Below are 55,717 nucleotides of genomic sequence, written 5' to 3'. Positions count from 1 at the left end.
CATCATAGCGCCCTATTGAGGTGTCCAATTTCATTAGGCCAGATCAAGCCCGCTCCCACATTGACCGAGTCAGCAAGATTTGCGGCTGACATAGATCCAATGTGGGAGCGGGCTTGCTCGCGAAGAGGCCCTCACAATCACCTCAAGCCTTACCCGCTTCCTCTTCCAACTGATCCGACTCAAACAGTTTTGCCAATTCCGCCCGCGATTCCTGCGCAGTCTGCATCACCTTGGCCGCATCGTCATACACCGCATGCTGGGCCTCCAGCACCTGTTCATCGTGATGGGTAAAACGCTTGATCCGCGCATCTGCCTGGGCCTGCGTCAGACCCAGTCCAACCAAGGTCCGTCGGGTCATTTCCAGGCTGGAATAATAGGTTTCCCGCACCGCCTGCGCCCCGACATCCACCAACCGGTGCACATGTTGACGGTTGCGGGCGCGGGCGATGATTTTGATGTGCGGATAGAGCTTGTGCACCACCTCGGCCGTCTTGATGTTGGTCTCCGGATCATCGGTGGCGATCACGAAGAACTCCGCTTGCTCGACCTTGGCCGCGCTGAGAATTTCCGGGCGCATCGGGTCGCCGTAAAACACCGGCACGCCGCCGAAGCTGCGGGACAGTTCGATGGTTTCCACCGACGTGTCGAGGGCGACGAACTTGATGTTCTGCGCCCGCAGAATCCGCGCCACGATCTGCCCCATACGGCCCATGCCGGCGATCACCACGCGTGGTGCGTCGGTGTCGATTTCGCGGAATTTCTCCGGCACTTCCACCGGTTGAACCTTGGGTTTGACCAGTCGTGCGCAGGCCAGCAACAACAGCGGGGTCAGCGCCATCGACAGGGTGATGGTCAGCACCAGCAAGTCGTACAGGCGCGGCTCGAACAAGCCCTGATCCCGGCCGATCTTGAACACCACAAAAGCAAATTCACCACCGGCCGCCAACACAATCCCCAATCGAATCGCGTTGACCTTGCCCAAGCCCCCGGCCAGTCGACCGACTACAAACAGCAGCGGCAGCTTGATCGCGATCAGCAGCACAGTCAGCCCCAGCACCACAATCGGCGCACTGAGCAGCAAACTCAGATTGGCACCCATGCCGACACTGATGAAAAACAGCCCTAGCAACAGGCCCTTGAACGGCTCGATCTGCGCTTCCAGTTCGTGGCGATATTCGGAATCCGCCAGCAGCAAACCGGCGAGGAACGCGCCGAGTGCCATGGACACGCCAACCAGGTCCATCAGCCACGCCGTACCAATCACCACCAGTAACGCGGTAGCGGTGGACACCTCTGGCAGACCAGTCTTGGCCACCACGCGAAACACTGGTCGCAACAGATAACGCCCGCCGATCACCACCACCGCGATACTGCCCAGCACCCGCAAGCCATGGTTCAAATCTTCGGCGGCACTGGTGGTGTGATCACCGCCGGCCAGCAGCGGCACCATCGCGATCAGCGGGATCGCGGCGATGTCCTGGAACAGCAAAATCGCGAACGCCAACCGCCCATGCGGACTGGTCAGTTCCTTGCGCTCGGCCAGGCTTTGCAAACCAAACGCAGTGGACGACAACGCCAGGCCCAGGCCCAATACGATGGCACTGTTCAGGGATTGCCCGAACACGAACAACGCCAGCACACCAATCACCGAACCGGTCAGCAGCACCTGCGCCAGGCCCACGCCGAACACCGATTTGCGCATCACCCACAAGCGTCGCGGCGACAACTCAAGGCCGATGATGAACAGCAACAACACCACCCCAAGTTCAGAGAAGTGGCTGACGCTTTGCGGATTACCGATCAAGCCCAACACCGACGGCCCGATAATCACCCCGGCAAACAGATAACCCAACACCGCCCCCAATTGCAGGCGCTTGGCCAAGGGGACGGTGAGCACCGCCGCGAATAAAAAGACGACAGCGGCTTGCAATAGATTGCCTTCGTGGGGCATGGCGAAACTCCAGGGTGTGGCAGGCGAGAGTGGCGCTCGCCCGATTTTCAGCGGGGCGTCAGGATAAAGGCTGGCGTCCGTTCAGTCAGTAAGGAGATTGCTGGTCGAGTTCACGGCTCAGTGGGGCCATTGTTCGAGCAGGATCGAAACGAATTTCTCCGCCGCCGGTGATAACGATGCGCCTCGACGGTAAACCAGGCCGAGTGTCCGGTTCACCACAGGATCGGTGAGCGGAATGCTCACCAGTGTCGGGTGATCCGCCGTCGGCATCGCGAGGCTCGGCATGGCGGAAACCCCTAGACCGGCTTCAACCATACCCAGCGAGGTGGACAGATGTTGTACCTCATAAAACCACTGCGGACGCCAGCTCAGGCCCGACAAGGCGTGGTCCAGTATCATGCGGTTGCCGCTCAGGCGCCCGACGCCGATCAATCGGTAATCGCTCAATTCTGACCAGGTCACGGACGTCCGCCGGGCCAGTTCATGGTCACGACGGCAAGCCAGGACAAAGGGTTCGTTGACCAGTGAAACGAATTCGATGTCCGGGTGCTGGCCGCTCATCATGTTGATGCCAAAGTCGGCTTCCCCCCGCAGCACCGCTTCGAGCCCTTCATTGGCGCTGAGGTCGAGCAAACGGATGCGGATTTTCGGGTAGCGCTCGTTATAAAGACGAATCACCGACGGCAGGAAGTAAAACGCAGCGGTTGGAATGCAGGCCAGGGTCACCTGACCGATTTGCCGCTCGGCCAGCTCACGGATGTTCAGGATCGAATCGTCGAAGTCATCCAGCAATCGGCGAGCCTTGGGCAGGAAGTCACGGCCGACACTGGTCAGGCTGACCTTGCGCGTGGTTCGGTCGAGCAATGTAGTCCCTAAACCCTCCTCAAGTTTTTTTATCCGTCGGCTCAAGGCTGGTTGCGACAGATGGAGTGCGTCGGCAGCCTCGTGAAAACTCCCCAATTCGGCGATTTTCACGAAAGATCGGATGTCCTGGAGTTCATATTCCATGTTTCTATCTCGTCGGAGGAGGGCGCTGAATCACGGTAAAACTTTCTTTTGTGAAACGCAATAATCGCTCTGATCTTTGCATTGGAAACACAATTACTTCCCTGTCACTCTTGTTTGCAAGACATCAATTACCTCGATTGATTAACAAGAGTTAGTAGTCATGCAACGAATTCCTTGTGTGCTGATGCGCGGCGGTACTTCAAAGGGGCCGGTTTTTCTTGCTTGGGATCTGCCGGTTTCGATTCAAGAACGCGATGAGCTGTTGCTCTCGGTGATGGGCTCCGGTCACGAACTGGAGATCGACGGCATCGGCGGTGGCAGCCCGCAAACCAGCAAGGTCGCCATCGTCAGCCCTTCGTTGCATCCCGATGCCGATGTTGATTACTTGTTCGTCCAGGTCATGGTGTCTCAGCGACGGGTGGATACCGCCCCCAATTGCGGCAACATGCTCTGCGCGGTCGGGCCGTTTGCCATCGAGCAGGGTCTGGTCAAGGCGGCCGGTGAGTTGACCCGCGTGCGGATTCGCAACCTCAACACCGGCACCTTCGTCACCTCTGATGTGCAGACGCCAAATGGCAAGGTCAGCTATGAAGGCGACACCGCCATTGATGGCGTGCCTGGCAGCGCGGCACCGGTTCAACTGACATTCCTCGATGCGGCCGGCAGCAAGACCGGCAAGCTGTTTCCAACCGGCAGCACCCAGGACAGGTTCGATGACATTCCAATGACCTGCATCGACATGGCCATGCCGATGATGATCATCGAAGCGCGTCACCTGGGCAAACGCGGCGACGAAACGCCGACCGAACTGGACGCCGACAAACACTTTCTGCAGCGCCTCGAAGCCCTGCGACTACAGGCCGGTATGGCCATGGGCCTGGGCGATGTCAGCGACAAGGTCATCCCCAAGCCTGTGCTGGTATCGAAGGCCAAGGCTGGCGGCACGATTCAGGTTCGCTACTTCATGCCGCACAACTGCCACCGTGCGCTGGCCATTACCGGTTCCATCGGTCTTGCCACGGCCTGTGTCAGCGAAGGCAGTGTGGTGGCGCAGATGCTCGGCAATATCGGTGGGCCGCGATTGCAACAGGTGCGAATCGAGCACCCGAGCGGCGGCATCGATGTCGTCTTGTCCTACACCGGGGAGAACGGTGAGACAATTCGCGCCTCTGTTGTTCGTACCGCCCGAAGGCTGTTTTCCGGCTTTGTTTATGCCCCGGTTTCCCAAAGGTTCGCCGGGTAGTCTTCCCACGTAGTCACCGCAGTTTTGCATCAGAACAAGCTCGGGGTCGTACGCCTGGCGCGTCGGCCACGCATTCCATAACAACAAGAGAGTTGCCTTATGCTTGCCTTACTCGGCTTGGCCATGGTGGTTGTGTTCACGTTCCTGATCATGACCAAGCGTCTATCACCCATCGTTGCATTAACCATCGTTCCGATTGTCTTTGCGATCATCGGCGGCTTTGGCGGGACCACCGGAAAAATGATGCTCGACGGCCTGAAGATGGTCGCACCGTCGGCGGCACTGCTGCTGTTTGCGATTCTGTTTTTCGGTTTGATGATCGACTCTGGGTTGTTCGATCCGCTGATCCGCAAGATTCTCAAACGGGTCAACGGCGACCCGATGAAAATTGCGGTCGGTACTGCGCTGCTATCGCTGACTGTCGCCCTGGACGGTGACGGCACCACCACTTACATGATCACCTGTGCGGCAATGTTGCCGTTGTACAAACGCATTGGGATGAACCCGATGATTCTGGCGACCACTTCCATGCTGGCGTTGAGCATCATGAGCGGCATGACCCCTTGGGGCGGCCCGGCGACCCGGGCGATTGCCGCGTTGGGGCTGGATGCCGGGGCGTACTTTGTTCCGTTGTTGCCGACCATGATCGGCGGCGCTGCATGGGTGGTATTCACCGCGTTCCTGCTGGGCCGCGCCGAGCGTAAACGCATCGGCAGTATCGAGCTGCAGAGCGGTGGCGGCGATTGCTACATCAAGGCGATTCTTGAGGACACGCCGCACAAACGTCCGAGACTGGCCTACATCAACCTGTTGCTGGTGACGGCGGTGATGGTCGCGCTGGTGATGGGGCTCATGCACTCGGCAATCCTGTTTCTGATTGGCTTCGTGCTGGCGCTGATGATCAACTATCCGCAACTGGACATTCAGAAAGAACGCATCCTTGCACACTCCGGCAACGCCATGACTGTAGTCCTGCTGGTGTTTGCGGCTGGTATTTTTGCCGGGATTTTCTCTGGAACCAAAATGGTCGACGCATTGGCGCAAACCCTGGTGGACTGGATTCCACCGTCCTGGGGGCACCTGTTCCCGCTGGTGGTGGCGATCACCAGCATGCCGTTGACCTTCGTGCTGTCCAATGATGCCTATTACTTCGGTGTGGTACCGATCCTCGCCAACGCGGCGGCAGCCTACGGGATCGACCCGGTGGAAATCGCCCGGGCGTCGATTCTTGGCCAACCGGTGCACTTGATGAGCCCACTGGTGGCCTCGACCCTGTTGCTGGTGGGGATGGTCGATCGCGACCTAGGCGACTTCCAGCGCGCCACCTTCAAATGGGCGGTGCTCACTTCCCTGGTGGTCACAGCTTTAGCCCTGCTGACCGGGGCCTTGACGCTGTTCGCCTGATTCATCCCTGACTAGCCACTTGATAGAACTCCACGCGCCCGATGTCGGACGCGCGGCCACGTGCATCCATAAAACAACAATATGAGTAGTTCGACATGACCCACTTTCTGACGTGCGGGGCTCTTCTTCCTCTTCTGGGTGTGTTGCCGATGGCCACTGCCAGTGCGAGTGATTTCATCGACGACAGCGAGTTGAAGTTGCAACTGCGTAACGTCTATATCAACGAAAACTTTCGCGATGAGCATGGCTTGAGTGCGCGCTCGGCCAGAACCGCCAAAAGTGAACGCACCGAGTGGGCCCAGGGCTTCCTGCTGGATTTTCAGTCGGGTTTCACCCCAGGCACAGTGGGTTTCGGGGTTGATGCACTGGGCTTGCTGGGGGTCAAACTTGATTCCGGTCGTGGCCGCAGTGGCACCGGTCTGCTGCCGGTGCAAGATGACGGCCGTGCCGCCGATGAGTTTGCCAGTGCCGGGGCGGCGGCCAAGGTCAAACTGGCCAAGACCACCCTCAAGTACGGCACCCTGCTGCCCAAAAACCCGGTACTGATCTACAACGATGCGCGCTTGCTGCCGCAGACCTATGAGGGCGGACAAGTCACCAGTACCGACATCGAAAACCTGACCCTGACCGGCGGCCATCTGGACCGATTCAAACTGCGCGATTCCACCGACAGCGTGTCGATCGTTCCTGACGGTTATTCAGGCGACAAAGGTGGCGATTTCACCTACGCCGGCGGTGACTACAAACTCGGCAAGAACACGCGTCTGAGTTACTTCTACGGCGAGCTGGAAAACTTCTATCGGCAGAATTTTGCCGGCATCCAGCACGATCTGCCGTTGGGTCCCGGGGTGTTGGCCGGTGACCTGCGCTACTTCAACAGCAAGGACGCGGGCCGTGCCTACGCCTCGAAAATCGATAACGACATGCTCAGCGGCCAGTTGTCCTACGCGGTGGCGGGGCACACCTTTGGTGGCGGTTACCAACAACTCAGCGGTGCCGCCGGGTTGCCATACATCAGTGGTGCGACGGTGTACTCGTTCAGCAACGTTGGCATTGGCAAGTTCATCGAGGAGGACGAGAAGACCTGGATGCTCAGCTACGGTTACGACTTTGCGCCGTTGGGCGTGCCGGGGCTGACGTTCATGACCCGTTATCTCAAAGGGAACGATGGCAAGTCTGATACCAACATCAAAGAGTCCGAACGCGACACCGAACTGGCCTACGTGGTCCAGAGTGGCACGCTCAAGGGCGTGGGCGTAAAGCTGCGCAACTACGTCTACCGTTCGGATTTTGCGCGCGGACGTGACAGCAACCGAATCTATTTCACCTACGACATTGCCCTCTGGTAAAGGCGCCGAGGTGCTCAGCTACAGGTTACGGGCACCTTTTCTCAGTAGGTTGCGTGGTGAAGGGAACCGGATATGTTGTTCAAACGTGGGGACCCACATGAGTGATCGCAAGGATCGCGATGGGGTCTATCTGAATAAGTTGCCAATAGCCCGCATTTCTGGGAAAACGGCGCCCATGAAGCTTGTTCGGGCAAGCGCACACTAGAGTGAATGTAATGAATGATGAATTGCAGGTCATCGACCTTGAAGTGGGCAACGGCAAAGCCGCTGTCAAAGGCGCGCTGATCACTACCCAATATCGCGGTTGGCTGGAAGACGGCACGGAATTCGATTCTTCTTACAGCCGGGGTAAACCATTTCAGTGCGTGATTGGCACGGGGCGGGTGATCAAGGGCTGGGATCAAGGGATCATGGGCATGCAGGTTGGCGGTAAACGCAAACTGCTGGTACCGGCGCATCTGGCTTATGGCGAGCGGACGATGGGCGCGATTACGCCGAACTCGAACCTGATTTTCGAGATTGAATTGCTGGAAGTGCTGACGCGGGATGATTGATTTGTTGGGTGTGGGCTGAAATGGCGAACCCCACCATCTCTGTTAGAAGAAATGGTGGGGTTTTTATGTGTTGGGAGGGTGATTTCTGGTTTTGATTTAGCGAGTCAGGTGAACATTTCAATATCGTCGAGCGTGTCCGCAACTGTGGCTTCAAGTGCTGGGAATTTTCCTTTTACGGAATCAAGGGCGGGCATCACGGCTTGCATTTCAAGCTCACCGAGTCTGCGGGCTACATGGCCGAGTGCGGTGATTGCTGCCGCAGCCACCGACTGAGTACCACTCTCGAGATGTTTCAGGCAAATGGTCTGAGCCCAGGCACTGTCTTGCTCATTTAATCCGATGGAAATCAGCGCGGTGACAATGTTCCTTTCTAAGCCGCTATCAAAGAGACTGATTGCTTCGTCATGGCTAATCGACGGATCGTGGTAGATAAGACTCACTGTTTAGCTCCCAGGATGTTTCCCTTGGTGTCGGCTTTTTTTGCCAGGAATCATTTCCCAGTCGCTGCGCTTTTGAGTGTTGTATCCGTATGCCTTCAAGGTGCCATTGGCCTGTTGTTCAATATGCAGGCGAACTCGGGTGCGACCTTCTTTGAGTGATTTGAGCTGTTCTTCCGAATACAGGGAACTGTCCCCGAGCGTCGATGGCCAGAGCAACGCAACGATTCCCGCCAAAGCGCCAGCAACAACACCAGTCGTCACTACCCCCGCACCGCTTGCAGCCGCCCCGGAGCCAGCAGCTCCTACGCCACCTAAAATCAGTGTTCCGAATGAGCGAGGTAATGCGCTACCACTGATTTTTTTGAGAGGTATGTTTCCTGCTTCATCCCTTTCACGGCCACCTAAAAGCGAGAACTTTCCGTAGTCGACCAATTTCTCGACCGGGACAAACCCGGTTGGATTGTCGTGGTTGATTACGCCGTCGGGGAGGTTGCAGCTTTTGGCGAACACGCAACCCATGGAGCTGGATTGGTCATATTGCTGAGGTTGCCTTATGAAACGGTCTTCATATGCCTGTTGTCGGGCCAACATGTCTTCATATGTTTTTTGCCTGGAGTCGCGTTCTGCCAGTTCGGAGGCGGTCATGTAGCGGCTGGTGATGTGGTGCCCGTCGCCTGACGGTGGGTTTTGAACCCTGGGTATGTCTGTTTTGCGGGCCATGAGCGTCCTTGTTTCATCTTTTGAAAACGATGCGGACGCTATATCAAAGGGCATTTGATAGATGTAGGACTGGTCTGAAACTCTGGTCGTTGTTACAAATGGCGCTTGTCGCTATGCGCTGAGCTCGATTTTATGGGTGTACCCGGTCGGCGTAGGAGCAGCCTTCGGCAGCTCCTACATTGGGATCGGCGCAGTTTTATGATCGTTCCCACAGCAAGCCCGCTCCCACAGGGGATTTGTGTCGATCACAAATGTTGTGAACATCGACGATTAAGTGTGGGAGCGGGCTTGCTCGCGAAGAACGATGACACGGTCTGTCAGGTATTCGGCAGGTCGGTGAACAAAGGAATGCGCCCATTCAGGGAAGGGCGATAGTGCCAGGTCAAACGGTCCAAAGCAGGTTTCATCGCCAGGATCTCAGTCAGCGTGGCGCTGGCAATGCTCATGGCCAACACCTGTCCCGGGCATTGATGACGGCCGGCGCCGAAGGTGAAACTGCGGCGATTCGGACGGTCCAGCAGGAACGCGTCGGGATTGTCGTTAAGCTGCGGATCGCGATTGGCCGAGGCCAGCAGCACCAGGATAACGTCGCCGGGGTTCAGGTTCACGCCGTCGATTTCACACGGTGCGGTGACGAAGCGGCGGGTGTTTTGCACCGACGGGTCGAAGCGTTGCACTTCAGCGATCAGGTCATCAACACGAGTCGAATCGAACGGTGGGTTTCGAATCAATGCCAATAGCGCATTGCCGATCAAGCCGGCCGTGGCTTCGTAAGTCTGGGAGAACAGGCCGATCAGGTTGGCGATCAGGGTTTCAGGGTCGGTCGATGTCGCCGCGAAACGCTGCCGGATACCGGCGAGCAGGGCGCTTCGATTGCTCGGGTCGTCCAGAAGCTCGATGACATAACCCTTCAACTGTTCCGCCGCGGCATGTGCGGCCTCCAGTTGTGTTTGATCGCTAAGAGGAGACAGGCAGGCGACGAAGTCTGCGGTCAGCTCGCTGATGGCCCGGCCCTGAGCCGGAGAAAACCCCAACAACGCCGCCACCACGCAGACCGGCCCACGAAACATCGCCGCGTACAACCCGTCGGCGCCCGGGGTGATCAACCGGGCGCCGACCAATGCGTTGACCTCGTTCACGTCAATCAACGCCAGCCCCGGCTCAATCGCCGTCCTTGGGTAACGCTGCCGCTCGCCTTCGTTCATCCGCATCAACTGACCAAACACCTTGCCGGCCATGCCTTGAGCAATCAACTGGGGCACCGGCTCATGGGACGGCCGCACATGACAATGCGGATGCGCCAGCACGGCGGCAACGGCTCGGACGCTGCTGGCCACCCACAGTTTCAGTCCTTGATGAAAAACCAGCCCACCCTCGGCGCGCAATTGCGCGTAGTAGGGATAAGGGTCGGCATGAGTCGCAGCGATGATCGGATCCATGGGTCGCAGCCTTGTCGGTCGGGAAAGTGTTGCTACTATCTCCCACTCGAAAAGACGACGATTCGTCCGGGAGCGAAATATGAACGCAGAACAACACGACATCGGCGTCTCTCAAGTGGCGGCAGCGATTGCCGAGCCGGCCCGGACGAAAATCCTCTGTTCGCTGATGGATGGCCACGCTCGCACCAGCACCGAACTGGCGGCGGTTGCCGAAGTCAGCGCCTCCACCGCCAGCGCTCACTTGACCAAGCTCAAGGAACTGGCGCTGGTGCGTTTGCACGTTCAAGGCCGTCATCGCTATTACAGCCTCGCGGACAAACGCGTGGCCCAGGCCCTGGAAGCGCTGATGGTGATCGGCCAGAACGCCGCGCCGACGTTCAACCCGCGCACCCCCGATCGCCTGCAATTCGCTCGCACCTGCTACGACCACATGGCCGGTACGTTGGCGGTGTTGCTGCATGACCGAATGATCGAAGCGGGGTGGTTGCTGGAAACCGATGAGCAGGTTTATCGACTGAGCGACAGCGGTGAAGCGTTGTTCGAAGCATTGGGGATCGACGTCAAAGACTTGAGCACCTTGCGCCGCCGCTTCGCCTGCCCGTGCCTGGACTGGAGCATGCGCCGGCCGCACTTGGGCGGCGCCTTGGGCGCGGCGTTGCTGCAAACGGCGATCAAACGCAAATGGGTGACGCAGGATCTGGACAGCCGGGCGCTGGCGTTGACGGCGGTGGGGCGCAAGGAACTCAGTAGCCGCTTCGCCGTTGAGCTGCCGGTTCAGGTGACGACAGCGCAACCCGCGGCCACCGAGAACAGGCGCCGCGCGATCGCCAGTCCCGCGGCTTAGCGACTTGACGAGGCCATGAGCACGCCAAAACCGGCGAAGGTCACGCCCGAGACTTTCGCCGCCAGCCAGGAACCCTTCGGGCTCGACAACCAGCCTTTGGCGGCATTGGCGAGCAAGGCATAGCTGCCATGCACCAGGATCACCAGTGCGGCGTAGGTGGCGACCAGTTTGAAGAACTGGGCGTAGAAGTGCGCCGAGGTGTCGATGAATTGCGGGAACACCGCCAGAAAGAAAAACACGGCCTTGGGGTTCAAAAACTGGATCGAAGCCGCTTCAAGGAAGCGATAACCAGGGCTTGAGGGGCGCGCTGCAAGCAGCGAACTGAAACGATCCGAGCGCCAGCTTTTGTAGCCCAGGTACAACAAATAGGCTGCCCCGGCGTATTTCAACGCGGTAAAGGCGTTCGCGGAGGTGCTGAGTATCAGGCCAACACTGGTGGCGCTGATTGCGGCGACGACAAACGCCCCCGACGCGATCCCCAGAATTCCCGGCACTGCCCCCGTCCAGCCATGGCGCACTGCGTTGGACAGGGTCAGGACCACGCCAGGCCCCGGGCTCAAAATGGTCAGGGTGGCGAAAAGTACAAAGAGTCCGTAGCTGTTCATGTCTTGCTCCGTCAGGTGGCGCTGGCTGCGTGCTGGCAGATTGGCGTGACGACGAGGGCGTGACAAACGCTTTAATTAAAGCGCATAGGTGACTAAATTAGACGCATGATAAATCAACTACCGCCGCTTAATGCCGTTCGCGCCTTCGCCGTTGCGGCTCGTCATCAGAGCTTCAGCCTGGCGGCCGAAGAGCTGCATGTCAGCCACAGTGCCGTCAGCCGGCACATCAAATTGCTTGAGGAATACCTGGGCGTGCTGCTGTTCGAACGGCGCATCCGTCAATCGGTGCTGACGCCAGCCGGCCAGCGTTTTTATGAGCAGGTCAGTGCCGGGCTGGCGCAGATCGCCAACGCTGCCGCTGCGCTCAAGCAACATGCCTCGCTGCCTATCGTGAAGATCAATGTCCGTCCGTCCTTTGCCGTGCTTTGGCTGACGCCCAGGCTGGCGGATTTCATTGCGCAGCACCCGGACATCAAGCCGCAGGTGATCACTCAAACCCAGGCACCCGATCAGGCACGCGATGGGTTCGATATTGTCATTCGCCGTGGTCGTGACGATTGGGCACCAGCGATTGAGGCGCGAGCGCTCTTCGAAGACGAGCTATTGCTGGTCGCGGCGCCATCGCTGATCGAGCGCCTGCCCCTTGAAGACCTCACTTCGCTGAGCCGGCACACGTTACTGACCGCCAAGGCACGTCGCGAAGACTGGCACAATTGGGCCATGCACTTTGGTCAAAATCAGCCAGCCACTCAGGTCACCCGGCAGTTTGATCACATGCACCTGGTGCTTCAGGCCGCCGTGGAGGGACAGGGCATTGCCTTGTGTCCGACCTCTTTGCTGGGCACCCATCTTTTGAGCGGACAATTGATCTGCCCATTGCCCGAGTTGCGTATGCCGTTACCGCGCTATTACTACGGTGTTGCGCCGGACGTGACGGCGCACACTCGGGTGTTTGTGGAGTGGTTGTTTGCCCGGATTGCACAGGATGAGCTGCGTTGGCAAACACCTCGTGCTGTGACCGCTACGCCCTGAAAACCCAGACGATCTCCACCACACGCACTGCCAAAATCAGGTAAAGCAGAAACAAAATAATTTGAAGCGCCGTGTGATACGGCAACTTGGACAGCCGTCGCAGGCCGTCACTGACACTAAGCAGCATCAGCACCGCTGACACCAGAATCAGCCCCCAACCCGCCAGATTCGAGGCGAGTAAGCCCATAAACAACTGTTGATCGCTATGCAACGCATTGGTCCCCGCCGCGAATAGCAGGGCGCAGACCAGCAGGTTCTTGATGTTATCGAACACCTGCGTGGTGAAATCGGTGTCCAGCAAGGCCAGATACTTTCGCCAGAATTTGCCCATGGTTGTGGTGGCACCTGTTAATGGCTGTTGCACGTGGCAAGTCTAGTGACGTTTTCCACGATACTCGGACGAAAAAAAGCCCGGCCTTCAACATGATGGCCGGGCTTTTGTGTTCAAACGGACAGTCGCGTCAAACTTTGACGATCCAGCCCGCTGGTGCTTCGACATCGCCAGTCTGTACACCGGTCAGCTCTTTGTAGAGCTTCTGGGTAACCGGGCCGACTTCGGTTTCACTGTGAAACACGTGCAGTTTGTCGTTGTAGCTGATGCCGCCGATCGGGGTGATCACCGCAGCAGTACCGCAGGCACCGGCTTCCTTGAAGTCGGACAGCTTGTCGATCAACACATCACCTTCGACCACTTCCAGGCCCAGACGGGTTTTGGCCAGCTCGATCAACGACAGACGAGTGATGCCCGGCAACACCGAAGGGGAATTCGGGGTGACGAACTTGTTGTCGTGGGTGATCCCGAAGAAGTTGGCCGAGCCGACTTCTTCGATTTTCGTGTGAGTCAGCGGGTCCAGGTAGATGGCGTCGGCGAAATGCGCCTTCTTGGCCTGGGAGCCCGGCATCAGGCTGGCGGCGTAGTTGCCACCGACCTTGGCCGCGCCGGTGCCTTGTGGGGCGGCGCGGTCGTAGCTGGAGATCAGGAAATTGTGCGGGGTCAGGCCGCCTTTGAAGTAGGCGCCGACCGGGATGCAGAAGATCGAGAAGATGAACTCGGGCGCGGTACGCACGCCAACGTTGTCACCTACGCCGATCACGAACGGGCGCAGGTACAGCGCGCCGCCGGTGCCGTAAGGCGGGATGAAACGCTCGTTGGCGCGCACCACGTCCTTGCACGCTTCGATGAACTGTTCGGTAGATACCTGCGGCATTAGCAGGCGACCGCAGCTGCGTTGCATGCGTGCGGCGTTCTGGTCCGGGCGGAACAGGTTGATCGAACCGTCCTTGCAGCGGTAGGCCTTCAGGCCTTCGAAGCACTGCTGGCCATAGTGAAGGGCAGTGGAGCCTTCGCTGATGTGCAGCACGTTGTCAGAGGTTAAGGTGCCTTTGTCCCACTCGCCATTACGCCAGTGCGACAGATAGCGCTTGTCTGTCTTGATGTAGTCAAAACCCAGCTTGTCCCAATTGATGCTTTCGTTACCCATGACACCCTCTATCACTTAACAACCGCCGAAACGGTTCAAGGCTTCTGACATTTTTCTGGATGGGGACAACAATACTTCATTCCGGACCCATTTCGCAGCCCGGAATGCAGTTACTGATCGTTCCCACGCGGAGCGTGGGAACGATCACCTCCCTGAATCACATGTGCAACGCATGCCCCAACGCACGCAACGCCGCTTCCTGCACCGCTTCGCCGAGCGTCGGATGCGCGTGGATGGTGCCGGCGATGTCTTCCAGTCGGGCGCCCATTTCCAGGCTCTGGCCAAACGCCGTCGACAACTCCGACACGCCCACACCCACCGCCTGCCAGCCAACAATCACATGATTGTCCCGCCGCGCCACAACCCGCACGAAGCCGCTTTTCGATTCCAGCGTCATCGCCCGGCCATTGGCGGCGAACGGGAAGCTGGAAACGATGCAGTCCAGCCCCGCAGCCTTGGCTTCGTCCGGGGTCTTGCCGACCACTACCAGTTCCGGGTCGGTGAAGCACACGGCGGCGATGGCGGTCGGGTTGAATTCGCGGTGTTTACCGCTGATCAGTTCGGCAACCATCTCGCCTTGAGCCATGGCCCGGTGGGCGAGCATCGGTTCGCCGCTCAAGTCGCCGATGGCGTACACATTGCGCATGCTGGTCTGGCAACGGTTGTCGATCTTGATCGCCGAACCATTCATCTCCAGGTTCAAGGCTTCGAGGTTCCAGCCTTGGGTGTTGGGTTTGCGACCGACGGCCACCAGTACCTGATCGGTTTCCAGGTTCAAGGTGTCGCCGTTCGGATCACGAACTTGCAGTGTATTTCCTTGTGAATCAAAGCCTTCGACGCTGTGCTTCAAGTAAAGCTTCACGCCGAGTTGCTTGAGCGCTTCGTGTACCGGATGGGTCAGTTCGGCATCGTAGGCCGGCAGGATGCGATCCTGCGCCTCGACCACACTGACCTCGGCGCCGAGCTTGCGATAGGCAATCCCCAGCTCCAGACCGATGTAACCGCCACCGACCACGACCAGATGTTTCGGCACGCTTTTCGGCGCCAGGGCTTCGGTGGAGGAGATGATCGGCCCGCCAATCGGCAGCATCGGCAGGTTTACGCTTTTCGAACCGGTGGCCAGCACCAGGTGCTCGCACTGAATGCGCGTGTCGCCGACTTCGACGGTTTTGCCGTCGACCACTTTGGCCCAGCCTTGAATGACCTGGACCTTGTGCTTCTTTAATAGCGCCGAGACGCCGGTGGTCAGGCGATCAACGATACCGTCCTTCCACTCGACGCTCTTGCTGATGTCCAGGCTCGGCGCCGACACGCTGATGCCCAGCGCCGAATGTTGGCTGTGGTGCTGCGTCTGATGGAACTGTTCAGCGACGTGAATCAATGCCTTCGACGGAATGCAGCCGATGTTCAGGCAGGTGCCGCCCAACGATTCGCCTTCCACCAGAATGGTCGAAATGCCCAGTTGGCCGGCTCGGATCGCCGTCACATAACCGCCAGGGCCGCCGCCGATGATCAGCAGCGTGGTGTTCAAAGTTTGCATGCCTGCTCCATTCATAATCAGTCCACAAACAAGGTTGCGGGTTGTTCGAGCAGGCTGCGAACGGCCTGGATGAATTGCGCCGCGTCCATGCCATCGACCACGCGGTGATCGAAGGAGCTGGAGAGGTTCATCATCTTGCGGATCACGATCTGGCCTTTGACGACCATCGGCCGTTCGACGATTTTGTTCACGCCGACGATCGCCACTTCCGGCAGGTTCAGCACCGGGGTGCTGACGATGCCGCCCAGGGCGCCAAGGCTGGTCAGGGTGATGGTCGAGCCGGACAGTTCGTCACGGCTGGCCTTGCCAGTGCGCGCGGCGCTTGCCAAACGGGAGATTTCCGTAGCGCTGTCCCACAAGCTGCGCGCTTCGGCATGACGCACAACCGGCACCATCAAACCGATGTCAGCTTGAGTGGCAATGCCCACGTGCACCGCGCCGAGGCGGGTGATGACTTGGGCTTCGTCGTCGTAACGAGCGTTGATCTGCGGGAAGTCGCGCAGAGCCACGACCAGGGCGCGGACCAGGAACGGCAGCAAGGTCAACTTGCCGCGGGTCGCGCCGTGTTTTTCATTCAGGTGTGTGCGCAGTTCTTCGACGGCGGTGACGTCGATTTCTTCGACGTAGCTGAAGTGGGCGGCCCGCTGGGTGGCGTCCTGCATGCGCTGGGCGATCTTGCGGCGCATGCCGATCACCGGGATTTGTTCTTCGTCGTTGCGCTGGGCGTAAGCGGCGGTAGCGGTCGATGCATTCGACTGACCCTGAGCCAGATAGGCTTCGAGGTCTTCGTGCAGAATCCGCCCGGCAGGGCCGCTGCCACGTACCAGACGCAATTGAATGCCGAGGTCCAGCGCATGCTTGCGCACAGCCGGGGAGGCCAGAGGACGTTCATCGGCCTCGCGGGCAACCATCGGGCCCTGGCAAACGGCAACTCGCGGCGCTGTGGCAGCAATCGGTTTGCTTTCAACCACGGCTTCAACTTTAGGGGCCGCAACCGGCGCTTCTTTAACAACAGCCGATTGAGCCGACTCTTTAACGTTGCCCGCGCCTTCCACTTCAATGCTGATCAGGATGCTGCCAACCGCCATGACTTCGCCAGGCTGGCCACCCAAGGCAATCACCTTGCCATGCACCGGAGAAGGGATGTCGACCATCGCCTTGTCGGTCATCACATCTGCCAGCACCTGATCTTCGACGACCATGTCGCCGACCTTGACGTGCCACTGCGACAATTCAACTTCTGCAATGCCTTCGCCAATGTCCGGCATTTTAATAACGTGCGTGCCCATTCAGACCTCCATGACCCGTTTCAAAGCCGCGCCCACACGGGACGGACCAGGGAAATACGCCCACTCTTGCGCGTGCGGGTAGGGAGTGTCCCAGCCGGTGACGCGTTCGATCGGCGCTTCCAGGTAGTGGAAGCAATGCTCTTGCACCAGCGACACCAGCTCAGCGCCGAAACCGCAAGTGCGGGTCGCTTCGTGAACCACCACGCAGCGCCCGGTTTTCTTCACCGATTTGACGATGGTTTCCAGGTCCAGCGGCCACAGGCTGCGCAGGTCGATGACCTCGGCGTCGACGCCGGTTTCTTCAGCCGCCACTTGCGACACATAAACCGTGGTGCCGTAGGTCAGGATGGTCACGTCCTTGCCCGGACGAGCGATGGCGGCGACGTCCAGCGGCACGGTGTAGTAACCGTCCGGCACTTGCGCGGCGGGGTGTTTCGACCACGGGGTTACCGGACGGTCGTGGTGGCCATCGAACGGGCCGTTGTACAGGCGTTTTGGCTCGAGGAAGATCACCGGGTCATCGTTTTCGATGGAGGCGATCAGCAAGCCTTTGGCGTCGTAAGGGTTGGACGGCATGACCGTACGCAAACCGCAGACCTGGGTGAACATCGCTTCGATGCTCTGGCTGTGGGTCTGGCCGCCGTAGATGCCGCCGCCGCATGGCATGCGCAGGGTCATCGGTGCGGTGAACTCACCGGCCGAGCGATAGCGCAAACGCGCGGCTTCGGAAATGATCTGGTCCGACGCCGGGTAAACATAATCGGCGAACTGGATCTCGGCCACCGGCCGCAAACCGTAAGCGCCCATGCCCACGGCAACGCCAACGATCCCGCTTTCGGAGATCGGTGCGTCGAATACGCGGGAAGTGCCGTACTTGTTCTGCAGGCCTTCGGTGCAACGGAACACGCCACCGAAGTAGCCCACGTCCTGGCCGAACACCACGACGTTGTCGTCACGCTCAAGCATCACATCCATGGCCGAGCGCAGGGCCTGGATCATGGTCATGGTGGTCGTGGTCATGGCGGTTTCCAACTCGATTTTGTTGTTGTGATCGTTCATGTCAGATCCCCAACTCCTGACGCTGGCGCTTCAAGTGCTCCGGCATCTCTTTATAGACATCTTCGAACATCGTCGCGGCGCTCGGAATCTGGCCGCCGGCAAGGGTGCCGTACTGTTCGGCTTGTTTCTGCGCGGCGATCACTTCGGCTTCCAGTTCGGCGCTGACGGTGACGTGTTCCTCTTCGGACCACTGACCGATCTTGATCAGGTGCTGCTTGAGGCGCGCAATCGGGTCGCCCAACGGGAAGTGGCTCCAGTCGTCGGCAGGACGGTATTTGGACGGGTCGTCGGAGGTCGAGTGCGGGCCGGCGCGGTAGGTGACCCATTCGATCATGGTCGGGCCGAGGTTGCGGCGCGCGCGTTCGGCGGCCCAGGCGGAAGCGGCGTACACCGCGACGAAATCGTTGCCATCGACCCGCAGGGAGGCGATGCCGCAACCGACGCCGCGTCCGGCGAAGGTGGTGGCTTCACCGCCGGCAATCGCCTGGAACGTCGAGATCGCCCACTGGTTGTTGACCACATTGAGGATCACCGGCGCACGGTACACGTGGGCGAAAGTGAGGGCGGTGTGGAAGTCCGATTCAGCGGTAGCGCCGTCGCCGATCCAGGCCGAGGCGATTTTGGTGTCGCCCTTGATCGCCGAGGCCATGCCCCAGCCCACGCCCTGAACGAATTGAGTGGCGAGGTTGCCGGAGATGGTGAAGAAACCGGCATCCTTGACCGAGTACATGATCGGCAACTGCCGGCCCTTGAGCGGATCGCGCTCGTTGGACAGCAGTTGGCAGATCAGGTCCACCAGCGGCACTTCGCGGGCCATCAGGATGCTTTGTTGACGGTAGGTGGGGAAGCACATGTCGTCGATGTTCAGGGCCAGGGCCTGGGCGCTGCCGATGGCTTCTTCGCCAAGGCTTTGCATGTAGAACGACATTTTTTTCTGACGCTGGGCGACCACCATGCGGTTGTCGAAAATCCGCGTCTTGAGCATGGCGCGCATGCCTTTACGCAGGATCTCGACTGGCACGCCTTCAGCCCACGGGCCGAGGGCATTGCCTTGGTCGTCGAGCACGCGAATCAGGCCTTTGGCCAGATCAGCCGTGTCGGCCGGTTCAACGTCGATTGGGGGTTTGCGCACCAGGCCTGCGTCAGTCAGATGCAGGTAGGAGAAGTCGGTTTTGCAGCCGGGGCGGCCCGAAGGTTCGGGAACGTGCAGGCGCAGCGGTTCGTACGCTTGGTTCATGGCTTCTACGCTCGATCTTGTGAATTTCTTGTAGTGAGCTGGCAGTCATTCTTCGATAAAAGAAATCTTGTCCTACAACAATCATAGGCCGGCCCAAGAAGAATATTTCTCTCTGTTTCGTTGCGCTTGAGATCATTTGAGGATAAAAATTCTGCATAAACATAAAAAGCAGGTGGTTTTGTCTCATGCGCAAACTGGACCGTACCGATATCGGCATTCTCAATAGCCTTCAGGAGAACGCGCGCATCACCAACGCCGACCTCGCGCGCTCGGTGAACCTGTCGCCGACGCCGTGCTTCAATCGGGTCAAGGCGATGGAAGAATTAGGGCTGATTCGTGAGCAAGTGACCCTGCTGGATGCCGACCTGCTGGGGCTGCATGTGAATGTGTTCATTCACGTCAGCCTGGAGAAACAGGTGGAGGAGGCGTTGCAGCATTTCGAAGAGGCGATCTCGGATCGCCCGGAAGTGATGGAGTGCTATTTGATGGCCGGCGACCCGGACTATCTGATCCGCGTACTGGTGCCGACTATTCAGTCGCTGGAGCGTTTCATGATGGACTTTCTGACCAAGGTGCCGGGTGTGGCGAACATTCGCTCGAGCTTTGCGCTCAAGCAGGTGCGCTATAAGACGGCGCTGCCGTTGCCGGCGAATGGTCTGACCTTGGCCAACTGAAGATGATCGTTCCCACGCGCAGCAAAGGAATGCCGCCAGGGATGCTCCGCGTTCCGCTTCCGGATGTGACGCAGAGCGTCACGGGATGCATTCCTTTGCTGCGCGTGGGGACGATCGAAGGTCAGAGTTGATTCAGCGGGATCTTCAGGTAACTCACGCCATTCTCTTCCGCCGGCGGCAAATTCCCCGCCCGCACGTTCACTTGAATCGCCGGCAACAACAACGTCGGCATACCCAACCCGGCATCGCGCTGGGTGCGCATAGCGACGAAGGCAGCCTCATCAATGCCATCGTGAATATGGATGTTGCTTTGGCGCTGCTCGCCAACCGTACTCTGGCATTGCGGAGCGCGGCCCGTGGGCGGGTAATCGTGGCAGACGTAAAGCCGCACGCTGGCGGGAAAGGCCAACAGTTTGTGGATCGAGACAAACATCTGGTTGGCGTTGCCGCCGGGGAAGTCGCAGCGCGCCGTGCCAACGTCCGGCATGAACAACGTATCGCCCACCAGAATCACATCGCCGTCGATCAAATAAGCCATGTCCGCCGGGGTATGCCCGGGCACATGCAGGGCCGTGGCCTTGAGGTTGCCAATGCGGAATGACTCGTCCGGCGCGAACAGGTGGTCGAACTGTGAACCATCGACGGGAAATTCCGACTCCAGATTGAACAGCGTCTTGAACACACCCTGGACCTTGCTGATCGACTGGCCAATCGCGATCTTGCCCCCCAGTTCCTGACGCAAATAAGGCGCGGCCGACAGGTGATCGGCATGGGCGTGGGTTTCCAGCAGCCATTGCACTTGCAACTGGTGTTCGCGCACGAAGGCGATGATCTTGTCGGCCCGGACGGTTGCGGTACGCCCGGCGGCAGGGTCGTAATCCAGCACCGGATCGACAATCGCGCAGTGCCCGCCATCGTGCTCGTAGACTACGTAGCTGTAGGTCGATGAGGCGGGGTCGAAGAAGGCTTCAATCAAGGCGGGCATGGTGGCTGTTTCTTTTTGGACAGGCTTTGAGGGTAGTTTCATTTTCCCTGCGTTGACCAGTGCCGCATCAATTCAATTAATGAAAAAAACTGTGCGGGCTCTATCCTGTCACTTAATCGATACCGGGCGTTCCCGGCTTTTTTTCGCAGATCATGAGTGTTTTATGTTGTTGGCAAGTTTTTTTGGCTTGGTCATGGGACTGGTACTCGGCTTGACCGGTGCCGGTGGCGGCATTCTCGCGGTGCCGGCCCTGGTGCTCGGGTTGGGGTTGACCATGACCCAAGCGGCGCCCGTCGCCTTGTTCGCGGTGGGCAGTGCGGCGGCGATCGGTGCGATTGACGGTTTGCGTCATGGCCTGGTGCGCTATCGCGCGGCGTTGTTGATTGCACTGCTGGGCGCGGTGTTTTCGCCGGTGGGTATCTATTTCGCCCATCAGTTGCCGGAAAAGAGCCTGATGATCCTGTTCAGTCTGCTGATGGTCATGGTGGCCTGGCGGATGCTGCGCCGGGAAAAGCACGACGATGGCCCCAGCGACCACGGCCATGCCAACTGGGGCCAGAAGAACTGCATGCTCGATCAGCAGACCGGGCGCTTTTCCTGGACCGCCAAATGCACCGCAACCCTGGCGGCACTCGGCGCGGTGACCGGTGTGGTCTCGGGGCTACTCGGCGTCGGTGGCGGCTTTCTGATTGTGCCGGCGTTCAAGCAACTGACCGATGTGCAGATGCGCGGGATCGTTGCCACGTCGCTGATGGTGATCAGCCTGATCTCGGTGATCGGTGTGTTCGGCGCGTTTCATGCCGGGGTGCGGATCGATGGTTTGGGCGTGTCGTTCATTGTCGCCAGCATCGTCGGAATGATCCTCGGTCGAAAACTCTGCGCGCGGGTGCCGGCCCGAGGGCTGCAGATGGGCTTTGCCAGCGTCTGCGTGGTGATCGCCGTTTACATGCTGTTTAGAGCGCTCGCTTAGCGGGCACCGGTTCCTGTGGACGCCAGTCCGCTCCACAGGCCTACACCCTAAGTTCCGGGCCTTGCTGGCGGGCGGTCTTACACCGATTTGCCGCGCTACACCGGCCACCCCAAATCACCTGACAACCGCACCCAAGGCAGCGTATGACGCCGCCGGTCCACTTTCGATAATCGCCTCCGACATCAAGTCCCCCGTTGCGGAGCGCGTCATGCACAACAATAAGAACTTCAAGCATCGTTTCTTGCCGGCCTTCATCGCCAGCCTGTCCTCCCTTGGCCTGAGCTCGATGGCCGAGGCCGAGATCATGCTGTACGACAAGGACCAGACCACGTTCTCCACGGATGGCTACATCAACGCCTTCTATGTGAACAGCGATGTGGACCGGGCCGGCGAGCAGTACGACCGGCGCCAGGCGCGGGTGAAGATGGGATTTCTGCCCAACTACCTGGGCTTCAACATGGGCAAGCAGGTCGATGACCTCAAGCTCGGCGCCCGCGCCTCGTTCTGGGTGACCATCAACGACAGCGAAACCAACGGCACCGACACCGCCATCGACGTGCGACAGTTCTACGGCACGGTGGCCAATCCAGAGTGGGGCGAGGTACTGATCGGCAAGGACTTCGGTCTGTTTGCCCGCTCCAACATCTTGCTCGACGAACTGCTCGCCGGTTATGGTCAGGTCAGCGATACGTTGGGCCTGGTGGACGGCGGCGGGGTGTCGTTCGGCAACATCGGCAGCGGTTATCCGTACCCGTTCCCGACGTCGCAGATTACCTATCGCACCCCGGTGATGGACGGCTTGCGGGTGGCGGTGGGGATCATGGACCCGGTCGACACCAACGACAGCAGCGCGACGGGCAAGGCGTATCAGGAGAACCCGCGTACCGAGAGCGAGATCACCTATCAGTTCGACGTCGGCGGGGCGAAGATTTACAGCTGGCTCAACGGCAGCTACCAGACTTCGGACAACACCGACTCCAGCGTCGAGTCCGTCACCTCCAAAGGCGTCGGTTACGGCGTGCAAGCGAAGATGGGCGGGCTGTCGCTGACCGGCTCCGGCTTCCAGGCCAAGGGCATCAACCCGTTCTTCACCAACAACGCCGGCGAACCGACCCTGCGCAATGTCGACAGCGATGGTTACCTGTTGCAGGGCTCCTACAAACTCGGCAAGAACCGCTTGGCACTGTCCTACGGCAAGACCGAGGACGACGGCAACGGCGTGGTCGGCAGCGGCGCCGATTACGAGACCCGCGGCATTGCGCTGTTCCATGACGTCAACGACAACCTGAAGTTGGTGGCCGAGTACAACCAGTTCGAAATCAATGGCCACGACACCAACGCCCAGAATGAAGACACCGATACGTTTGCGGTGGGGGCGGTGTTGACCTGGTAGCGCCCAAGTCGGCACAACGCAGATCCAATGTGGGAGCGGCGGTGCGACGATTCGACTTGCTCGCGAAAGCGCAGTGTCAGGCAACATCATTGTTGACTGGAAGGCCGCTTTCGCGAGCAAGTCGAATCGTCGCACCGCCGCTCCCACAGGGGATTTGTGGTGTTCTGTAGATATTGTCGTCCTCTCATCCCATCGATCCCCCCCACCCGCTACCCAAGTAGCATTCGTCACCACCCGCAGGCTTCGTACACTCGAACCTCATACAGGCGCACCGGCGAGGGGCGAGGATGCAGCAGGTTCAGAACGACGGTGTGGTCAGTGCCATGTCCCAGGCCACCGATGCCCAGCAAGCGGCTCAGGATCTGGCGCGACAACTCTTGCACCCCCACTTGGGTTTCGTGCTGTTCTTCTGTTCCGCCGAGTACGACTTGCAGGCGCTGGGGCAGGCTTTGCAACAGAGCTTCGGCGGCATTCGTCTGGTGGGCTGCACCAGTGCCGGAGAAATCACCCCCCAAGGTTATGGCCGCAGCTGCGTGACGGCGGTGGGCTTCGATCATCGGCACTTTTCCATCTCCACCGAACTGATCGACGAAATGGAGCATTTCAGCCTGATCGATGCCCAGCAAATGGTCGAGCGTCTGGTCAGTGGCTGCCGCAGCAATACCCTGGCGCCGATCAAGGGCAACAGCTTTGCCCTGACCCTGCTCGATGGCTTGTCCAGCCGTGAAGAAATGGTTCTGGCGGCCTTGAGCGCGGCGTTGGGCGACATTCCTCATTTCGGCGGTTCGGCCGGCGATGACAACTACCTGACCCACACCCATGTGTATTTCGGCGGCGAGTTTCACAGCGGCGCGGCGGTGGTGGTGCTGGTCAATACCTGGCTGGACTTCGAAGTCTTCACCACCCACCACATTCTGCCCAGGGCCGAAAAACTGGTGGTCACCGCTGCCGACAGCGCCTCGCGGCGGGTGTTTGAGCTCAACGCCGAACCGGCCGCCGAGGAGTACGCCCGGCACATCGGCGTGGCAGTGGCCGACCTCGACTATCGGATCTTTGCCGCACACCCATTGGCGGTGCGAATCAACGATCAATATTACGTGCGGGCGATCCAGCAGGTTCATCCAGACCTGAGTCTGAGTTTCTACTGTGCGGTGGAAAACGGCATCGTCCTCACCGTCATGACCCCAGGCCCCATGCTGCCGAATCTGCAAAGCCTGTTCGACGGTTTGCAGGAGCGTCTCGGGGACCTGTTGCTGACCATCGGCTGCGACTGTTTTCTCAGGCGTCTGGAACTGGAAGATGGCGGCAGTCTCGAGCAGATCGGCGCGTTTTTGCGGGAGCAACGGGTGATGGGTTTCAATACCTACGGAGAACAGTTCAATGGCATGCACATCAACCAGACCTTCACCGGGGTTGCCATTGCCCGAGGCCGCTCCCCTGGACAGCGCTGACCTTCAGGCGCAGATCGCCAGCCTGCGGCACGAAAACCACAAACTGCAACGCATCAATGGCGCGCTGATCGAGCGCATCGAATCCGGCATCACCCGGGGCAACGACCCGTATGCGGCGTTCCAGCATTCGGTGGTGCTGGCCGAGCAGGTGCGTGAACGCACCGACGCCCTGAACCAGGCCATGGCCGAACTCAAGGCCGGCAATCATTTGCTCAGCGAGGCACGGCTGCGGGCCGAAACCGCCCATCAACACTTGATCGACGCCATCGAAAGCATTTCCGACGCCTTTGTATTGTTCGACGCCGAGCAGCGGATCGTGCTGTTCAACAGCCGCTTCAAGGCGTTCTGGAGCAACAGCCGGGTGCGGATCAATGCGGGCATGCGCCTGCACGAGGTCAAGCGGTTGATGACCTCCACCGGACTGTTCAGCGAAGAACCCCGCGGGCATGCCGATGAAAACCTGCTCTATCGCCTGCACAACGGGCGCTGGCTGCAAGTCAGCGAACGGCCGACTCAGGAAGGCGGGCGGGTGTTCCTGTTCACTGACATTACCGACGTCAAACTCAGCGAAACCCTGCGCCGCGAGCAGGCCGTGGCGCAGAAGTCGCATTTGTTGCAGCGGGCGGTCGATAACCTGTCCCAAGGCGTGGCGATGGTCAACGCCGAGGGCATTCTGGAACTGTGGAACCGGCGCTTCCTGGAGCTCAGCGGCCTGGCCCCGGTGGCGGCCCATCGGCCGTTCGCCGAAGTGATTGCCGACAGCGAACTGAACCTGCTGACCCCGGCCAGTCGCGATGCAAACGGGCGGCACGTGCAGGAATGCGAGCAGCGCCTCTACGATGGCCGGGTGCTGGAAATCCGCACCCATCCGTTGCCCACCGGCGGTTTCGTCAACACCTTCACCGACATCACCGAACGCTATCAGCACGCCGAAGCCCTCAGCGAAAGCGAGCGCTGGATTCGCCTGATCACGGACCATGTGCCGGCGCTGATTGCCTACCTGAATGCCGACCTGGTCTATGAGTTCACTAACAAAGTTTACGAAGAATGGTACTGCTGGCCCCGGGGCGTGATGCTCGGGCAGAGCCTGCGCGAAGTTCACAGCGAGCAGCATTATCAGCGCCTGGAAGCCTACGTGGCCCGGGCCCTGGCCGGCGAGAGCGTGACGTTCGAGTTCGCCGAAACCAACATCAACAATCAGGAGCGTTACATGCTGCGCTCCTACGTGCCCAATCGCCTGGCCACCGGAGAAGTGGTGGGGATTTTCGTGTTGATCCGCGACATCACCGAGCGCCGCCGTACCGCCGAAGCGCTGCATCAGGCCTATCAGAACCTTGAATTGCGGGTGCGTGAACGCACCACCGAACTGACCACCCTCAATGACCAATTGCTGCGCGAAATCGACGAGCGCCGCCGGGTGGAGTCACGCTTGCGCGAGGCCAAGCTCGAGGCTGAGCAGGCCAACCTGTCGAAGACTAAATTTCTTGCGGCGGTCAGTCACGACCTGCTGCAACCGCTGAATGCCGCGCGGCTGTTTACCAGCGCCTTGCTGGAGCGCCGGGAGCCGGTGGCCAACGAAATTCTGGTGCGCAACGTGAGCAATTCACTGGAAGACGTGGAAAACCTGCTGGGCACCCTGGTGGACATTTCCAAACTCGATGCCGGGGTGATCAAGGCCGACATTGCGCCATTTGCCCTGAGCGAATTGCTGGAAAACCTCGCCGCCGAATACACCCAAGTGGCCCGCAGCGAAGGGCTTGAGCTGCATTTCATCCCGTGTTCGGCGCTGGTGCGCAGCGACATTCAGTTGCTTGCGCGGATTCTGCGTAATCTGCTGAGCAATGCCATTCGCTACACCTACAGCGGGCGCGTGGTGCTCGGCTGCCGGCGTCATCATCAGCGGCTGACCATCGAAGTCTGGGACAGCGGCATGGGCATTGCTGAAAACCGTTTGGAGGAGATTTTTCAGGAGTTCAAACGCGGTGACGTGCAGCGTCCGGATCAGGATCGCGGCTTGGGGCTGGGTCTGGCGATTGTGGAGAAAATCGCCGGCATTCTCGGCCACCGGATTCATGTACGTTCATGGCCGGGCAAGGGTTCGATGTTTTCTGTCGAAGTGCCTTTAAGTGCCACGGCGCCGAAGGCGTTGCCGAGCCTGCTGATGAGCGAGCCGATGCTCGAGCGCCTGCGCGGTGCACGGGTGTGGGTGCTGGACAACGACGCGGCGATTTGCGCGGGGATGCGCACCTTGCTCGAAGGTTGGGGCTGCCGGGTGATCACGGCGCTGTCGGAGGAGGACCTGGCGCGGCAAGTGGATAATTATCACGACGAAGCCGATCTGTTGATCGCCGACTATCACCTGGATGACGAGAAAAATGGTGTCGACGCCGTGGCCCGCATCAACGCCCGTCGCGCTTCAGCGATCCCTGCAATGATGATCACCGCCAATTACAGCAATGAGCTCAAACAGCAAATCCGCGAACTGGGCCACACCCTGATGCACAAACCGGTGCGGCCGATGAAACTCAAGACGGCGATGAGTCATTTGCTTGGTCGGCCTTGAGGTGTGCCTGAGAGAGTTGGGTGATTTTTAGGGCCCCTTCGCGAGCAAGCCCGCTCCCACATTGACCGAGTTGACTCAGATCTAATGTGGGAGCGGGCTTGCTCGCGAAGGGGGCGACTCGGTCTTTTGGTTACCTGCGAACTCAGCGCCGCAAATACGACCCGAAATCAATATCCCCGGCACTCAAAATCGCCTGCACCCGATTGTGCACATTGAGTTTGCGCAATATCGCCGAGACGTGGGCCTTGACCGTGGTTTCGGCGATTTCCAGGGTGTAGGCGATCTGTTTGTTCGATTCGCCCTTGGTCATGCGCTCAAGCACCAGCAACTGTTTGCGGGTCAGGGCCTGGAGCAGCTCCGGCGGGAAGCTCGGGGTGTCATTCATCCGGCGATGGGTGGCGCTTTTTTGCGTGCGGATGATGTCCGGCGGCAGGTACACATTGCCGTTGAGAATCTGCTGGATGGCCTCGGTCATCTGCACCCGTGGCGACGATTTGGTGATGAACCCCACCGCGCCATAGGTAATGGCTTGCAGCACGATTTGTTTGTCCTGCTCGGCCGAGACGATCACCACCGGAATGGTCGGCGCTTCGTTGCGCAGGTTGATCAGGCCATTGAGGCCATGCATGCCGGGCATGTTCAGGTCGAGCAGGATCAGGTCCAGGTCGTCGTGTTCCTGAGTCAGGGCCAGGGCGCTGTCGAGGTCGGCGGTTTCCATGACCTCGCTGCCGGGGAAACCGTCGCTGATGACGTTATGAATGGCTTCGCGAAACAGCGGGTGATCGTCGGCAATCAGAATTTTGTACATGGCCTTTCACCTCATTTTTTTTTGATCAGGGTGTGGCAACAACACAAACGCTCACGTCAGGGAAAGGGCTCGGGCCGGGCCGGCGTCAAGGGCAGATTCGCCGCTTGCCACGCATCCAGACCGTCGCGGTACCAATACAGTGTCTTATAGCCCAGGGAAGCGGCGCGTTTTACCGCGTTCCAGCTCAACCAGCAATCGGAGCGGCAGTAAAAGACCAACGGTCGAGTCAGATCGCCCGCCGTCAATTGCTGCAGATGGCGACCGAAATATTCCTGCCACGGGGGCGTCAGGTCGCCGTCACCGGTATTGGCCAGCCAATGGCTGCCGGGCAGGTTTTCGTGGGCCTCGTCTTCGATGAAACGGCCTTGCAGCCATTGCCGGCGGTAGACATCGATCAGTAGCGGTTGGGGCGTGTGCTTGAGCAGGTTTTGCAGGGCAGGCGTGTCGATGATACTCGCGCCCTGGAGCTGAGTCGGGGTGGGGCTGCGGTATAGACCGATGCGATAACCTTCGGCGGAGAACAGCGCTGTTTCAGCCTGCGCGGCGCCCAGCAACAGGCTCAACGACAGCGCGGCGAGAGAAGGGCACAGCAGAACACGTCGGGCACGCGGCATGGGGTTCAGTCCTTATAGTTATGAACCCATTACATGCCAGTAGCGGTGCGTTGTGAATGCGACGATAGACAGGTAAACCAGTACTAAAGTAGTAATTTGTCTAGTTTTATGGGACCCGCGTCGTACACCAATGCTGTATTCAATGAAGATCCAATGTGGGAGCGGGCTTGCTCGCGAAAGCGGTGTGTCAGTCGACAGAGATGTTGAATGTACTGGCCTCTTCGCGAGCAAGCCCGCTCCCACAGGGGAATGTGTTGTCAGTTGGTTTTGCGCAGGGCCGCATGTTGCGGGTTGAAGGTGAGCACGGCCAGCAGGGCAAACACCAGCGTCAGCCCCACACACACCGCCAGCGCGACCGGGTTGAAGCGTTCATACAGCGCAAACCGCACCAGTTCCACCGCATGGGTAAACGGGTTCAAGGCGCACAGCCAATACAACCACTCGCTGGATTCGCGCATTTTCCACAGCGGATACAGCGCTGACGACAGGAAAAACAGCGGGAAGATCACGAAGTTCATCACCCCGGCAAAGTTCTCCAACTGACGAATCGCATTGGATAGCAACAGCCCCAGCGCACTAAGCATCAGCGCCACCAGCAGCAATGCCGGCAACGCCAGCAACAGGCCGATGGCCGGCGGTTGCACGCCGTACAGCCAGGCGATCGCCAGAAAGGCATACACCTGCAACAGCGAAATCAGCGACGTCGCCAGCAATTTGCTGCACAGCAGGAAGGTCCGGGGCAGGGGGCTGGTCAGCAGCACGCGCATGCTGCCCATCTCCCGGTCGTAGACCATCGACAGCGAACCTTGCATGCCGTTGAACAACAGGATCATGCAGGCCAGGCCCGGGATGATGTAAACCTCATAGGGGATGTAGGTGTCGTAGGGGTCGATGATTGCGATGCCGAGTGCCGCGCGAAAACCGGCGGCGAATACCAGCAGCCACAGCAACGGCCGCACCAGCGCGCTGAGAAACCGCGTGCGCTGCAACACAAAACGCAGCCATTCGCGCAGCACGATACCGCTGAAACATTGCCAGTAAGCATTCATCTGACGACTGCTCCTGAAGGAACCGGGGTGGTCAGGCGAGCGAAGGCCGAACCGAGGTCACCACCATGTTCCAGGCTCAGGGCGTCTGCCTGTCCGCTGGCCACCAAACGGCCTTGATGCAGGATCAGCAAGTCGTCGCTGGGCTGCACTTCATCCAGCAAATGAGTGGTCCAGAGCACGCTGATGTTGTGCTCGCGGCACAGGCTGCGGATGTGTTGGTTGAGCGCCAGGCGACTGGCCGGATCGAGGCCGACACTGGCCTCATCAAGCAGCAGCAAGCTTGGCTCGTGCAGCAACGCGCGGGCGATTTCCACTCGCCGACGGTGGCCGCCATTGAGCTCGCGCACCCGTTCGCGACGGCGCTCGGTCAAGGCCTGACGCGCCAGTTCGGCATCGACCCGAAGGCCAGTCTGGCGCCGGGACAAACCATGCAGCGCAGCGTGATAACTCAGGTTCTGCTCGACGCTAAGATCCAGATCCAAAGTGCTTTGCTGAAACACCACACCCAATTGCTTGAGCGCCGGACGTGCCGAGGTGCGCAAGGAGCAGCCGCCGACCCGAATATCACCGCGCTGCACATCATAGAGCCGAGTGAGCAGGGCGATCAGCGTCGACTTGCCCGCGCCGTTCGGTCCAAGCAACGCCGCAAAACGTCCCGGTGCCAGGCTGAAACTCACTTGACGCAAGGCCTCGCGCTGGCCGTAAGCGAAACTCAGGTCGCTGACTTCAAGGGCGTTCATGGCGTCACCACCACGCCCCACGGATAGCGCCCGACCTTCACCGACTTGGTAACCTTGAGGCTGTCGACATCGATCACCGATACGTCGCCGCTGACGCCATTAGTGGCCAGCAATTGCCGTTGATCCGGGGTAAACGACATCTGCCAGACCCGTCGGCCCACCAACAGGTAATCAACGATCTCGAAGGTCTTGGCATCGATCACTGCCACATGATTGGCCGGGCCGAGCGCGACGAAACCGTACTTGCCGTCGGCGCTGAGTTTGATCCCCACCGGCTGGACTTTGTCCGGGTGCACGCCTTTGATCTGGAAGGTCAGGGTCTTGAGGATCTTGCGGCTGGCGACGTCGAGAATCGTCACCGTGCCGCCGATTTCCGCCGAAGCCCAGAGCTGCGAGCCATCGGGATTGAATTCGACGAAACGCGGCCGCTGATCGACCAGGGTGTTGTCGGCCAGGGTCTGGGTGCTGGTGTCGATCCAGTGCAGCATGTTGGTGGTTTCACTGGTGTTCACCGCCCACTTGCCGTCGGGGCTGACGGCCATGCCTTCAGGCTCGACGCCAACGTCGATTTGCCCGAGCACCTTGGAGGTTTCGGTGTCGATCACCGTCACCAGCGCATCGTCCTCGTTGGAGACGTACAACCAACGATTGTTGGGATGCAGGGCGAATTGCTCAGGGTCTTTGCCCGAGGGCAGTTCCTTGATGATCTTGCGCGTGGCGACGTCCATCACCTGGACCCGGTCCGAATCGCTGGCGCAGATGTACAGCAGCTTGTTGTCGTGGGACAGCAACAGGCCGCGCGGGCGCTGGCCGACGGGCAGGGTGTCGGTGACTTGCAGGGTCTGCATATCGATCAGGCTCAGGCTGTTGTCCTTTTCGTTGGAGACCCAGGCGGTGCTGGCAGCGGCGTGCCCGGCGGCGAGCAGCAGGGCGCAGGAAAGCAGGGTGCGGCGCATGGCAGATTCCTTGTTGTTGTCGTGAAAAAGGCGATCAGAGAAAGCGGCAGCTGACCTCGGCTTTGTCGTAACCCAGGCTGTCCATTTCGTTGACGGGGTGCAGGAAACCGTCTTGCGGCGAGGTGCTGACCAGCGCCCGGGGTTGCACGATGGGGATCGGCTGGCGCAATTGACCGTTCCACGGCCGATAACTGAGCTTGCGACCCTTGAAGCCGTCCAGTGGCAATTGCTCGCTGATTGCAAGCGTACGAATCGCCATGGCATCGGCCTGACGCAGTTTGCCCACCGCACTGGCGATGCTGCGCACGGCCATCCACGCGGCGAAATCCCGGTCGTTCATCCAGCGCCCGGCCAGGGCTTCGAAGCGTTTCTGCAACTGCGCGGCACCGTAGGTTTCCACGGTCTTGTGCCAGCCCACCGGGGTCAGGCCCTGAGTGCCGGCCACCGGTCGTGGATACCAGGTCTGGTAGGGCACGTACTCGCCGAAGTCGCCGCGTTCATCGGCCACCAGCACTACGTCGTACTCGGCGGTCTGGGTGAACAGCGGCATGTCGGCCTGGGCGCTGCGGCGCTGGTCGTTATCGAAACTCCAGGCTTTCTCCGCCACCAGTTGCAGGCCGAAGCGTTTAGCCGCGCGACGCAGGGCGGCGGCATAGGCTTGATCGTCCGCGGTTGGGCCGACGATCAGCAGTGCCCGCTGCCATTTGCGCAGCACCAGAAATTGCGCCAGCGCATCGGCCAGCATCGCCCGGCTTGGCAGGCTGTGCAGCACGTTCGGCAGGCAGTCGGTGCTGCGCAGGCTGTCATCCGGGCTGCCGGCATTGAACAGCAGGCTGTCGGGTAGCACGGCGCTGAGTCGGCGCAGGGTTTGCGCTGGTGCATTCACCACAAACAGGCGCAGGCCTTGTTCGTGTTGGGCTTTGGCCGCTTCGATCAGCGCATCCGGATTGTCGACGCTGGCGCTGACCAGGCTGTAGCTGTGATTGAGAAAACGCCCGGTACTGTTGCTGTCGGTGATCGCCAGTTCGGCGCCGCGCAGGCCGGCATCGGTCGGCTCGGGAATGACGTTCGACAGTAATGGCCCGGGGTCGGGGCGATAACCCAGGTAGGCGATCTGCACCTGCAACGGCGCGTCCGCCGCCTGAACTTGGGTCGCCACCCCGGCGGCGCAGGCAATCGCCAACAGGTAGATCAAGGCGTAAGGGGCGAGCTGGCGCATAAAGGCACTCCATCACAGGTAGCGCCAGCATAGGAACCCTGGACGGGCGGGGAAATATGCAGAAAGTACCGATGGGCCAGTACCAAGGTAGTAACTCACCCCGGGCGGCGCGGTTTTAGCATGGGCTGCAACGGCCATCACTCAAGGGGGAGATTGACCATGCGAATTCTCAAAGCACTGCTCCTGCCGTTTTTGCTGATCCTGACCCTGATCGGCGTCGACAAGCTTCACGGCGCGCGACCCGTATTGGTTGGGCCTGCGCCACAAGCCCTACTACCAAGGGAGTAGGCCGCGGCCACCAAAGCAGCATGGGGTTGGCGCAAAGCCGTTCCTAAGATGGGTGCCATAGCCTCTTCAAAGAGGTTTTGCGTGCAATCTTGAGGGCATAACAATGACAACAAAACGCAACGCCTTGCTGGTTGCCGGACTGCTGGCCGGTTTTATCAGCGCAGGTTCCGTCTGGGCCCACGGCAACGTGGTCCCCCAAGCCGTCGAAACCCTGGGACTGACCCCGATCAAGGATGCCGGTGTGCAAGTCGATGCCGATGGTTGGGCGGCGGCGAACCCTTATCGTTCCTCCCCGGAACGGGAAAAAGCCGTGCAAATCGGCTCCTCGGCCTACAACCAGAACTGCGCGGCCTGTCATGGCCTGGAAGCCAAGTCCGGCGGCATCGCCCCTGACTTGCGCATGCTCGACGTCGGCGAGGCCGGTGATGAATGGTTTGTCGAACGCGTGCGCCATGGCGCCGTGCGTGACGGTCGGGTGTACATGCCGAAGATGGCCGACTACCTGAGTCAGGAAGCCTTGTGGGCGGTGCGCACCTACCTGGACAGCGTGCACGTCGAGGAGTAACCCATGCGTTTGTTCGCGGTGTTGATCAGCGCTGTGTGGCTGTGTTGCCAGACAGCGCAGGCGCAGGTCCGTACCTATGACGAAATGATCGCCGCCGCGGAGCTGAAAGTCGCGGTGTACAAGGACTTCGCGCCCTACAGCTTTGAAGACGCTGGCAAGGCTCGCGGAGTCGATGTCGAACTCGCCCAGGCCCTGGCCAAGGCCATGGGGGTGCGCCTGAAGCTGATCTGGGCACCCGCCGGGGAAAAGCTCGACGACGACCTGCGCGATTACATCTGGCGGGCCAGTCAGTTGCACAATCAGCAACTGGCCGACCTGATGATGCGCGTGCCCTACGATCGCGATTACTCACAGAAACGCAATGAACTGGGTGAGCTGGAAAACGGCCATGTGGTGATGTTCGGGCCGTACCAGACCGAACAATGGCAAGTGGCTTACGACCGTCGTCGGCTGGACTCGGTGGCGAGTGTCGCGGTGTTCCAGCAACACCCGATCGGCGTCGAAGTCGACAGCGTGCCGTCGTTTTACCTGACCTCGGTGTTCAACGGCATGCTCGCCGCCAAGACCCACCATTACCCAGGCGTGCCCCAGGCGTTTGCCGCGATGAAGGCCGGTGAAGTCGACGCGGTGATGGCCATGCGCGGCGAGATCGACTGGCAAGTCCATCAGGCCGCCGACCCGCAAGTGGCACTGGCGGAAAACGCCTACCCGAACATGGGCAAGCAGCTCTGGGAGATCGGCATGGCGGTGCATGAAAGCAACCGGCAACTGGCCTACGCCGTGGAAGAGGCGCTGGAAGCGTTGATTCGCGAGGGCTCGGTGAAAGCCATTTATGCCCGTTACGGCCTGCGGTATGACGTGCCCGAGATGTATCAACAGTGAACTGGCGAGCGAGTTGTCTGTTGGCCTGCTGGTTGCCCCTGGCCGCGCACGCGGTGGATGTCGATCCGGTGCCGTCGGTGATGTGGGCGTTCTATCACAAGCAGATGCTCGGCGACGCACCGTTCGTGTTCGACGAGCGGGTCAAGTTGCTCGCGCCGCCATTTGCCGAAGACGCCCGGCAAGTGCCACTGGAAATTGACGCCCGAGCGTTCAAGGGTGAAGTGGTACGAATCCTCGCCTGGGCCGAACTCAATCCGCTGCCGAAAATCGTCGACTTCGAACCCTTGAACGGTGTGCTGCCGTGGCTGTCGATCCGCATCCGCGTTGAACAGGCCACGCCATTACGTGCGGCGGTACTGACCCGCGACGGGCTGTGGCATGTCGGCTCGACCCTGATCGATGCGGCGGGCGGGGGTTGCACGGCGCCAAGCGTGGTGCGCACTCAGCCAGGTTGGGAAGACCGCATCGGCGAAGTGCTTGGCGGTCGTTATCCCCGTGGTGAATTCAGCCGCGTGCGTTTGCAGGTGGCGCATCCGATGGACAACGGCATGGTCAGCGGCATCCCGGAATTCTTCATCAATCAGGCCGAGCTGCGCGATCAAAACGATCACTTGCTGGCGCGTCTGGAGTTGTTCCCGGCGGTCAGCGAAAACCCCAATCTGGCCTTCGATATCGAAGGAACGGGGCAGACGCGCCTGGTGTTGCGCGACAACAGCGGCAATCAATTCGATGCGGCCATTCCCTGACCCAAGGAGCGAGTGATGCGCTGGATGCTGCTGTTGTTCATCAGTCTGAGCCTGCCGGCCCTGGCCGATCCCGATTACGTACTCAAGCCCCGGCAGATCGCCGAAGACACCTGGCTGCTGGAAGGCAGCACCGACAACTTCGCCAAGAGCAACGGCGGTAACATCGTCAACACCGCGTTCATCGTCACCGAGGAGGGCGTGGTGGTAATCGACACCGGGCCGTCGAAACGCTATGGCGAAGCCCTGCGCAAAGCGATTGCGGCGACCACCGATAAACCGGTGATTCAGGTGCTGCTGACCCATCACCATCCCGACCATGTGCTGGGCAATCAGGCTTTCACTGACGTGCCGATCGGTGCGCTCGCCGGCACCACCGAGCTGTTGCGACAACAGGGTGATGCCATGGCCGAGAACATGTATCGGCTGGTGGGCGACTGGATGCGTGGCACCGAAGTGGTGTTGCCGACGCAGACGCTGACGCCCGGCGTGCAAAGTTTTGGGAACCACGATTTGCGCCTACTGAGTCTGGGTGGGCACACCGGCGCGGATCTGGCTATTCTCGACCAGAAAACCGGCGTGCTGTTTGCCGGGGATCTGGTGTTTTACCAACGTGCCCTGACCACCCCCAACAGTCCGGGGTTGTCAGTATGGCTGGCGGACATCGCGGCTTTAAAAGATTTACCGTGGACGCTGATCGTCCCCGGCCATGGGCCAGTGGCCACGGATACAAAACCGTTCGAGCAGATGCGCGATTACCTGACCTGGCTGGACCAGCTAATGCGCGATGGCGCGGCCAATGGCAGCGACATGGCCGAGATGATCCGCAGCCCCATCCCCGAGCGTTTCGCGGGGATCAGCCTAAGCCGTTATGAGCTGATTCGCAGCGTCAGCCATTTGTACTCGCGTTACGAACGGGGGGTGATGAGGCGGGTGGATTCTGGCCAGCACTGATGTTGCCTGATACACAGCCTTCGCGAGCAAGCCCGCTCCCACATTTGAGCGGTGTGAACGCAGATGTTGTGCACACCGAAAATCCACTGTGGGAGCGGGCTTGCTCGCGAAGAGGCCTTAACATTCAACATTGATAGTGCCTGACACACCGCTTTCGCGAGCAAGCCCGCTCCCACAGGATCCAGTTTCTATCGCAAGAATGTGGGTGGTCCTCATCTCCTCCGACCCGGTACTAAGGAACTAGCAATCTCCGCACTGCGGGCAATTGTTGCAAGGGCGGCGGCGCCCAAGAATCTGCACCAGACCGGGAAAATTTCCCGGGTATAACAAAAACCGCAGAGGCAGCCGTCATGACCCAACCCGCACGTCGCCAACCCTTCGTTTTGAGCATGCTGCTCAGTGCCATGCTGTTGTCTGGCCAGGCATTGGCCGCCGTCTCCGATCAAGACATCCTCCAGGATCCGAAGAACCCGGAGCAGGTCGTCACCAATGGCCTGGGCGTCCAGGGTCAGCGCTACAGCCCGCTGGATACCCTCAATGTCGACAACGTGAAGGACCTGCGTCCGGTCTGGGCCTTTTCGTTCGGCGGGGAAAAGCAGCGCGGTCAACAAGCGCAGCCGATGGTCAAGGACGGCGTGATGTACATGACCGGCTCCTACTCGCGGGTGTTCGCGGTGGATGCGCGCACCGGTCGCAAGCTCTGGCAATACGACGCGCGCCTGCCCGATGACATCCGCCCGTGCTGCGACGTGATCAACCGTGGTGTTGCCCTTTACGGCGATCTGGTGATTTTCGGCACCCTCGACGCCAAGCTCGTGGCCCTGAACAAGGACACCGGCAAAGTCGTCTGGAGCAAAAAAGTCGCCGACCACAAGGAAGGCTATTCCATCAGCGCCGCGCCGTTGGTCATCAACGGTAAATTGATCACCGGCGTGGCCGGTGGCGAGTTCGGGGTGGTGGGCAAGATCGAAGCCTACGACCCTAAAAACGGCAGCCTGCTGTGGAGCCGGCCGACCGTCGAAGGCCACATGGGCTATGTCTACAAGGACGGCAAGGCTGTGGAGAACGGCATCTCCGGCGGCGAAGCGGGCAAAACCTGGCCGGGCGATCTGTGGAAAACCGGCGGCGCGGCACCTTGGCTGGGCGGCTACTACGATCCGGAAACCAATCTGCTGCTATTCGGCACCGGTAACCCGGCGCCGTGGAACTCGCACCTGCGTCCTGGCGACAATCTCTACTCGTCGTCGCGCCTGGCGCTGAACCCGGACGACGGCACCATCAAATGGCACTTCCAGAGCACACCGCACGACGGTTGGGACTATGACGGCGTGAACGAACTGGTGTCGTTCAACTACAACGAAGGCGGCAAAGAAATCAAAGCGGCGGCCACCGCGGACCGTAACGGTTTCTTCTACGTGCTCGATCGCACCAACGGCAAATTCATTCGCGGCTTCCCGTTCGTGGACAAGATCACCTGGGCCAGCGGCCTGGATAAAAACGGTCGGCCGATCTACAACGAAGCCAGCCGTCCGGGGGCGCCGGGCTCCGAGGCCAAAGGCAGTTCGGTGTTCGTCGCGCCAGCGTTCCTGGGGGCGAAAAACTGGATGCCGATGGCCTACAACCGCGACACCGGCCTGTTCTATGTGCCGTCCAACGAGTGGGGCATGGACATCTGGAACGAAGGCATCGCCTACAAGAAAGGCGCGGCGTTCCTCGGCGCCGGTTTCACCATCAAACCGTTGAACGAAGACTACATCGGCGTGCTGCGCGCCATCGACCCGAAAACCGGCAAGGAAGTCTGGCGCCACAAGAACTTCGCGCCGCTGTGGGGCGGGGTGCTGACCACCAAGGGCAACCTGGTGTTCACCGGTACGCCGGAAGGTTTCCTGCAGGCGTTCAACGCCAAGACTGGCGAGAAAGTCTGGGAGTTCCAGACCGGTTCCGGCGTGCTCGGCTCGCCCGTGACCTGGGAAATGGACGGCGAACAATACGTCTCGGTGCTCTCCGGCTGGGGCGGCGCGGTACCGCTGTGGGGCGGCGAAGTGGCCAAGCGCGTCAAGGACTTCAACCAGGGCGGCATGCTCTGGACGTTCAAGTTGCCTAAAGACCTGGTCGCCAAACACTGATCAACCTGACTCCACCGCATAACCCTGTGGGAGCGGGCTTGCTCGCGAAGAGGGCCTTACATTCAGCACATGTATTGCCTGATACACCGCCTTCGCGAGCAAGCCCGCTGCCACATTTGATTTGCGCAAATCTACTACCAAATAACGAGAATCCCCCTGCCAACGGCGCATTCGTCTGGCAGGCGGGGCTCTCTACTATCGGTTCATCGCCTGTTGGCCTGACAGGCATCGACCCAGACAGAGGCCCACCATGATCTACGCACAACCCGGAACACCCGGCGCCGTCGTTTCCTTCAAACCGCGCTACGGCAATTTCATCGGCGGCGAATTCGTTGCCCCAATCAACGGCGAGTACTTCACCAACACCTCACCGGTCACCGGTGAAGTCATCGCCGAGTTCCCGCGCTCCAGCGCTGCCGACATCGAAAAAGCCCTCGACGCCGCCCATGCCGCCGCCGATGCCTGGGGCAAAACCTCGGCGCAGGATCGCTCGCTGGTGCTGCTGAAAATCGCCGACCGCATCGAACAGAACCTGGAAATCCTCGCCGTCACCGAAACCTGGGACAACGGCAAGGCCGTGCGCGAAACCCTCAACGCCGACGTGCCTTTGGCTGCCGACCATTTCCGTTATTTCGCCGGTTGCATCCGCGCTCAGGAAGGTAGCGCCGCCGAGATCAACGAACTGACCACCGCCTATCATTTCCACGAACCGCTGGGCGTGGTCGGGCAGATCATCCCGTGGAACTTCCCGCTGCTGATGGCCGCCTGGAAACTCGCCCCGGCCCTGGCTGCCGGCAACTGCATCGTGCTCAAACCCGCCGAACAAACGCCGCTGTCGATCATGGTGTTCGCCGAGCTGATCGCCGACTTGCTGCCGGCCGGTGTGCTGAACATCGTCCAGGGTTTCGGTCGCGAAGCCGGTGAGGCGTTGGCCACCAGCAAGCGCATCGCCAAGATCGCCTTCACCGGTTCCACCCCGGTGGGCGCGCACATCATGCATTGCGCCGCCGAGAACATCATTCCGAGCACCGTTGAACTGGGCGGCAAATCGCCGAACATTTTCTTCGAAGACATCATGAACGCCGAGCCGCAGTTCATCGAGAAAGCCGCCGAAGGCTTGGTGCTGGCTTTCTTCAACCAGGGCGAAGTCTGCACCTGTCCGTCCCGGGCGCTGGTGCAGGAATCAATCTACGAGCCGTTCATGGCCGAGGTGATGAAGAAGATCGTCAAGATCAAGCGCGGCAACCCGCTGGACACCGAAACCATGGTCGGCGCCCAGGCGTCCGAGCAGCAATACGACAAGATTCTCTCGTACCTGAAAATCGCTCAGGAGGAGGGCGCGGAACTGCTCGCCGGTGGCGCGGCCGAGCGTCTTGAAGGCGACTTGTCGAGCGGCTATTACATCCAGCCGACCCTGCTCAAGGGCCACAACAAAATGCGTGTGTTCCAGGAAGAAATCTTCGGCCCGGTGGTGGGTATCACCACCTTCAAGGACGAAGCCGAAGCCCTGGCGATTGCCAACGACAGCGAGTTCGGCCTCGGCGCCGGCCTGTGGACCCGCGACATCAACCGCGCCTACCGCATGGGCCGGGCGATCAAGGCCGGGCGCGTCTGGACCAACTGCTACCACCTGTACCCGGCCCACGCCGCGTTCGGTGGCTACAAGAAGTCCGGTGTCGGCCGTGAGAACCACAAGATGATGCTCGACCATTACCAACAGACCAAAAACCTGCTGGTGAGCTACGACATCAACCCGCTGGGGTTCTTCTAACCCGCCAGAACACCACAACCCAAAATGTGGGAGCGGCGGTGCGACGATTCGACTTGCTCGCGAAGGCGGCTTGATATTCAACAAATATGTTGACTGACAGTCCGCTTTCGCGAGCAAGTCGAATCGTCGCACCGCCGCTCCCACAGTGGATTTGTGTCTGTCAGTAATTGCCGGGTAACGCAGTTCAAAGGTGGGAGCGGGCTTGCTCGCGAAGACGGCTTGATATTCAACAAATATGTTGACTGACAATCCGCTTTCGCGAGCAAGTCGAATCGTCGCACCGCCGCTCCCACATGGGTTCTCCGTGTACTTGAAGACCGCGCCACACCCCCTACCAACGCACCCCACAACCTCCTTCGAAAGTAGCATTCGGTCATCTCATCCCCCGTGCATTAATGGCTTTACCGGAATCGTCCGGCACAAGAAGAGGATTGACCCATGTGGAATAAACCCGCGTTTACCGATCTGCGCATTGGCTTCGAAGTGACGATGTATTTCGCCAACCGTTGATTGATTGCCCGGTCAGCCGTCGCGTTGGCCGGGCCTGCCTTCTGGAGCCATCCCATGCACATCCGCGTTCTCGGTTCCGCCGCTGGCGGCGGTTTTCCGCAATGGAACTGCAACTGCCGTCAATGCGCCGCTATGCGCAACGGCAATCTGCGCGCACAACGCCGCACGCAGTCGTCCATTGCCCTGAGCGACGACGGTGTGGAGTGGGTGCTCTGCAATGCTTCACCGGACATTCGCGCGCAACTCGAAAGCTTTCCTGCGATGCAGCCAGCCCGACGCTTGCGTGACACGGCGATTGCCGGTGTCGTTCTGCTGGACAGTCAGATCGACCATTGCACCGGGCTGTTGAGCCTGCGCGAAGGCTGCCCGCATTCGGTCTGGTGCACCGAGCGGGTTCATCAAGACCTGAGCAGCGGCTTTCCCTTGTTCACCATGCTCAAGCACTGGAACGGTGGCTTGCAGTGGCAACCCATCGAACTGGATCGCGAGCCATTCCGCATCGCTGCCTGCCCACACCTGCAATTTCGCGCGGTTCCACTGGTCAGCAATGCACCGCCGTATTCCCCCAACCGTGGCAACCCGCAACCGGGCGACACCATCGGCCTGTTCATCGAAGACCTGCGCAATGGTGCATCGGTTTTCTACGCACCGGGGCTGGGGCAGGTCGATGCCGAGGTATTGAGCTGGATGCAGCGCGCCGACTGCCTGCTGCTGGACGGAACGCTGTGGCGCGACGATGAAATGCGCGTGTGCGAAGTCGGCCAGAGCCTGGGCCGCGAAATGGGCCACCTGCCACAAAGCGGCCCCGGCGGCATGCTCGACGTGCTGGAGGGCTTCAATCGCCAGCGCAAGGTGCTGATCCACATCAACAACACCAACCCGATCCTCGATGAAGACTCGGCGGAGCGCGCCTTGCTGGAACGGCGCGGGATTGAAGTGGCTTATGACGGTATGAGTATTGAGCTGTAGCGGATGGCCTCTTCGCGAGCAAGTCGGATCGCCGCACCGCCGCTCCCACATTGGATTGTTGGTGTACACAAAATCTATGTTCACACCGATCAACTGTGGGAGCGGGCTTGCTCGCGAAGGGGCCAGACCAAACACCGCGAAATCCGGAGAACCGCAATGACTGACACTCCCATGACCCCCGCCGAATTCGAAGCAGCCCTGCGCGCCAAGGGTGCCTATTACCATATCCACCACCCATTCCACCAAGCCATGTACGCCGGGCGCGCCACCCGCGAGCAGATTCAGGGCTGGGTCGCCAATCGCTTCTATTACCAGGTGAATATCCCGCTCAAGGATGCCGCCATCCTCGCCAACTGCCCGGACCGCGACGTGCGCCGGGAGTGGCTGCAACGAATCCTCGACCACGACGGCGTCCCCGGCAGTGAAGGCGGTATCGAAGCGTGGCTACGATTGGGCGAAGCAGTGGGGCTGGACCGCGAACAAATCCTTTCGCAAGAACGGGTGCTGCCGGGTGTGCGTTTCGCTGTGGACGCCTACGTCAATTTCGCCCGTCGCGCCTGCTGGCAAGAAGCGGCCAGCAGCTCGCTGACCGAACTGTTCGCGCCGCAAATCCACCAGTCCCGGCTCGATGCGTGGCCCACCCATTACCCGTGGATCGACCCGGCCGGTTACGACTATTTCCGTACCCGTCTGAGCCAGGCCCGGCGCGACGTCGAGCATGGTTTGCGCATCACCCTGTCGCACTACGTCACGGTCGAAGGCCAGCAACGCATGCTGGAGATTCTGCAGTTCAAGCTCGATGTGCTGTGGAGCATGCTCGACGCGATGAGCATGGCCTATGAGCTGGATCGCCCGCCGTACCACACCGTCACCACGGAGCGGGTCTGGCACCGGGGGATCACCCTGTGAGCCGGATCGAACAGCAACCCGGCCCACCGCTGTGGTTGCTCGCGGAGTTGACCTATCGCTGCCCGTTGCAATGCCCGTATTGCTCCAACCCGCTGGACTTCGCTCAGCAGGGTGAGGAGTTGAGCACAGAAGAATGGATTCGGGTGTTCCGCGAGGCGCGGGAGATGGGCGCTGCGCAACTGGGTTTTTCCGGGGGCGAGCCGTTGGTGCGCCAAGACCTGGCCGAGCTGATCAAGGCCGCGCGGGACATGGGTTACTACACCAACCTGATCACCTCGGGTATCGGCCTGACCGAACAGAAGGTCCGCGATTTCAAAGTCGCCGGGCTGGACCATATCCAGATCAGTTTTCAGGCCGCCGACGAAGAGGTGAACAATCTGCTCGCCGGCTCGCGCAAGGCCTTCGCCCAGAAGCTGGCCATGGCCCGTGCGGTGAAAGCCCAGGGCTACCCGATGGTGCTGAACTTCGTCACCCATCGGCACAACATCGACCAGATCGCGCAGATCATCGAACTGTGCCTGGAGCTGGAGGCGGACTTCGTCGAGTTGGCGACGTGCCAGTTCTACGGTTGGGCCGAACTCAACCGCGTCGGCCTGTTGCCGACCCGCGAGCAATTGCAGCGCGCCGAACGCATCACCAATGAATACCGCCAGCGTCTGGAGGCCGAGGGTCACCCATGCAAGCTGATCTTCGTCACCCCGGATTACTACGAAGAACGCCCCAAGACCTGCATGAATGGCTGGGCCAACCTGTTTCTCGACATCACCCCGGACGGCACGGCGTTGCCTTGCCACAGCGCCCGCCAGTTGCCGATGCAGTTTCCCAACGTGCGTGAGCACAGCATCGAACACATCTGGAACGACTCCTTAGGTTTCAACCGTTTTCGTGGCGATGACTGGATGAAAGAGCCGTGCCGTTCCTGCGATGAAAAGCACAAGGATCTCGGCGGCTGCCGCTGCCAGGCGTTTATGCTCACCGGTGATGCGAGTAACGCTGATCCGGTGTGCAGCAAGTCGCCGCACCACGACGTTATTCTCAAGGCCCGGGACGAAGCCGACGCGCCGGGGCAGGGCATGGAGCACCTGACCTTACGCAATGAAAAGGCTTCGCGGCTGATTTATCGTGGATGAATCGAAAAGGTGCATCCGACGCAGATCCCTGTGGGAGCGGGCTTGCTCGCGAAAGCGGCATTACATTCAACACATCTATTGACTGACACACCGCTTTCGCGAGCAAGTCGAATCGTCGCACCGCCGCTCCCACAGTGGATCTCCAGTGGATACAAAATTGGAGTGCACCCCCGGGCGGGCTCGCTATCCATTGGTCTGATTGCATTCGCAGCCGGATGCTTTAGTGTGTTCTTTACCTTCAAAACAATAAAAAACAGGCTTTCCAATGAGCCAGAATCTCAGCCAACTGCGTAAATTCGTTTCGCCTGAAATCATCTTCGGTGCCGGCTGTCGGCATAACGTCGGCAATTACGCCAAGACCTTTGGCGCCCGCAAGGTGCTGGTGGTCAGCGACCCCGGGGTGATTGCCGCCGGTTGGGTCGCCGACGTCGAGGCCAGCCTGCAAGCCCAGGGCATCGATTACTTTTTATATAGCGACGTTTCGCCCAACCCGCGGATCGAAGAAGTCATGCTCGGCGCCGAGCTGTACCGGGAGAATCACTGCGATGTGATCGTGGCGATCGGCGGCGGCAGCCCGATGGATTGCGGCAAAGGCATCGGTATTGTCGTCGCCCACGGGCGCAACATCCTCGAATTCGAGGGCGTGGACACCCTGCGCATCGCCAGCCCACCGCTGATCCTGATCCCGACCACCGCCGGCACTTCGGCCGACGTGTCGCAATTCGTCATCATCTCCAATCAGCAAGAGCGCATGAAGTTCTCCATCGTCAGCAAGGCCGCGGTGCCGGACGTGTCGCTGATCGATCCGGAAACCACCCTGAGCATGGACCCGTTTCTGTCGGCCTGTACCGGCATCGACGCGTTGGTCCACGCCATCGAAGCCTTCGTCTCCACCGGTCACGGGCCGCTCACCGATCCCCATGCGCTGGAAGCGATGCGGCTGATCAACGGCAATCTGGTGCAGATGATCGCCAACCCCAGCGACATCGCCCTGCGGGAAAAAATCATGCTCGGCAGCATGCAGGCCGGGCTGGCGTTCTCCAACGCGATCCTTGGCGCGGTGCACGCCATGTCCCATAGCCTCGGCGGCTTTCTCGATCTGCCCCATGGCCTGTGCAATGCGGTGCTGGTGGAACACGTGGTGGCGTTCAATTACAGCTCGGCGCCGGAGCGTTTCAAGGTGATCGCCGAGACGTTCGGCATCGATTGCCGTGGCCTCAATCACCGGCAGATTTGCGGGCGTCTCGTCGAACACCTGATCGCCCTCAAACACGCCATCGGCTTTCACGAAACCCTCGGTCTGCACGGGGTGAGTACAGCGGACATTCCGTTCCTGTCGCAACACGCCATGGATGACCCGTGCATCCTTACCAATCCGCGCGAATCCAGTCAGCGCGACGTCGAGGTCGTCTATGGCGAAGCCCTCTGACGAGCAACAACGGGCGCTGGCCGGGTTACTCGGCTTAGGCAACCACTCGGCGCGCAAGAGTCATTACCCGGAACTGGCCGCGCGCCTGGATGAACTGGAAGCCGAGCGCAACCGCTACAAATGGCTGTTCGAAAACGCGGTGCACGGGATCTTCCAGGCCAGCCTTCAGGCAGGCATGCGCGCCGCCAACCCGGCGCTGGCGCGGATGCTCGGCTATCAGGATCCGCAGGAGGTGCTGTTTTCCCTGACGGATCTGGCGGGCACGCTGTTCGTCGGTGGGGCGCAAGAGCTGGAAAGCATCGGCGAAATCCTCCAGCGCGAGCGCAGCCTGCTGGCCTATGAAACTCAGCTGCGGCGCAAGGACGGCAGCGTCCTCGATGTGTTGATGAACCTGCTGCTCAAACCGGATCAGGAAGGCCTGGTGGAGGGCTTTGTCGCCGACATCACCGAGCGAAAACAGGCCCAGGAGCGTTTGCAACAACTCAATGACGAATTGGAGCAGCGGGTCACCGCGCGCACCAACGAGTTGCTGGACGCCAACCGCAACCTGCAACAGCAGATCACCCAGCGCAAACAGATCACAGAAGCCTTGCGCGATGCTCGTGATGCCGCCGAGGCGGCCAATCGCAGCAAGGACAAATACCTCGCCGCCGCCAGTCACGACCTGCTGCAACCGCTCAACGCCGCGCGTTTGCTGATCTCGACCTTGCGCGAACGCAAACTGCCCGACGTCGAGCAAGTGCTGGTGGAGCGCACGCATCAGGCTCTGGAAGGGGCCGAGGACTTGCTCACCGATCTGCTGGACATTTCCCGGCTTGATCAGGCTGCGGTGAAGCCGGATATTGCCCTGTACCGCCTCGACGAATTGTTCGCGCCGCTGGTCTCGGAGTTTCAGTCGGTAGCGGCGGCAGCGGGGTTGAATCTGCGGGTGCACATGGGCGATTACGCCATTCATACCGACTTGCGCCTGATGACCCGAATCCTGCGCAACTTCCTCAGCAATGCCTGCCGCTACACCGACGAGGGCTGCATTCTGCTGGGGGCAAGACGCCGGGGCGATGCGCTGCGTATCGAGGTCTGGGACACCGGGCGCGGGATACCGGCGGATCGTCTTGACTCGATCTTCCTCGAGTTCAACCAACTGGACGTCGGTCGCGCCGCCGATCGCAAGGGCGTGGGTCTGGGGCTGGCGATTGTCGAACGCATCGCCAAGATCCTCGACTACAGGATTCAGGTGCATTCGCGGCCGGGGCGCGGTTCGATGTTCAGCATCGAGGTGCCGATTTCCCATGAGATTCCACTGCCGATCAGTCAGGCCACACCGCAACCGAGCACCGGCAACCCATTGCCGGGCCGGCGTCTGTTGGTGCTGGACAACGAAGTCAGCATTCTTGAAAGCATGAGCGCGCTGCTTGGGCAGTGGGGCTGTGAAGTGGTCACCGCCACGGATGAGGCCACCGCGCTGGAGGCTTTGCAAGGACATGCGCCGGAACTGATTCTGGCGGACTATCACCTGGATCACGGGGTGGTGGGTTGTGAGGTGGTCCGGCATTTGCGCGAGCATTTTGGCCAGGCAATTGCGGCGGTGATCATCACCGCCGACCGCACCGACCAGTGTCGGCGCTCATTACAGCGCCTCGACGCACCATTGCTGAACAAACCGGTGAAGCCTGGAAAATTACGCGCGGTGTTGAGTCAGCTGTTGGCTTAGCGAGGGTTGAAAAGATCGCAGTCTGCGGCTGCGTACCGTTCAATGTGGGAGCTAGCCTGCTCGCGATAGCGGTCTGACATTCAACATGGATGTCGGCTGACAATCTGTCATCGCGAGCAGGCTCGCTCCCACAGGGGATTTGTGTTCGCGTTCCCCTATCGCCGCGATCCAGAGCGGATGCTAGTCTTGGCCAACGTTGTTGTCAGGGAGCCCTCATGGGCAATCACAAGATCGAGATTCGTCGCAGTAACGTCGACAAAATCCTGCTGGGGGCCGAAAAGGTCTTTGCCGAAAAAGGTTTCGGCAGCACTGCCATGGCTGACATCGCCGCCGAAGTGCAACTGCCGCGTTCCAACCTGCATTACTACTTCAGCACCAAGAGCGAGCTGTACAGCGCGGTGCTGCTGGGTTTGCTGGAGGTCTGGAAGCAGGACGCCCTGTGCTTCGAGATGTTCGATGACCCGCGAGTGGTGCTCAGCAGCTATATCCGCGCCAAGATGAACCATTCCCGCAGTCGGCCGTACGGTTCGAAAGTCTGGGCCAACGAAATCATCCACGGTGCGCCGACATTGGGTGAGAAACTGGACGCCAGCTTGTACGACTGGGCCAAGATGAAAGAAGCGAAAATTCGCCAGTGGGTGGAGGACAAACGCATCCTGCCGGTGGAGCCTTCCAGCTTGCTGTACATGATCTGGGCCTCGACCCAGCATTACGCCGACTTCGATCACCAGGTGAATATTCTTAACGATCACCAGCCACTTTCGGACATGCAGTTCGAGCGGGCGGTGCAGACGGTGACGAGTGTGATATTGCGTGGGATTGGGTTGGAGCCTTGAGTTGTGCGACGCTGCAGCTGGCCTCTTCGCGAGCAAGCCCGCTCCCACATTAAATCTCTAGCGAACACAGGATTTGTGTACGAAGACGATCCAATGTGGGAGCGGGCTTGCTCGCGAAGGCGTCCGTTCAGACGCCGCAGGGCTTAAAGGGCAACGTGATACGGATTTCTCGGATCATGGTTCCAATCCAGAAACGGCTTACCGGTATCCATCGGCACCATCTCAATACAATCCTGCACCGGGCAGGTGATCTGACACAGGTTGCAGCCCACGCACTCATCATCGATCACTTCATATTTATGCGTCCCGTCAGCCTGTTTGAGGCTGGCAATCGCCTGGTGCGAGGTATCTTCGCAAGCGATGTGGCAGCGACCGCAACCGATACACGCCTCCTGATCGATCTTCGCTATCACCTGATAGTTGATGTCCAGGTACTTCCAATCCGTGGTATTGCCCACCGCACGCCCGGAAAAATCCGACACGCTGGCGTAGCCCTGACTGTCCATCCAGCGTGACAAACCGTCCTTCATCTCCTCGACAATCCGGAAACCATGCAGCATCGCCGCCGTGCACACCTGCACCGAGCCGCTGCCCAGGGCAATGAACTCCGCCGCATCGCGCCAGCTGCCGATGCCGCCAATGCCCGAGATCGGCAGGCCCTGAGTCTGTGGATCGCGGGCGATCTCGGCGACCATGTTCAGCGCAATCGGCTTCACCGCCGAACCGCAATAACCGCCATGGGTGCTTTGGCTGCCGACGGCGGGATTGGCGACCATGCGCTCCAGATTGACGCTGGTGATCGAGTTGATGGTGTTGATCAGCGACACTGCATCGGCCCCACCCCGGTAAGCGGCACGGGCAGCGACGCGGATGTCGGTGATGTTCGGCGTGAGCTTGACGATCACCGGCAGCGAGCAATAAGTCTTGCACCAGCGGGTGACCTGTTCGACGTATTCCGGCACCTGGCCGACTGCCGCACCCATGCCCCGTTCCGGCATGCCGTGGGGGCAGCCGAAATTCAGTTCGATGCCATCGGCCCCGGTGGCCTCCACCAGCGGCAGGATGTTTTTCCACGACTCTTCGACGCAGGGCACCATCAGAGACACGATCAGCGCGCGGTCCGGCCAGTCCTTTTTGACTTGGGTGATTTCCCGCAGGTTGATTTCCAGCGAACGGTCGGTGATCAGCTCAATGTTGTTAAAGCCCATCACTTCACGGTTGGGCCCGAAGTGCGCCGAGTAGCGTGATGACACGTTGACCGCCGCCGGGTCTTCACCCAGGGTTTTCCAGACCACGCCGCCCCAACCGGCCTCGAACGCGCGAACCACGTTGTAGGCTTTGTCGGTCGGCGGCGCGGAAGCCAGCCAGAACGGATTGGGCGCTTTGATGCCGGCGAAAACAATCGAGAGATCGGCCATTTACGCAGCCTCCACGTTGAGCATGAGTTGAGCGTTGATGGCCTCGGCGGCCAGCTTGCCGTGCTGCACGGCTTGCACGGTGAGGTCCTGATCGAGGCTGGTGCAGTCGCCCCCGGCATACACGCCGGGAATGCTGGTGCGTAGCTGTTCGTCGACGAGGATGCGGTCGCCCTGACGCTTGAGTTCACGGGCCAGCGGATCGGCGAGGGCGCTGTTGTCGAAGGCCTGACCAATGGCTTTGAAGATTGCATCGGCGGCCAGTTCAAAGGTTTCGCCAGTGGTTTGCAGGCGACCTTCCACCAACCGGGTGCGAGCGAAGCGCATGCCGCGCACGTTGCCCTTATCGTCGAGCAGCACTTCTTGCGGTTGCGCCCAGGTCAGCAGGCGCACCTGATTGGCCTTGGCGATGTCCTGTTCGTGACCGGTGGCGCCCATGTCCGGGGCGCCGCGGCGGTACACCAGATTCACGTCGCGGGCGCCGAGGCGAGCCATTTGCACGGCCATGTCGATGGCGGTGTTGCCGGCGCCGAGGACGATGCAGCGCTCGGCCAGTGGCAGTTGCGTCAAGTCATCGGCCTGGCGCAGTTCGCGGATGTAGTCGGTGGCGGCGAGCAGGCCGGGGGCATCCTCGTGAGCTAGCCCCAACTGTTTGCTGGCGGCCAGGCCGAGGCCGAGGAATACCGCGTCGAATTGCTGATGCAGTTCGCTGAGGGTCAGGTTGTCGCCGAGTTTCTGCCCGTGACGAATCTCGATCCCGCCAATCCCCATCAGGAATTCAAGCTCCTTCTGCGCGTAATCGTCCACCAGTTTGTACTTGGCGATCCCGTACTCGTTGAGGCCACCAGCCTTTTCCCGCGCCTCGAAAATCACCACGTCATGACCGTGCATGGCGCTGCGGTGCGCACACGACAAACCAGCCGGGCCGGCACCCACCACGGCGATGCGCTTGCCGGTTGCGGTGGCGCGTTGGAACGGGTGTTCGCTGAAGTGGGCGTTGTCCACGGCATAGCGTTGCAACAGGCCGATCAGCACCGGCGCGCATTCCTGGGCGCTGTTGCGCACGCAGGCTTGCTGGCACAGGATTTCCGTCGGGCAGACCCGGGCGCAACTGCCGCCGAGGATGTTCGCCGAAAGGATTTTTTGCGCGGCGCCCTGAACGTTTTCCTGATGGATATTGCGGATGAACGATGGAATATCGATGTCGCTCGGACAGGCATTCACGCACGGCGCGTCATAGCAGTACAGGCAGCGCGAGGCTTCCAGATGCGCCTGACGCTCATTGAGCGGTGGCGCCAGATCGGTGAAATGGCCGGCGAGGGCGGCCGCGTCCTCATGGGGATGCGGGAGGTGGTTCAGGGTCTTGATCACGGTGTTGGCCTCACGGTTATTTGAGGTGCTGCCTCTGGTGGGCATTGGTTTTTGTGTTGTCAGGACTGCCGCCTTCGCGAGCAAGTCGAATCGTCGCACCGCCGCTCCCACATTTGGAATGCGTTCCCTTGTGGGAGCGGGCTTGCTCGCGAAGGCCGAAGGCCTCGATTTCAGCGTTTCACAGCAACCGGCCTGCACAACTCAGCCCGCTTGCTCAGCAAATCAAACACCGCCGGATACGCCGGCCGTTCGACATACCGACCGGCACCACGCTCGGCCCGCAAATCACCATCGGCCCACACCACTCGGCCCTGGCTGACGGTGTGGCTCGGCACGCCGCGCACGGTCTTGCCTTCGAAGATGTTGAAGTCGACTTGCTGGTGATGGGTCTTGGCTGAAATCGTCCGCGTGCCTTCCGGATCCCACAGCACCAGATCGGCATCGGCGCCCACACGGACCGCACCCTTGCGCGGATAGAGGTTGAAGATCTTCGCGGTGTTGGTAGAGGTGAGGGCAACGAAGTGCTGCATCGACAAGCGACCTGTATTCACCCCTTCATCCCAGAGCACCGCCATGCGGTCTTCGATGCCGGCGGTGCCGTTGGGGATCTTGCTGAAGTCGTCACGACCGGCGGCTTTTTGCTCGGCGCAGAAACAGCAGTGGTCGGTGGCGGTGGTGTGCAGGTTGCCTGCTTGCAGGCCATGCCAAAGGGCTTCCTGATGGCCGCGAGGACGGAAGGGCGGGCTCATCACGTAACCGGCGGCGGTCTGCCAGTCCGGGTGTTGGTAAACGCTGTCGTCCAGCAGCAGATGCCCGGCCAGCACTTCGCCGTAAACCGGTTGGCCTTTGCCGCGGGCGTAGGTGATTTCGTCGAGGGCTTCCTTGGTCGAAACATGGACCAGATACAGCGGCGTACCGAGGGTTTCGGCAATGCGGATCGCCCGGCTCGCGGCTTCACCTTCCACCTGCGAAGGCCGCGACAGCGGGTGCGCTTCCGGCCCGGTCATGCCCTGGGCCATCAACTTGCGTTGCAGGTGATAGACCAGCTCGCCGTTTTCCGCGTGCACGGTCGGCACCGCGCCCAATTCCAGGCAACGCTCGAAGCTCGCGACGAGGGTATCGTCGGCGGCCATGATCGCGTTCTTGTAAGCCATGAAATGCTTGAAGCTGTTGACCCCGTGATGGCTGACCAACTCGGCCATTTCTTCGCGGACCTGCTCGCTCCACCAAGTGATGGCGACGTGGAAACCGTAGTCCGACGCCGACTTCTCCGCCCAGCCGCGCCATTGATGAAACGCCTCCATCAACGATTGCTGCGGGTTGGGAATCACGAAGTCGATGATCGAGGTGGTACCACCGGCAAGCCCCGCCGCGGTGCCGCTGAAGAAGTCTTCGCTGGCCACCGTGCCCATGAAGGGCAACTGCATGTGCGTGTGCGGGTCGATGCCGCCGGGCATCAGGTATTGGCCACTGCCGTCGAGCACTTCGGTATCGGCGGGAACATCGAGGTTTTCACCGATGGCTTTGATCACGCCCTCGGCGCAATAGACGTCGGCGCGATAACTTTCATCATGGGTAATAACGGTGGCGCCACGGATCAACAGAGACATTCCGAGTTCCTCGCAGGCATGACCGACTGATGCCGGTTCTAAATGTTTTATAGGAAGCAGACGCCAATCGATGTATTCCTGTCAGCGCTGTCAAGAATAAACGCTAGCTGCAGTTTGAGGATTGATCAAGAATATTTTTTATAAGCTTATGACTGTTTTAACTGATTGAAAAATAAGGATAAAAACTGAAAATCACCAAAATGGTGAGGCCTCTCACCATTTTGACGCACTTGACAGGTTCCAAAAATAGACGAGATTTTCTATGTGAAATCAGCCGCTTGAGGATGGTCTATGGTTGATGGGAACCCTTTCAAAAAAAGATCGACGCACCAGATTGAGTCCTGACTATTCGGACAACTTGCCTGACGTTCGGCCTGAGTGGCATGGCAACTCACCGCGGATTCAATAGTTGGATAAATAAAGCTGATTAACATCAGTTGGTTAGCGAAATTTTATGGCACTGCCCGATGCGTAAGCGGGGCCCCCGGCACGTTTATTGATGCCGCCGCTGGCACCTTGGCCGGTCCGTAAAAGTTGTCAGTTTCTCCGGCCATCGTCCGGCTCGCGTGTTTTGCGCCAGCCGCTGATGAGCAAAAATAATCAAAAGAACAGTGGAGCGGCCATGCAACAGATCAGATCGCAAGTGACCGAGCGCGACGGCTTGTTTGAGCTCGAAGCCGGCAGCGACGTCCTCGACAGTCCCCGTTACAACCACGACATGGCACCGACCAAGGTGCGTGAACGAACCTGGAATAAATGGCACATCACCGCCTTATGGGTCGGCATGGCGATTTGCGTGCCGACTTACACCCTCGGCGGCGTGCTTACTGCCTACTTCGGCCTGAGCGTCGGCGAAGCGCTGCTGGCGATTCTGTTTGCCAACATCATCGTACTGATCCCGCTGACCCTGAACGCCTTCCCCGGCACCAAATACGGCATTCCGTTTCCGGTGTTGCTGCGCTCATCCTTCGGCATCCTCGGTTCCAACATTCCGTGCCTGATCCGTGCCCTGGTGGCGTGCGGTTGGTTCGGCATCCAGACCATGTTCGGCGGGCTGGCGATTCACCTGTTTCTCGGGTCGGTGTTCGATGACTGGAAAGCCCTCGGCGGCACGGGTGAAGTGATCGGCTTCATGGTGTTCTGGGCCTTGAACCTGTGGGTGGTGATTCGCGGCGCGGACTCGATCAAATGGTTGGAAACGTTATCCGCACCGTTACTGGTTCTGGTCGGCGTGGGGTTGCTGGTATGGGCGATGCCGAACGTGTCGATGAGCGAATTGATGGCGATCCCGGCCAAGCGTCCGGAAGGGGCCAGCGTGGTCAGTTACTTTGCCGCCGGGTTGACCGCCATGGTCGGGTTCTGGGCCACCTTGTCGCTGAACATTCCGGACTTCAGCCGCTATGCGAAAAGCCAGAAGGATCAGATCGTCGGGCAGATTATCGGCTTGCCCCTGACCATGTTCCTGTTCGCCTCCCTTGGTGTGGTGATGACGGCCGCTTCGGTAAAACTGGTGGGCGTCACTGTTTCCGATCCGGTCACGTTGATTGGCCATATCCAGAGCCCGGTCTGGGTCGCCCTGGCCATGGCGCTGATCATCATTGCCACGTTGTCGACCAACACCGCGGCTAACATTGTTTCGCCGACCAATGACTTCCAGAACGTCGCGCCCAAGGTCATCAACCGCACTAAAGCGGTGATCCTTACGGGGCTGGTCGGCTTGGCGCTGATGGCCCATGAACTGCTGAAAAAGCTCGGGCTGATCGTCTCGGATTTGAGCCTGGAGACGGTGTATTCCAACTGGTTGCTGGGCTATTCGAGCCTGCTGGGCCCGATCGCCGGGATCATGGTGGTGGACTATTTCCTGATCAAGAAACAGCAACTGGACCTGGCCGGCCTCTACCGTGACGACGTTTATCCGGCGTGGAACTGGTTCGGTTTTATCGCGTTCGGCGTGCCCGTGGCGTTGACGCTGCTGTCGCTGGGCAGCGATGCGTTCAGCTGGTTCTACAACTACGGCTGGTTCACCGGCTCGGCCCTTGGTGGGCTGATTTATTACGGGTTGAGTGTGATGCGGCCGAGTCCTACTGCTGTAAAAACTGCGGTTTGATCGTTCCCACGCTCCGGGTGGGAATGCAGCCTGGGACGCTCCGCGTCCCAGAAACGGACGCAGAGCGTCCATGGATGAATTCCCACGCGGAGCGTGGGAACTATCAGAAGAAAAACTGAGGAGATCACCATGAACGCTGCCATAGACGTTCTGCAGTCCACCCATCAGCACATCAACCGCGACCGTCTGTGGCAGTCGCTCATGGACCTGGCCAAACTCGGCGCCACGGTCAAGGGCGGCGTCTGTCGGCTGGCCCTGACCGACCTCGATCGCCAGGCCCGGGACATTTTCGTGAACTGGTGCGAGGAGGCCGGCTGCACCGTCAGCATCGACGCCGTCGGCAACATCTTCGCCCGGCGTCCGGGGCGCAATCCGAACCTGCCCCCGGTGATGACCGGCAGCCACATCGACACTCAACCCACCGGCGGCAAGTTCGACGGCTGCTTTGGCGTGCTGGCCGGGGTCGAAGTGCTGCGCACCCTCAATGACCTGGGCGTGGAAACCGAGGCGCCGCTGGAAGTGGTGGTCTGGACCAACGAAGAAGGCTCGCGCTTCGCCCCGTGCATGATGGGCTCTGGTGTGTTCGCGGAAAAATTCACCCTCGAAGAAACCCTGGCCAAGGTCGATGCCGAGGGCGTGACTGTTGGCGAAGCTTTGAACGCCATTGGCTATGCCGGGCCGCGCACGGTCAGCGGCCACGCCGTGGGCGCCTATTTTGAAGCCCACATCGAACAAGGCCCGATTCTTGAGGACGAACACAAAACCATCGGCGTGGTGATGGGCGCCCTCGGGCAGAAATGGTTCGACCTGAAACTGCGCGGCGTCGAAGCCCACGCCGGCCCGACACCGATGCACCTGCGCAAGGACGCTCTGGTCGGCGCCTCAGTGATCGTCGGCGCGGTCAATCGCGCCGCCCTCGGCCATCAACCCCACGCCTGCGGCACCGTCGGCTGCCTGCAAGCCTACCCCGGCTCACGTAACGTGATTCCCGGCGAAGTGCGCATGACCCTGGACTTCCGTCATCTGGAGCCGGCACGTCTTGACTCGATGATCGCCGAAGTTCGCCAGGTTATCGAAACCACTTGCGAGGAACACGGCCTGACTTTCGAACTGACACCCACCGCCGACTTCCCGCCGCTGTATTTCGACAAGGGCTGCGTCGAAGCAGTACGTGGTGCGGCCCAAGGGTTGGGGTTGTCGCACATGGACATCGTCAGCGGGGCAGGGCACGACGCGATCTTCCTCGCCGAACTCGGCCCGGCCGGGATGATCTTCGTGCCCTGCGAAGGCGGCATCAGCCACAACGAAATCGAAAACGCCGCGCCGGATGACCTGGCGGCGGGGTGTGCGGTGTTGTTGCGGGCGATGCTGGCGGCTTCGGATGCGATTGCCAGCGGAGAACTTGCGGCCTGAAGATAAAACGTACGAATGGCTGCCCACGGAAATCAACGGCGCTCAAGGCGCGTCATCACCGCATCGATGACCTTCGACTTTGACAAAGCAGGGCGGGTGAGCTGGATTTTCATCATGCGTAATCCGGATAAGTTGGCGGGGGTTGGAGGATTTTATGGACATGCAGTAATCCAATGCGGCATCCATGCGCTGCATTGTGGCGAGGGAGCTTGCTCCCGTTCGGCTGCGAAGCAGTCGTAAACCCACTAATGCGCAGTGCCTGAAACAACGCGGTGACAGGATTTGGGACCGCTTCGCGCTCCAGCGGGAGCAAGCTCTTATCAAACAAAAAATAACTCATTGTTTTTGCTCTTAAAAAATC

The 55,717-nt window shown here is 60.1% G+C and carries 49 protein-coding genes and 1 pseudogene; 28 read left to right on the top strand and 22 right to left on the bottom strand.

The features are described from left to right. Positions 1-142: 142 nt before the first annotated feature. Both IC37_RS24805 and IC37_RS24800 read right to left on the bottom strand, forming a co-directional pair. Positions 143-1,951 carry a monovalent cation:proton antiporter-2 (CPA2) family protein gene (locus IC37_RS24805; protein ID WP_030129393.1) on the bottom strand — a complete coding sequence of 603 codons (1,809 nt, stop codon included), beginning with the start codon at positions 1,949-1,951 and terminating at the stop codon, positions 143-145. A 117-nt stretch (positions 1,952-2,068) separates the two neighbouring features. Further along, complete coding sequence (locus tag IC37_RS24800) at positions 2,069-2,959, bottom strand: LysR family transcriptional regulator (protein WP_030129392.1); 891 nt, start codon at positions 2,957-2,959, stop codon at positions 2,069-2,071. Positions 2,960-3,119: 160 nt separating this feature from the next. Here IC37_RS24800 and IC37_RS24795 point away from each other — a divergent pair, with 160 nt between their 5' ends. From IC37_RS24795 to IC37_RS24780, 4 genes are all read left to right on the top strand, one after another. Continuing rightward, complete coding sequence (locus IC37_RS24795) at positions 3,120-4,202, top strand: 4-oxalomesaconate tautomerase (RefSeq protein ID WP_030129391.1); 1,083 nt, start codon at positions 3,120-3,122, stop codon at positions 4,200-4,202. Between the two features lie 99 nt (positions 4,203-4,301). Further along, complete coding sequence (locus tag IC37_RS24790; RefSeq protein ID WP_030129390.1) at positions 4,302-5,606, top strand: CitMHS family transporter; 1,305 nt, start codon at positions 4,302-4,304, stop codon at positions 5,604-5,606. Positions 5,607-5,701: 95 nt separating this feature from the next. Continuing rightward, complete coding sequence (locus IC37_RS24785; protein ID WP_030129389.1) at positions 5,702-6,955, top strand: OprD family porin; 1,254 nt, start codon at positions 5,702-5,704, stop codon at positions 6,953-6,955. Between the two features lie 215 nt (positions 6,956-7,170). Next, positions 7,171-7,509, top strand: a complete 339-nt coding sequence (locus tag IC37_RS24780; RefSeq protein WP_030129388.1) for an FKBP-type peptidyl-prolyl cis-trans isomerase — start codon at positions 7,171-7,173, stop codon at positions 7,507-7,509. A 104-nt stretch (positions 7,510-7,613) separates the two neighbouring features. On the opposite strand, the gene IC37_RS24775 is transcribed toward IC37_RS24780, so the two are convergent. From IC37_RS24775 to IC37_RS24765, 3 genes are all read right to left on the bottom strand, one after another. Next, on the bottom strand, positions 7,614-7,949 hold the full coding sequence (locus IC37_RS24775; protein ID WP_030129387.1) for a hypothetical protein: 336 nt from the start codon (positions 7,947-7,949) through the stop codon (positions 7,614-7,616). Positions 7,950-7,952: 3 nt separating this feature from the next. Then, positions 7,953-8,669 carry an S-type pyocin domain-containing protein gene (locus IC37_RS24770; RefSeq protein ID WP_143519244.1) on the bottom strand — a complete coding sequence of 239 codons (717 nt, stop codon included), beginning with the start codon at positions 8,667-8,669 and terminating at the stop codon, positions 7,953-7,955. Between the two features lie 317 nt (positions 8,670-8,986). Further along, positions 8,987-10,108, bottom strand: coding sequence for a cytochrome P450 (locus IC37_RS24765; protein WP_030129385.1), 1,122 nt, complete (start codon positions 10,106-10,108; stop codon positions 8,987-8,989). A gap of 79 nt (positions 10,109-10,187) precedes the next feature. Between IC37_RS24765 and IC37_RS24760 the strand changes: the two genes are divergently transcribed. Beyond that, positions 10,188-10,952, top strand: coding sequence for a helix-turn-helix transcriptional regulator (locus IC37_RS24760; RefSeq protein WP_030129384.1), 765 nt, complete (start codon positions 10,188-10,190; stop codon positions 10,950-10,952). On the opposite strand, the gene IC37_RS24755 is transcribed toward IC37_RS24760, so the two are convergent. Beyond that, on the bottom strand, positions 10,949-11,557 hold the full coding sequence (locus IC37_RS24755) for a LysE family translocator (protein ID WP_030129383.1): 609 nt from the start codon (positions 11,555-11,557) through the stop codon (positions 10,949-10,951). The genes IC37_RS24760 and IC37_RS24755 overlap by 4 nt on opposite strands. Before the next feature lie 105 nt (positions 11,558-11,662). Between IC37_RS24755 and IC37_RS24750 the strand changes: the two genes are divergently transcribed. After that, the gene (locus tag IC37_RS24750) at positions 11,663-12,589 is read left to right on the top strand and encodes a LysR substrate-binding domain-containing protein (RefSeq protein ID WP_030129382.1); all 927 of its coding nucleotides are present in this window, start codon (positions 11,663-11,665) and stop codon (positions 12,587-12,589) included. Here IC37_RS24750 and IC37_RS24745 read toward each other — a convergent pair. The 6 genes from IC37_RS24745 to IC37_RS24720 form a co-directional block, all read right to left on the bottom strand. Then, positions 12,579-12,920 (bottom strand): hypothetical protein, encoded by a 342-nt coding sequence (locus tag IC37_RS24745; protein WP_030129381.1) that lies wholly within the window; start codon positions 12,918-12,920, stop codon positions 12,579-12,581. The genes IC37_RS24750 and IC37_RS24745 overlap by 11 nt on opposite strands. Before the next feature lie 130 nt (positions 12,921-13,050). Continuing rightward, positions 13,051-14,070 (bottom strand): branched-chain amino acid aminotransferase, encoded by a 1,020-nt coding sequence (locus IC37_RS24740; RefSeq protein ID WP_030129380.1) that lies wholly within the window; start codon positions 14,068-14,070, stop codon positions 13,051-13,053. Between the two features lie 157 nt (positions 14,071-14,227). Beyond that, a complete protein-coding gene (lpdA, locus tag IC37_RS24735) occupies positions 14,228-15,610 on the bottom strand; it encodes a dihydrolipoyl dehydrogenase (RefSeq protein ID WP_030129379.1) in 1,383 nt (460 codons plus the stop codon). Positions 15,611-15,627: 17 nt separating this feature from the next. After that, on the bottom strand, positions 15,628-16,899 hold the full coding sequence (locus IC37_RS24730; protein ID WP_030129378.1) for a dihydrolipoamide acetyltransferase family protein: 1,272 nt from the start codon (positions 16,897-16,899) through the stop codon (positions 15,628-15,630). After that, positions 16,900-17,958: an alpha-ketoacid dehydrogenase subunit beta gene (locus tag IC37_RS24725; RefSeq protein ID WP_030129377.1), complete on the bottom strand. Its 1,059-nt coding sequence runs from the start codon at positions 17,956-17,958 to the stop codon at positions 16,900-16,902. A 1-nt stretch (position 17,959) separates the two neighbouring features. Beyond that, complete coding sequence (locus IC37_RS24720; RefSeq protein ID WP_030129376.1) at positions 17,960-19,195, bottom strand: 3-methyl-2-oxobutanoate dehydrogenase (2-methylpropanoyl-transferring) subunit alpha; 1,236 nt, start codon at positions 19,193-19,195, stop codon at positions 17,960-17,962. Between the two features lie 185 nt (positions 19,196-19,380). On the opposite strand from IC37_RS24720, the gene bkdR reads away from it, so the two are divergent. Then, positions 19,381-19,869, top strand: a complete 489-nt coding sequence (gene bkdR / locus IC37_RS24715) for a Bkd operon transcriptional regulator BkdR (protein ID WP_017339472.1) — start codon at positions 19,381-19,383, stop codon at positions 19,867-19,869. Between the two features lie 121 nt (positions 19,870-19,990). Here the strand turns inward: bkdR and IC37_RS24710 are convergent, their stop codons facing one another. Continuing rightward, positions 19,991-20,854: an MBL fold metallo-hydrolase gene (locus IC37_RS24710; RefSeq protein ID WP_030129375.1), complete on the bottom strand. Its 864-nt coding sequence runs from the start codon at positions 20,852-20,854 to the stop codon at positions 19,991-19,993. Between the two features lie 163 nt (positions 20,855-21,017). On the opposite strand from IC37_RS24710, the gene IC37_RS24705 reads away from it, so the two are divergent. The 4 genes from IC37_RS24705 to nahK all read left to right on the top strand — a co-directional run bounded on the left by IC37_RS24705 (position 21,018) and on the right by nahK (position 27,231). Continuing rightward, positions 21,018-21,824: a sulfite exporter TauE/SafE family protein gene (locus IC37_RS24705; RefSeq protein WP_030129374.1), complete on the top strand. Its 807-nt coding sequence runs from the start codon at positions 21,018-21,020 to the stop codon at positions 21,822-21,824. A gap of 208 nt (positions 21,825-22,032) precedes the next feature. Continuing rightward, positions 22,033-23,217: a porin gene (locus IC37_RS24700; protein ID WP_030129373.1), complete on the top strand. Its 1,185-nt coding sequence runs from the start codon at positions 22,033-22,035 to the stop codon at positions 23,215-23,217. A gap of 287 nt (positions 23,218-23,504) precedes the next feature. Beyond that, positions 23,505-24,668, top strand: a complete 1,164-nt coding sequence (gene nosP, locus IC37_RS24695) for a nitric oxide-sensing protein NosP (protein WP_030129372.1) — start codon at positions 23,505-23,507, stop codon at positions 24,666-24,668. Beyond that, entirely contained in the window at positions 24,637-27,231 is a 2,595-nt protein-coding gene (gene nahK, locus IC37_RS24690) for a hybrid sensor histidine kinase/response regulator NahK/ErcS' (protein ID WP_030129371.1), read from the top strand. The genes nosP and nahK overlap by 32 nt, the downstream gene beginning before the upstream one ends. Positions 27,232-27,373: 142 nt before the next feature. Here nahK and IC37_RS24685 read toward each other — a convergent pair whose 3' ends face one another. The 6 genes from IC37_RS24685 to IC37_RS24660 form a co-directional block, all read right to left on the bottom strand. Then, positions 27,374-28,039: a response regulator transcription factor gene (locus IC37_RS24685; RefSeq protein WP_030129370.1), complete on the bottom strand. Its 666-nt coding sequence runs from the start codon at positions 28,037-28,039 to the stop codon at positions 27,374-27,376. Between the two features lie 56 nt (positions 28,040-28,095). After that, entirely contained in the window at positions 28,096-28,653 is a 558-nt protein-coding gene (locus IC37_RS24680) for a PQQ-dependent catabolism-associated CXXCW motif protein (RefSeq protein WP_030129369.1), read from the bottom strand. Between the two features lie 257 nt (positions 28,654-28,910). After that, positions 28,911-29,702 (bottom strand): ABC transporter permease, encoded by a 792-nt coding sequence (locus IC37_RS24675; RefSeq protein ID WP_030129368.1) that lies wholly within the window; start codon positions 29,700-29,702, stop codon positions 28,911-28,913. Then, positions 29,699-30,442, bottom strand: coding sequence for an ABC transporter ATP-binding protein (locus IC37_RS24670; RefSeq protein ID WP_030129367.1), 744 nt, complete (start codon positions 30,440-30,442; stop codon positions 29,699-29,701). Before IC37_RS24670 ends, IC37_RS24675 begins: the two co-directional genes overlap by 4 nt. After that, the gene (locus IC37_RS24665) at positions 30,439-31,398 is read right to left on the bottom strand and encodes a YVTN family beta-propeller repeat protein (protein ID WP_030129366.1); all 960 of its coding nucleotides are present in this window, start codon (positions 31,396-31,398) and stop codon (positions 30,439-30,441) included. Before IC37_RS24665 ends, IC37_RS24670 begins: the two co-directional genes overlap by 4 nt. A gap of 34 nt (positions 31,399-31,432) precedes the next feature. Further along, a complete protein-coding gene (locus IC37_RS24660; protein WP_030129365.1) occupies positions 31,433-32,617 on the bottom strand; it encodes an ABC transporter substrate-binding protein in 1,185 nt (394 codons plus the stop codon). 159 nt (positions 32,618-32,776) lie between these two features. On the opposite strand from IC37_RS24660, the gene IC37_RS30715 reads away from it, so the two are divergent. From IC37_RS30715 to IC37_RS24590, 14 genes are all read left to right on the top strand, one after another. Next, a complete protein-coding gene (locus IC37_RS30715; RefSeq protein ID WP_007907038.1) occupies positions 32,777-32,905 on the top strand; it encodes a hypothetical protein in 129 nt (42 codons plus the stop codon). 103 nt (positions 32,906-33,008) lie between these two features. Next, the gene (gene pedF, locus IC37_RS24655) at positions 33,009-33,470 is read left to right on the top strand and encodes a cytochrome c-550 PedF (protein ID WP_030129364.1); all 462 of its coding nucleotides are present in this window, start codon (positions 33,009-33,011) and stop codon (positions 33,468-33,470) included. 3 nt (positions 33,471-33,473) lie between these two features. After that, positions 33,474-34,352, top strand: a complete 879-nt coding sequence (locus IC37_RS24650) for an ABC transporter substrate-binding protein (RefSeq protein WP_030129363.1) — start codon at positions 33,474-33,476, stop codon at positions 34,350-34,352. After that, positions 34,349-35,098 carry a quinoprotein dehydrogenase-associated SoxYZ-like carrier gene (locus IC37_RS24645; protein WP_030129362.1) on the top strand — a complete coding sequence of 250 codons (750 nt, stop codon included), beginning with the start codon at positions 34,349-34,351 and terminating at the stop codon, positions 35,096-35,098. The genes IC37_RS24650 and IC37_RS24645 overlap by 4 nt, the downstream gene beginning before the upstream one ends. A gap of 15 nt (positions 35,099-35,113) precedes the next feature. Then, positions 35,114-36,049, top strand: coding sequence for a quinoprotein relay system zinc metallohydrolase 1 (locus IC37_RS24640; protein WP_030129361.1), 936 nt, complete (start codon positions 35,114-35,116; stop codon positions 36,047-36,049). 350 nt (positions 36,050-36,399) lie between these two features. Next, on the top strand, positions 36,400-38,175 hold the full coding sequence (locus IC37_RS24635; protein ID WP_030129360.1) for a PQQ-dependent methanol/ethanol family dehydrogenase: 1,776 nt from the start codon (positions 36,400-36,402) through the stop codon (positions 38,173-38,175). Positions 38,176-38,425: 250 nt separating this feature from the next. Beyond that, on the top strand, positions 38,426-39,946 hold the full coding sequence (locus IC37_RS24630; protein ID WP_030129359.1) for an aldehyde dehydrogenase family protein: 1,521 nt from the start codon (positions 38,426-38,428) through the stop codon (positions 39,944-39,946). A 438-nt stretch (positions 39,947-40,384) separates the two neighbouring features. Beyond that, positions 40,385-40,456 carry a pyrroloquinoline quinone precursor peptide PqqA gene (gene pqqA / locus IC37_RS24625; protein ID WP_010455123.1) on the top strand — a complete coding sequence of 24 codons (72 nt, stop codon included), beginning with the start codon at positions 40,385-40,387 and terminating at the stop codon, positions 40,454-40,456. Positions 40,457-40,510: 54 nt separating this feature from the next. After that, positions 40,511-41,425, top strand: coding sequence for a pyrroloquinoline quinone biosynthesis protein PqqB (gene pqqB / locus IC37_RS24620; RefSeq protein ID WP_030129358.1), 915 nt, complete (start codon positions 40,511-40,513; stop codon positions 41,423-41,425). A 156-nt stretch (positions 41,426-41,581) separates the two neighbouring features. Continuing rightward, the gene (gene pqqC / locus IC37_RS24615) at positions 41,582-42,334 is read left to right on the top strand and encodes a pyrroloquinoline-quinone synthase PqqC (RefSeq protein WP_030129357.1); all 753 of its coding nucleotides are present in this window, start codon (positions 41,582-41,584) and stop codon (positions 42,332-42,334) included. Beyond that, positions 42,331-43,464, top strand: coding sequence for a pyrroloquinoline quinone biosynthesis protein PqqE (gene pqqE, locus IC37_RS24610; protein WP_030129356.1), 1,134 nt, complete (start codon positions 42,331-42,333; stop codon positions 43,462-43,464). The genes pqqC and pqqE overlap by 4 nt, the downstream gene beginning before the upstream one ends. Positions 43,465-43,729: 265 nt before the next feature. Next, positions 43,730-44,893: an alcohol dehydrogenase-like regulatory protein ErcA gene (gene ercA, locus IC37_RS24600; protein WP_030129355.1), complete on the top strand. Its 1,164-nt coding sequence runs from the start codon at positions 43,730-43,732 to the stop codon at positions 44,891-44,893. Then, positions 44,877-46,604 (top strand): NahK/ErcS family hybrid sensor histidine kinase/response regulator, encoded by a 1,728-nt coding sequence (locus IC37_RS24595; RefSeq protein ID WP_030129354.1) that lies wholly within the window; start codon positions 44,877-44,879, stop codon positions 46,602-46,604. The genes ercA and IC37_RS24595 overlap by 17 nt, the downstream gene beginning before the upstream one ends. 215 nt (positions 46,605-46,819) lie before the next feature. Next, entirely contained in the window at positions 46,820-47,440 is a 621-nt protein-coding gene (locus IC37_RS24590) for a TetR/AcrR family transcriptional regulator (RefSeq protein ID WP_030129353.1), read from the top strand. A 143-nt stretch (positions 47,441-47,583) separates the two neighbouring features. Here the strand turns inward: IC37_RS24590 and preA are convergent, their stop codons facing one another. The 3 genes from preA to hydA all read right to left on the bottom strand — a co-directional run bounded on the left by preA (position 47,584) and on the right by hydA (position 51,836). Next, positions 47,584-48,858 (bottom strand): NAD-dependent dihydropyrimidine dehydrogenase subunit PreA, encoded by a 1,275-nt coding sequence (gene preA, locus IC37_RS24585; RefSeq protein ID WP_030129352.1) that lies wholly within the window; start codon positions 48,856-48,858, stop codon positions 47,584-47,586. Continuing rightward, positions 48,859-50,226 (bottom strand): NAD(P)-dependent oxidoreductase, encoded by a 1,368-nt coding sequence (locus IC37_RS24580; protein WP_030129351.1) that lies wholly within the window; start codon positions 50,224-50,226, stop codon positions 48,859-48,861. A gap of 170 nt (positions 50,227-50,396) precedes the next feature. Beyond that, complete coding sequence (hydA, locus tag IC37_RS24575) at positions 50,397-51,836, bottom strand: dihydropyrimidinase (protein ID WP_030129350.1); 1,440 nt, start codon at positions 51,834-51,836, stop codon at positions 50,397-50,399. Between the two features lie 622 nt (positions 51,837-52,458). On the opposite strand from hydA, the gene IC37_RS24570 reads away from it, so the two are divergent. The 3 genes and pseudogenes from IC37_RS24570 to IC37_RS30710 all read left to right on the top strand — a co-directional run. After that, a complete protein-coding gene (locus tag IC37_RS24570) occupies positions 52,459-53,943 on the top strand; it encodes an NCS1 family nucleobase:cation symporter-1 (RefSeq protein WP_030129349.1) in 1,485 nt (494 codons plus the stop codon). A 129-nt stretch (positions 53,944-54,072) separates the two neighbouring features. Further along, positions 54,073-55,356 carry a Zn-dependent hydrolase gene (locus IC37_RS24560; protein WP_030129348.1) on the top strand — a complete coding sequence of 428 codons (1,284 nt, stop codon included), beginning with the start codon at positions 54,073-54,075 and terminating at the stop codon, positions 55,354-55,356. Positions 55,357-55,360: 4 nt separating this feature from the next. Continuing rightward, positions 55,361-55,596: pseudogene (locus IC37_RS30710) on the top strand (hypothetical protein); the annotation flags it as partial. Positions 55,597-55,717: the final 121 nt, after the last annotated feature.

The organism is Pseudomonas sp. QTF5 (assembly GCF_000512695.2).
In the GTDB taxonomy this organism is placed as follows: domain Bacteria; phylum Pseudomonadota; class Gammaproteobacteria; order Pseudomonadales; family Pseudomonadaceae; genus Aquipseudomonas.
This window is presented reverse-complemented; position numbering and strand designations above follow the sequence as displayed.

Excerpts from the sequence above, each read along its gene's own strand:
- IC37_RS24665 (WP_030129366.1), bottom strand. The coding sequence starts at position 31,398 with ATGCGCCGCACCCTGCTTTCCTGCGCCCTGCTGCTCGCCGCCGGGCAC.
- IC37_RS24745 (WP_030129381.1), bottom strand. The coding sequence starts at position 12,920 with ATGGGCAAATTCTGGCGAAAGTATCTGGCCTTGCTGGACACCGATTTC.
- IC37_RS24755 (WP_030129383.1), bottom strand. The coding sequence starts at position 11,557 with ATGAACAGCTACGGACTCTTTGTACTTTTCGCCACCCTGACCATTTTG.
- IC37_RS24660 (WP_030129365.1), bottom strand. The coding sequence starts at position 32,617 with ATGCGCCAGCTCGCCCCTTACGCCTTGATCTACCTGTTGGCGATTGCC.
- IC37_RS24560 (WP_030129348.1), top strand. The coding sequence starts at position 54,073 with ATGAACGCTGCCATAGACGTTCTGCAGTCCACCCATCAGCACATCAAC.
- IC37_RS24805 (WP_030129393.1), bottom strand. The coding sequence starts at position 1,951 with ATGCCCCACGAAGGCAATCTATTGCAAGCCGCTGTCGTCTTTTTATTC.
- IC37_RS24570 (WP_030129349.1), top strand. The coding sequence starts at position 52,459 with ATGCAACAGATCAGATCGCAAGTGACCGAGCGCGACGGCTTGTTTGAG.
- IC37_RS24590 (WP_030129353.1), top strand. The coding sequence starts at position 46,820 with ATGGGCAATCACAAGATCGAGATTCGTCGCAGTAACGTCGACAAAATC.
- IC37_RS24720 (WP_030129376.1), bottom strand. The coding sequence starts at position 19,195 with ATGAACCAAGCGTACGAACCGCTGCGCCTGCACGTTCCCGAACCTTCG.
- hydA (WP_030129350.1), bottom strand. The coding sequence starts at position 51,836 with ATGTCTCTGTTGATCCGTGGCGCCACCGTTATTACCCATGATGAAAGT.
- IC37_RS24765 (WP_030129385.1), bottom strand. The coding sequence starts at position 10,108 with ATGGATCCGATCATCGCTGCGACTCATGCCGACCCTTATCCCTACTAC.
- IC37_RS24790 (WP_030129390.1), top strand. The coding sequence starts at position 4,302 with ATGCTTGCCTTACTCGGCTTGGCCATGGTGGTTGTGTTCACGTTCCTG.
- IC37_RS24670 (WP_030129367.1), bottom strand. The coding sequence starts at position 30,442 with ATGAACGCCCTTGAAGTCAGCGACCTGAGTTTCGCTTACGGCCAGCGC.
- nosP (WP_030129372.1), top strand. The coding sequence starts at position 23,505 with ATGCAGCAGGTTCAGAACGACGGTGTGGTCAGTGCCATGTCCCAGGCC.
- IC37_RS24700 (WP_030129373.1), top strand. The coding sequence starts at position 22,033 with ATGCACAACAATAAGAACTTCAAGCATCGTTTCTTGCCGGCCTTCATC.
- pqqC (WP_030129357.1), top strand. The coding sequence starts at position 41,582 with ATGACTGACACTCCCATGACCCCCGCCGAATTCGAAGCAGCCCTGCGC.
- IC37_RS24635 (WP_030129360.1), top strand. The coding sequence starts at position 36,400 with ATGACCCAACCCGCACGTCGCCAACCCTTCGTTTTGAGCATGCTGCTC.
- IC37_RS24795 (WP_030129391.1), top strand. The coding sequence starts at position 3,120 with ATGCAACGAATTCCTTGTGTGCTGATGCGCGGCGGTACTTCAAAGGGG.
- IC37_RS24675 (WP_030129368.1), bottom strand. The coding sequence starts at position 29,702 with ATGAATGCTTACTGGCAATGTTTCAGCGGTATCGTGCTGCGCGAATGG.
- bkdR (WP_017339472.1), top strand. The coding sequence starts at position 19,381 with ATGCGCAAACTGGACCGTACCGATATCGGCATTCTCAATAGCCTTCAG.
- IC37_RS24630 (WP_030129359.1), top strand. The coding sequence starts at position 38,426 with ATGATCTACGCACAACCCGGAACACCCGGCGCCGTCGTTTCCTTCAAA.
- IC37_RS24730 (WP_030129378.1), bottom strand. The coding sequence starts at position 16,899 with ATGGGCACGCACGTTATTAAAATGCCGGACATTGGCGAAGGCATTGCA.
- IC37_RS24760 (WP_030129384.1), top strand. The coding sequence starts at position 10,188 with ATGAACGCAGAACAACACGACATCGGCGTCTCTCAAGTGGCGGCAGCG.
- IC37_RS24725 (WP_030129377.1), bottom strand. The coding sequence starts at position 17,958 with ATGAACGATCACAACAACAAAATCGAGTTGGAAACCGCCATGACCACG.
- IC37_RS24750 (WP_030129382.1), top strand. The coding sequence starts at position 11,663 with ATGATAAATCAACTACCGCCGCTTAATGCCGTTCGCGCCTTCGCCGTT.
- pqqB (WP_030129358.1), top strand. The coding sequence starts at position 40,511 with ATGCACATCCGCGTTCTCGGTTCCGCCGCTGGCGGCGGTTTTCCGCAA.
- preA (WP_030129352.1), bottom strand. The coding sequence starts at position 48,858 with ATGGCCGATCTCTCGATTGTTTTCGCCGGCATCAAAGCGCCCAATCCG.
- IC37_RS24785 (WP_030129389.1), top strand. The coding sequence starts at position 5,702 with ATGACCCACTTTCTGACGTGCGGGGCTCTTCTTCCTCTTCTGGGTGTG.
- IC37_RS24685 (WP_030129370.1), bottom strand. The coding sequence starts at position 28,039 with ATGTACAAAATTCTGATTGCCGACGATCACCCGCTGTTTCGCGAAGCC.
- IC37_RS24705 (WP_030129374.1), top strand. The coding sequence starts at position 21,018 with ATGTTGTTGGCAAGTTTTTTTGGCTTGGTCATGGGACTGGTACTCGGC.
- IC37_RS24680 (WP_030129369.1), bottom strand. The coding sequence starts at position 28,653 with ATGCCGCGTGCCCGACGTGTTCTGCTGTGCCCTTCTCTCGCCGCGCTG.
- IC37_RS24740 (WP_030129380.1), bottom strand. The coding sequence starts at position 14,070 with ATGGGTAACGAAAGCATCAATTGGGACAAGCTGGGTTTTGACTACATC.
- IC37_RS24640 (WP_030129361.1), top strand. The coding sequence starts at position 35,114 with ATGCGCTGGATGCTGCTGTTGTTCATCAGTCTGAGCCTGCCGGCCCTG.
- IC37_RS24800 (WP_030129392.1), bottom strand. The coding sequence starts at position 2,959 with ATGGAATATGAACTCCAGGACATCCGATCTTTCGTGAAAATCGCCGAA.
- IC37_RS24780 (WP_030129388.1), top strand. The coding sequence starts at position 7,171 with ATGAATGATGAATTGCAGGTCATCGACCTTGAAGTGGGCAACGGCAAA.
- IC37_RS30715 (WP_007907038.1), top strand. The coding sequence starts at position 32,777 with ATGCGAATTCTCAAAGCACTGCTCCTGCCGTTTTTGCTGATCCTGACC.
- IC37_RS24770 (WP_143519244.1), bottom strand. The coding sequence starts at position 8,669 with ATGGCCCGCAAAACAGACATACCCAGGGTTCAAAACCCACCGTCAGGC.
- ercA (WP_030129355.1), top strand. The coding sequence starts at position 43,730 with ATGAGCCAGAATCTCAGCCAACTGCGTAAATTCGTTTCGCCTGAAATC.
- IC37_RS24595 (WP_030129354.1), top strand. The coding sequence starts at position 44,877 with ATGGCGAAGCCCTCTGACGAGCAACAACGGGCGCTGGCCGGGTTACTC.
- lpdA (WP_030129379.1), bottom strand. The coding sequence starts at position 15,610 with ATGCAAACTTTGAACACCACGCTGCTGATCATCGGCGGCGGCCCTGGC.
- IC37_RS24710 (WP_030129375.1), bottom strand. The coding sequence starts at position 20,854 with ATGCCCGCCTTGATTGAAGCCTTCTTCGACCCCGCCTCATCGACCTAC.
- pedF (WP_030129364.1), top strand. The coding sequence starts at position 33,009 with ATGACAACAAAACGCAACGCCTTGCTGGTTGCCGGACTGCTGGCCGGT.
- IC37_RS24650 (WP_030129363.1), top strand. The coding sequence starts at position 33,474 with ATGCGTTTGTTCGCGGTGTTGATCAGCGCTGTGTGGCTGTGTTGCCAG.